This is a genomic window from Paraburkholderia fungorum, assembly GCF_003610895.1.
GTDB lineage: Bacteria > Pseudomonadota > Gammaproteobacteria > Burkholderiales > Burkholderiaceae > Paraburkholderia > Paraburkholderia fungorum_B.
Map to the genome: position 1 here is coordinate 230,317 of NZ_MCAS01000045.1, position 57,671 is coordinate 287,987.

Here is a 57,671-nt window from a genome sequence, read left to right on the forward strand (position 1 = left end):
AGGAAAGCTTCGAGGATCGCGTTTGGTTCGCGCTGGAACACGTCGTCGCTGGCAATCTCCAGCATGCCCTGCTTCTCGACGAAACGGTCCGACAGCACGCGCGTGATGCCGCTCGTGCTGGGGAACAGCTGGGCTTCGATGTTCTGGATCAGGATCGTAGCGAGCTGCGTGACAGCCTTCGCGGCCCAGTAATAGCGGCGCATCAGCTGTTCGCTGGCGCGCTTCGTGGCCGTTGGCTGGTAGCCGAAGCTTTCGGCGACAGGCGTTTGCAGGTCGAACACCAGAATGTCCTGGCGGCGGCCGGCGATCACATGTAGCCGGGCACGCAGCGTTTTCAGGAAGCCTTCGTTGCGGCGCAGTTCGCGCGCTTCGCGCTCGGTGATCAGGCCGCGTGCCTCAAGCTCGCGCCAGCTGCTGCCGAAGCCGGCTGCCTGCGTAATCCACAGGATCAGTTGCAGATCGCGCAGGCCACCCGGGCTTTCCTTGATGTTCGGTTCGAGTGAATACGGCGTGTCCTGAAACTTGGCATGCCGCTGACGCATTTCGAGTACTTTGGCCTGGAAGAACGCGCGCGGGTCGAGCGTTTCGCGGTAGCGCTTTGCAAAGTCATCGAAGAGCGGGGCGCTGCCGGTAATGCGCCGCGCTTCCAGGAGCGAGGTGCGCACGGTGACGTCGTTGGCGGCTTCTTCGACACACTGCGCCACACTGCGCACACTGCTGCCGAGTTCGAGCCCCAAATCCCACGCGAGGCTGATAAAGCGCTCGATGCGCGCCTCGAGATGCTCGATCGGCGCGTCGGGCAGCAGGACCAGAATGTCGATGTCTGAGTGCGGCGCAAGTTCGCCCCGCCCGTAACCGCCGACCGCCAGCAGGGCCAGTTCGGGCGGCAGGCCGCAGGTGTTCCATGCGGCGCGCAGCGACTCGTCGGTGGCGCGCGAGAGCGCGGCCATCAGCGAATCGACGTTTGAGGCGGTCTTGAAGCGTTCCAGCAACTGGGCTTTGGCCACTTTATAGTCTGCCTTGAGCGACGTGGCGTGGGATTGGGCGACGGCTGGAACACTACTCATTGGCAGGCGGGCAGGTGAGGTCGAAAGCCGGTCAGGCCGTGGCTGCGACAACGGGCGGACGCGCGGGCGTGCCGGCCGAGACAGTCAGCACGTCGTAGCCGGTTTCGGTGACGAGCACGGTGTGCTCCCACTGTGCCGACAGGCTGCGGTCCTTGGTTTTAACGGTCCACTGGTCCGGCATGGTGCGGATGTCGCGCCGGCCGGCGTTGATCATCGGTTCGATCGTGAAGATCATGCCGGCTTGCAACTCGAGCCCGGTGCCGGGACGGCCGTAGTGCAGAATCTGCGGGTCTTCGTGGAACACCGTGCCGATACCGTGGCCGCAATATTCACGCACCACGCTGTAGCCTTGCCCTTCGGCGTGCTTCTGGATGGCGTAGCCGATATCGCCGAGATGGGCGCCCGGGCGCACCTGATCGATGCCGAGCCACATGCATTCGAAGGTGGTCTGCACGAGGCGTTTGGCCATGATCGAGCCTTCGCCGACGATGAACATCCGGCTGGTGTCGCCGAAATAGCCTTCCTTGATCACCGTGATGTCGATATTCAGCGCGTCGCCGTTCTTCAGCGTCTTGTCGCCCGGAATGCCATGGCAGATCACGTCGTTGACTGAAATGCAGGTGGCTTTCGGGTAAGGCGGATAGCCGGGCGGCTGATAATTCAGCGGCGCCGGAACCGTGCCTTGTTCATTGAGCATATATTCGTGACACAACCGGTCGAGCTCTCCGGTCGTGACGCCGGCGGTGACGAACGGCGTAATGTAGTCGAGCACTTCGCTCGCGAGCTTGCAGGCGACGCGCATCTGCGCGATATCGTGTTCGTTTTTGAGCGTAATAGCCATGAGTCGGGCCTGAAATGCAATTTATTGCAAGATTATCGCACCATATTCCCCCTGCCGCTGCGTTTTGCGAGCCGGCTGGTGCCTTTTTGCCCCGGGTTCGTGGCGAATCGCGGGCCGTTTGCCGGAGGCGGCGGCAGGCGTCCGGGTGCAACCGCCCACGGTAAACAGGAGCTACCGCGCGGGTTGAGTCGGCCGATAGTCGCGTGCTATAATGTTTGGCTAAGTCGATCTCTGTCTTATTTCGTTGATGTATCGCTGTTCTAATGAGCGGTGAGCAAATGCGGATTGGCAGAAAAGGCTTCTCGTGGCGATAGTTGCCTGCGCTACGGGATGGAGCGGTACCAAGGCGGCAGACTCGCAAGCCGGCGCACCCAGGGTGTCCGCCGCGTTCAGCCAGAAAGTGCAGTGCACAATGGCGGCGCGGCCGATACGGCAGCCGGCTTAAGACCCAACCCTCGCGGAGATTTTCATGGCAGTTACCATGCGTCAAATGCTGGAAGCCGGTGTCCACTTCGGTCACCAAACGCGCTTCTGGAACCCGAAGATGGCCCCCTTCATTTTCGGCCATCGCAACAAGATTCACATCATCAACCTCGAAAAGACGCTGCCGATGTACAACGACGCGCTGAAGTACGCGCGTCAACTGGCAGCGAATCGCGGCACGATCCTGTTCGTCGGCACGAAGCGTCAATCGCGCGACACGATCGCTGAAGAAGCGCAACGCGCTGGCATGCCGTTCGTCAACGCACGCTGGCTCGGCGGCATGCTGACCAACTTCAAGACGCTGAAGGTCTCGATCAAGCGCCTGAAGGACATGGAAGCATCGCTGGAAGCAGGCGAAACCGAACGCATGAGCAAGAAGGAAGCGCTCCTGTTCGAACGCGAAATGGCCAAGCTGCAAAAGTCGATTGGCGGCGTGAAGGACATGGGCGGTATTCCGGACGCGATTTTCGTGGTCGACGTCGGCTACCACAAGATTGCCGTGACCGAAGCTAACAAGCTGGGTATTCCGGTTATCGCCGTGGTCGACACGAACCACTCGCCGGAAGGCATCGACTACGTGATCCCGGGTAACGACGACGCTTCGAAGGCTGTCGCTCTGTACACGGCTGGCGTGGCTGACGCGATCCTCGAAGGCCGTGCCAATGCGGTCAACGAAGTGGTGCAGGCTGCACGTGGTGGCGACGGCGACGAGTTCGTCGAGGTCAACGCGGAAGCGTAAAGCTGCCTTGTGTCCGGCAAAAAAGGGGGCTTTCTACAGGCCCCCTTTTTTTAAGCTGCGACAAAGTGGTGGTGTGCTGTGAGCAGTGCCTGAAACGTAGTTCGTAAAAAATACGTGCGACGTTGAAACGAATTCTTGCCGCCGGTATCGAAGTCCGGGCGGCGTGTGACAGACGGAACTCAAGGAGCAAATGATGGCGGCAATTACCGCAAGCATGGTTGCAGAACTGCGCGCAAAGACCGACGCGCCGATGATGGAATGCAAAAAAGCGCTGACGGAAGCCGAAGGCGACATGGCGCGCGCTGAAGAGCTGCTGCGCGTCAAGCTGGGCAACAAGGCCAGCAAGGCAGCGTCGCGCGTGACGGCTGAAGGCGTGGTCGCATCGTTCATCGGCGGCAACGCTGGTTCGCTGGTCGAACTGAACTGCGAAACCGACTTCGTTTCGAAGAACGACGACTTCCTGGCTTTCTCGAAGACGATCGCCGAACTGGTCGCTACGCAAAACCCGGCTGACGTCGCTGCTCTGTCGGCACTGCCGCTGGACGGCTCGACGGTCGACGCAGTGCGCCTCGCGCTGGTCGGCAAGATCGGTGAAAACCTGTCGATCCGCCGTTTCGTGCGCTTCGACACGTCGAACAAGCTGGCAGCGTACCTGCACGGCACGCGTATCGGCGTGCTGGTCGAGTACACCGGCGCGGACGAGCAGGTCGGCAAGGACGTGGCCATGCACATCGCCGCCATGAAGCCGGTCTCGCTGTCGTCGGACGACGTGCCGGCGGATCTGATCGCCAAGGAACGCAGCATTGCTGAACAGAAGGCTGCCGAATCGGGCAAGCCGGCTGAAATCGTCGCCAAGATGGTCGACGGCAGCGTGCAAAAGTACCTGAAGGAAGTGTCGCTGCTGAACCAGACGTTCGTTAAGAACGACAAGCAGACGATCGAGCAGATGCTGAAGGCGGGCGGCGCGAGCGTGCAGAAGTTCGCGTTGTTCGTGGTCGGCGAAGGCATCGAGAAGAAGCAGGACGACTTCGCGGCTGAAGTGGCGGCTCAAGTCGCTGCTGCAAAGCAACAATAAGTCTCACCGCAATACCGTTGGACCCGCGGCGGAGCAAGACTTTGCCGCGGTCGGCGGCGCCGCAAGGCTGCGCACGGGTGACCCCCGTCGCGCACGCCGCTGGCGAACCCTAGGGTTCGTCAATTTGGCGACGCTTGCCCGAATCAGTATTTCACCCCTACATTAGTCCCTTGTTGTTGCCCTGTTCTGCGCGATCTGGATACCCCTATGCCCACTGCCTATAAACGCGTCCTGCTCAAACTCTCCGGTGAAGCTCTGATGGGCGACGATGCCTTCGGCATCAATCGCGCAACCATCGAACGAATGGTAGCGGACGTGGCCGAAGTGGTCCGTCTCGGAACGCAGCTGGCCGTGGTGATCGGCGGCGGCAATATTTTCCGCGGCGTCGCGGGCGGCGCGGCCGGTATGGATCGCGCCACGGCTGACTACATGGGCATGCTGGCTACGATGATGAATGCGCTGGCGCTGCAGGACGCAATGCGCCATGCCGGCATCGAAGCGCGCGTGCAATCCGCGCTGCGCATGGACCAGGTGGTCGAGCCGTACATCCGGCCCCGCGCGATTCGCCAGCTCGAGGAAGGCAAAGTCGTGATTTTCGCGGCCGGTACCGGCAATCCGTTCTTCACGACGGATACCGCCGCCGCGCTGCGTGGCTCGGAAGTCGGCGCGGAAGTCGTGCTGAAAGCCACCAAAGTGGACGGCGTCTATTCGGCCGATCCCAAGAAAGACCCGAGTGCGACCCGTTACGCCACGATCAGCTTCGACGAGGCCATCGGCCGCAATCTGCAGGTGATGGACGCCACGGCGTTCGCGCTGTGCCGCGACCAGAAGCTGCCGATCCGGGTGTTTTCGATCGTCAAGCCGGGCGCGCTCAAGCGCATCGTACTAGGCGAGGACGAGGGCACCCTCGTCCACGTGTAAACTCTCGTTCACATAACGTGGGCTTTAACGCGAGCCCAGGCCGCCGCATAACGCGCGCGCTGGCCGGCTCGCACCGTTTTGAAGGTTCGGAGGTTTAAAAATGTCTGTGGCTGATATCAGGAAGGGCGCTGAACAAAAAATGCAGCGTTCCATCGACGCGTTCAAGAACGACCTGTCGAAGATTCGCACGGGCCGTGCACACACGGGCCTGCTCGATCACATCCAGTGTGATTATTACGGTTCGCCGGTGCCGATTTCGCAGGTCGCGAACCTGACGCTGATCGACGCACGCACGATCGGCGTGCAGCCGTGGGAAAAGAAGATGGTCCAGGTCGTCGAAAAGGCGATCCGCGAGTCGGACCTCGGTCTGAACCCGGCTACGCAAGGCGACGTGATCCGTGTACCGATGCCCGCGCTGACCGAAGAGCGCCGCCGCGAACTGACCAAAGTGGTCAAGAGCGAAGCGGAAACGGCCAAGGTCGCGATTCGTAACCTGCGCCGTGATGCAAACGAGCAACTGAAGAAGCTCGTGAAAGACAAAGAGATTTCAGAAGATGACGAGCGCCGTGCAGGTGACGACGTTCAGAAACTGACGGACAAGTTCGTCACGGAAATCGACAAAATGGTTGTGACCAAAGAAGCCGAGATCATGACGGTCTGAGGCCGGTTGGCTCAGCACCTTTAAGATCTCCACTTCTTTTTTGCAGTCACTGTCCCGACGGCCATGACCTATACCAGCTCAACCGTGCGCGTGCCTGATGTCGCCGCGGTGCCGCGACATATCGCGATCATCATGGACGGCAACGGCCGTTGGGCGACCCAGCGCCGTCTGCCGCGCGTGGCCGGCCATACGCGCGGCGTCGACGCGGTGCGTGCGGCCGTCGAGGCCTGCGCACGGCAGGGCGTCGAATATCTGACACTGTTTGCCTTCAGCTCGGAAAACTGGCGCCGCCCGAACGACGAAGTGTCGTTCCTGATGCGCCTGTTTGTCACCGCGCTTGAGCGCGAGATCGGCAAGCTGCACGCGAACGGCATCCGTTTGCGTGTGGTCGGCGATCTGTCCCGATTCGATACGCGTATTCGCGACCTGATCAAGCGCGCGGAAACCAAAACCGCGCGCAATACCCGTCTCACGCTGACCATCGCCGCCAATTACGGCGGCCGCTGGGACATCATGCAGGCCACCCGCAAGCTTGCCGAACAATCGGCGCTGGCGGGCAAGGCGGTCGAGGTGAACGAGGATTCGTTCGCCGAACACCTGTCGATGGCCTATGCGCCGGAGCCGGACCTCTTTATTCGCACCGGTGGCGAGCGCCGCGTCAGCAACTTCCTGCTGTGGCAGCTTGCTTACACCGAGTTCTACTTCACCGACACGTTCTGGCCGGATTTCGACGCCGACGCGCTCGGCCACGCCATTGCTTCCTACGCGGAGCGTGAGCGCCGCTTCGGCCGCACCAGTGCTCAACTCGAGCCGCAATCGCAAAACGTCGATTCGCTTCCATGCTAAAAACCCGTGTCATCACGGCGATCATCCTGCTGGCGATCTTCCTGCCGGTCACGCTGTTCGCGCCGGTAGGCGCGTTCGGCGCGCTGATCGCCTTTGTCGTCGTGTTCGCGGCGTGGGAATGGGCGCGCCTGCTGAAGCTCGGCGGCGCGGGCCCGGTCATTTACGCGCTGGTGGCCGCCGTGGCGCTGGTCGCGAGCACGCGCCTCGGTACCGGCGTCGAGGAGCCCCGGCCGCTGTTCCAGGCGGCCGCTATTTTCTGGGTCATCGCGGGGCCGTATGTGCTTCTGCGCAAACCGACCCTCGCGCAAGGCGCCTGGCGCGCGTTTCTGTTCCTCGCCGGCATTGTGGTATTCGTTGCGTGCTGGCATGCTCTCGTCGCCGCGCGCATGAAGGGCGTGCCGTTCGTGCTCTCGCTGCTGCTGTTGGTATGGCTGGCCGATATCGGCGCATACTTCTCCGGAAAGGCTTTCGGGAAACACAAGCTGGCGCCTGCCATCAGCCCTGGTAAGACCTGGGAGGGCGCGATCGGCGGCTGGCTGGCCGTGATGATCGTCGCCGCGGCGGCGGTCTTTTTGCACGCGTTCGAGCCGACCCTGTATTCTGCGCTGCTGGCGCAATTGGGCGCCGTACGTACGCTGCTCGCACTGACCCTGCTCGTGGCATTCAGCGTAGTGGGCGATCTGTTCGAATCGATGATGAAACGTCAGGCCGGAGTGAAAGATTCAAGCGGCCTGTTGCCCGGGCACGGTGGTGTACTCGACCGCATCGACGCATTGTTGCCGGTGCTGCCGCTTGCCATGCTGCTGCTTGGCTAGAGAAAGAGATATGCAAAAACGTCTGACATTGCTCGGCTCCACGGGCTCGATTGGAGACAGCACGCTCGACGTCGTCGCGCGTCATCCTGAACGCTTTTCGGTTTATGCGCTCACCGCGCATCGCAACGGCGACAAGCTCGTCGAGCAATGCTTGCGCTTTCAGCCTGAAGTCGCGGTAGTCGGCGACGCCGACACCGCCGCGCACGTCGCGGCGAAGCTGCGCGAAGCGGGTTGCAAGACCGAGGTCGCGTACGGGCCGCAAGCGCTCGTCGACGTATCGGAGAGCGCGGGCTGCGACACGGTGGTGGCGGCGATCGTCGGCGCGGCAGGCCTCGCGCCGAGCCTTGCCGCGGCACGTGCCGGCAAGCGCATTCTGCTCGCCAACAAGGAAGCGCTGGTGATGTCCGGCGCGATCTTCATGGACGCGGTGCGTGACCACGGCGCGGTGCTGCTGCCGGTCGACAGCGAACACAACGCGATTTTCCAATGCCTGCCGCGCGAAGCCGCGCTGCACGGTGGCGTCTCCCGGATCATCCTGACCGCCTCGGGCGGTCCGTTCCGTACGCGCGAACCCGCCACGCTGGTGGACGTCACGCCCGACGAAGCTTGCAAGCATCCGAACTGGGTGATGGGCCGCAAGATTTCGGTCGACTCGGCCACGATGATGAACAAAGGCCTCGAGGTGATCGAGGCGCACTGGCTGTTCAACGTGCCGGGCGAGCGCATCGAGGTGCTGATTCACCCGCAAAGCGTGATTCATTCGATGGTCTCGTACGCAGACGGCTCGGTGCTCGCGCAACTGGGGAATCCCGATATGCGCACGCCAATCGCGCACGCGCTGGCGTTTCCGGAGCGCGTCGATTCGGGCGTGGCGCAACTCGATTTGCTGCAGGTCGCGTCGCTCTCTTTCGAAAAACCGGACTACACACGCTTCCCGTGCCTCGCGCTCGCCGTGAAGGCGCTGGCCGAGGGTGGGTTGGCGAGCGCGGCCCTCAATGCCGCCAACGAAATCGCAGTTGAGGCGTTCCTGTCGCGCCAGATCGGGTTCATGGCGATCGCCCAGGTTGTCGACGCCGTACTCAACGCGTTGCCGAATCGCAGCGCGCACGCACTCGATGACGTGATCGAGGCCGACGCCGCGGCGCGCCGCGCTGCCGCCGACTTCATCGCGCGTCTGCCGGACAGCGCCCGTCGCACGGAACGCGCCGTCCAGTGAGGCGCCTATGAATCTGCTAATCGAACTGCTGGCCTTCGCGGTTGCGATTGGCGTACTCGTGGTCGTCCACGAGTACGGGCATTACAGCGTGGCGCGTTTGTGCGGCGTCAAGGTATTGCGCTTTTCGATCGGCTTCGGCAAGCCGCTGGTCCAATGGGTGAGCCAGAAGACGGGCACCGAGTGGACAATTGCCGCGCTGCCGCTGGGCGGCTACGTGAAGATGCTCGACGAGCGCGAAACCGGCGGTGCGCCGATTCCGCCTGAAGCCTTGCCGCATGCGTTCAACCGGCAGTCGGTGTGGCGCCGTTTCGCGATTGTCGCGGCCGGCCCGGTCGCGAACTTCCTGCTTGCCATCGTGCTGTTCGCCCTCGTGTTCGCCACCGGCGTCACAGAGCCGGCGGCCGTGGTTGCCGCGCCAGCTCCAAATACACCGGCCGCGCTGGCCGGTTTCGACGGCGGCGAAACCGTCGTCGCGGTGCGGGCTGAGAACGCCAGCGAATCCGAGCGTGTGCGTTCGTGGTCCGACCTGCGCTGGAAGCTGCTGGGCGCGGCATTCGATCATAAGCGGGTCGTGTTGAGCGCGAAAGATGCCCATGGCATCTCGGATTTCCAGCTGGATCTGCGCGGCATGACCGAGAAAGACGTTGACGACGACTTTATGTCGCGTCTCGGCTTCGAACCGGGCGGTGGCAAACTCACGGTCGCGGGCGTGCAGCCGGATAGCGCGGCGCAAAAGGCAGGCCTTGCAGTGGGTGACCGTCTGCGCGCGATCAACGGTGTACCTACCGACAATGCCACGGCCTTCATCGCTTATGTAAAATCGCACGCCGGTGTGCCCGTGACGCTGCAGGTTGAGCGCGGCGGGCAAGCGGCAGGCAAGCTGGAAGATGTGCGGATCGTCCCGCAGTCGCAGCGTGACGAGGCGACGGGGCAGCAGATCGGCCGTATCGGTGCGGAACTCGCCACTCAGGTGCCGTCGATCGACGTGCGTTATGGGCCGGTCGAAAGCCTGCAACTGGGCGCGCGCCGTACCTGGGACCTTGCGGTTTATTCGGTGCGCATGTTCGGGCGAATGATCGTCGGCGAGGCTTCGCTGAAGAATCTTTCCGGCCCCGTGACGATCGCCGATTACGCAGGAAAGAGCGCACGTCTAGGTCCTTCTGCATTCCTGTCGTTCCTGGCCCTTGTCAGTATTAGCCTCGGCGTACTGAACCTGTTACCAATTCCGGTATTGGACGGGGGTCATCTGTTATATTATTTGGTTGAAGCTGTAACCGGCAAAGTTGTCTCCGATCGCTGGCAACTCGTTTTGCAGAGGGCGGGTCTCGCCTGCATCGTCGCATTGTCGGCGATTGCGCTGTTCAACGATCTGGCTCGTTTAATCCATTTTTAAAGTGTCTGGCGGCGTTCACGATGGCGACCGTCTGACCTGATGCAGCTATACACACTGGGGAAGCACGTTGTTTAAACCTCATCGCTTTGTTCCAAAGACGGTTATAGCCGCGGCGTTCGCCGCGCATGGGCTGGTTGCTCACGCAACGACGCCCTTCGTGGTGCAAGACATCCGGATCGAGGGGTTGCAACGCGTCGAACCCGGTACCGTGTTCGCGTACCTGCCCATCAAGCAAGGCGACACCTTCAGCGACGACAAGGCTTCTGACGCCATTCGCGCGCTGTACGCCACGGGCTTCTTCAACGACGTCAAGATCGCGACCGAAGGCAATGTCGTCATTGTGCAGGTGCTGGAGCGTCCGGCTATCGGCACGATCGACTTCGCCGGCATTCACGAGTTCGACAAGGACAACCTGACCAAAGCGCTGCGCGCGGTCGGCTTGTCGCAAGGCCGCTATTACGACAAGGCACTCGTCGACAAGGCCGAGCAGGAGCTGAAGCGCCAGTACCTGACGCGCGGCTACTACGCCGCCGAAGTCACCACCACGATCACGCCGATCGACCGCAATCGCGTGTCGGTGTTGTTCTCGGTGGCTGAAGGTCCGAGCGCGAAGATCCGCCAGATCAACTTCATCGGCAACAAGGCGTTCAGCACCGGTACGCTGCGCGACGAAATGCAGCTGTCCACGCCGAACTGGTTCTCGTGGTACACGAAGAACGACCTGTACGCGAAAGACAAGCTCACCGGCGACCTCGAGAACGTCCGCTCGTATTACCTGAATCGCGGCTACCTCGAGTTCAACATCGAGTCGACCCAGGTGTCGATCACGCCGGACAAGAAGGACATGTATCTGACGGTCACGCTGCACGAAGGCGAGCCGTACACGATCAACAGCATCAAACTGGCAGGTAACCTGCTCGACCGCGAGCCGGAGCTCGCCAAGCTGATCAAGATCAAACCAGGTGACCGCTTCTCGGCTGAAAAGCTGCAAGCCACCACCAAGGCGATTGTCGACAAGCTGGGCGAATATGGCTATGCGTTCGCCACTGTCAATGCGCAGCCGCAGATCGATCAGGAACACCACAAGGTCGACCTGACGCTGCAGGTGGACCCGAGCCGCCGCGTGTACGTGCGCCGCATCAACGTGGTCGGCAACACGCGCACACGTGACGAAGTGGTGCGCCGCGAAATGCGCCAGCTCGAAAGCTCGTGGTTCGATTCGAACCGCCTCGCGCTGTCGAAAGACCGGATCAACCGTCTCGGCTACTTTACCGACGTCGACGTGACCACGGTGCCGGTCGAAGGCACGCCGGACCAGGTCGATGTGAACGTCAAGGTGTCTGAAAAGCCGACCGGCGCGATTACGCTGGGTGCGGGCTTCTCGTCGACAGACAAGGTGGTGCTCTCCGCGGGCGTGTCGCAGGACAACGTGTTCGGCTCGGGTACGAGTCTCTCGGTGAACGTGAATACCGCCAAGACCTACCGTACCTTGACGGTCACGCAGGTCGACCCGTACTTCACGGTCGACGGCATCAAGCGGATTACCGACGTCTACTACCGTACGTACCAGCCGCTGTACTACTCGACGGATTCGAGCTTCAAGATCGTCACGATCGGTGGTGACCTGAAGTTCGGTATTCCGTTCTCCGAAGTCGACACGGTGTACTTTGGCGCCGGCCTCGAGCAGAACCAGCTGGATATCGACGCGAACACGCCGCAGAGCTACATCGACTACGTGCACGAGTTCGGCCGCGTGTCGAACAACGTGCCGATTACGGTGGGCTGGTCGCGCGACGCGCGTGACAGCGCACTGGTGCCGAGCCGCGGTTACTTCACGCAGGCAAACGCCGAGTACGGTACGCCAATCGGCGGCACCCAGTATTACAAGGCCGACATCAACGCGCAGTACTATTATTCGTTCTCGCGCGGCTTCGTGCTGGGCTTCAACTTCCAGGGCGGCTACGGTAACGGTCTTGGCGGCAAGCCATATCCGATTTTCAAGAACTACTACGCCGGCGGTATCGGTTCGGTGCGGGGTTACGAGCCGAGCTCGCTGGGCCCGCGTGACGCGAAAACGAACGACCCGATCGGTGGCTCGAAGCTGCTGGTGGGTAACATCGAATTGACGTTCCCGCTGCCGGGCACGGGCTATGACCGCACGTTGCGTGTCTTCACGTTCCTCGACGGCGGTAACGTCTGGGGTACGGAAGGTAACAGCATCGGCGCGAACGGCCTGCGTTACGGCTACGGTGTCGGTCTTGCGTGGATTTCGCCGATCGGCCCGCTCAAGCTCAGCTTGGGCTTCCCGCTCACGAAGCACACTGGCGACCAGTACCAGAAGTTCCAGTTCCAGATCGGGACGGCATTCTGATCTGGTGGCCGGCGGTTCGGCCATCAGTGGCTGGCCAAACTACAGTATCGAGAGGATGACTTTGCTAACCGGTATGTTTTCGAAACGTGTGGCGTGTGCGTTCGCGCTGGCAATGACGCTGGGTGTCGGCGTGGCGGGCGCAGCGCACGCACAGGAAGCCAGGATCGCTGCGGTGAATTCGGACCGTATCCTGCGTGAGTCGGCTGCCGCGAAGGCTGCACAGGTCAAGCTCGAGGCGGAGTTCGCCAAGCGTGACAAGGATCTGGCCGACATGGCGCAGAAGCTGAAGACGATGTCCGACTCGCTCGACAAGAACGGTGCGTCGATGTCGACCGCCGATCGCGCGCAAAAGCAGCGTGATCTGTCGCAACTGGATACGGACTTCCAGCGCAAACAGCGCGAGTTTCGCGAGGACCTGAACCAGCGGCGCAATGAAGAACTGGCGGCGGTGCTCGACCGGGCCAACAAGGTGATCAAGCAGATCGCCGAGCAGCAGCACTACGACCTGATCGTTCAGGAGGCGGTGTATGTGAGTCCGCGCATCGACATTACCGATCAGGTGCTGAAGGCGCTTGCGGCCTCGGGTAACTGAACGCGCGTCGGGTTGCTGCTTGTGGGTTTGGCGGTGCCGGTTCGCAACGCAGGCGGTAGAACAGACAGGTTGGACTGATTTGCAGCAGGAAGCTTGCATGGGATCAGAGTAAGTGCTTTGCATGGGACCGGAGTAACGCGCTAAAGCGCGAACTCCTGTCGACAGCTAAAGCGCCAACTCTGATCGACAGCTTTGCATGGGATCAGAGTAGGCGCTAAAGCGCCAACTCTGATCGACAGCTTTGCATGGGATCAGAGTAAGCGCTAAAGCGCTAACTCTGATCGACAGCTTTGCATGGGATCAGAGTAAGCGCTAAAGCGCTAACTCTGATCGACACAGGAGACAGGATAGGCATGGCATTTACGCTCGAGGACATCGTCCAGCGGTTCGGCGGTGAAGTAGTCGGAGATGGTTCGCAGCGCGTCGGCAGTCTGGCGCCGCTCGACCAGGCAGGCCCGGACCAGCTGGCGTTCCTCGCCAATCCTAAGTACTTGTCGCAGGTCGAGACGACTCGCGCGGGCGCGGTGTTGATCAATGCCGACGACCTCGCGAAGCTCGGTTCCCTCGAAAATCATTCGCATGCCGCGCGTAACTTCATCGTCACGCCGAATCCGTACGCTTACTTCGCGCGCGTCGCGCAGACCTTCATCGACATGGCCGAGCCCAAGCCGGTGCCTGGCGTGCATCCCAGCGCGACCATCGACCCGTCCGCGCAAATTGCCGCGAGCGCGGTGATCGGCCCGAATGTCACGGTGGAGGCGGGTGCGGTGATCGGCGAGAACGTGCGCCTCGACGCCAACGTTGTAATCGGTCGCGGCACGCGAATCGGCGCGGATTCGCATCTGTATCCGAACGTCGCGGTGTACTACGGCTGCAAGCTCGGCGAGCGCGTAATCGTGCACGCGGGCGCGGTGATTGGTTCCGATGGCTTTGGTTTCGCACCGGATTTCGTGGGCGAAGGCGATGCGCGTACCGGCGGCTGGGTGAAGATTCCGCAGGTCGGCGGCGTATCGATCGCGGCAGACGTCGAGATCGGTGCGAACACGACGATCGACCGTGGCGCGATGGCCGACACGATCATCGAAGAGAGCGTGAAGATCGACAATCTCGTGCAGATCGGCCACAACTGCAAAGTGGGCGCCTATACGGTGATCGCGGGTTGCGCGGGTATCGCGGGCAGCACCACGATCGGCCGCCACTGCATGATCGGCGGCGCGGTTGGAATTGCCGGTCACGTAACGCTGGCTGATTACGTGATCGTCACGGCGAAGTCCGGTGTTTCGAAGTCGTTGTTGAAGGCCGGCATCTACACCAGCGCGTTCCCCGCAGTGAACCATGGGGACTGGAACAGGAGCGCCGCTTTGCTGCGTAACATCGACAAACTTCGTGACCGTATCAAGGCGCTCGAAAATGCAGCGCCGGCAGGCAAGCCTGCTGACACGGCAAGCAATTCCACAGGCGACCCAACCTGAGATATCCGACCCAACCCGTTCGCCAACCCCGCTGGCCGACACCTTGCAGGACAATCCGCGGGGCAAGCTGCCGGCACCGCGTAAAATAGCGGGCAGGCATCAGGAAGCAAAGTCGGTAGCCGTGACCGGGTGGCATGGCCGCCGGGTCCTGGCAAGCGCCGGCAGTATGCGTTACCAACCCACCTGCACCAGCATTCGCAGTCATCATCGCGCAGTTAATGCGTGAGTAGAAACACCATGAGCACCGAAAAAATCAATCTCGACATTCATAAGATTCTCACGCTGCTGCCACATCGCTACCCGATCCTGCTGGTCGACCGGGTGCTCGAACTCGAGCCGCATAAGAGCATCAAAGCGTTGAAGAACGTGTCGATCAATGAGCCGTATTTCCAGGGCCACTTTCCGACCCGTCCGGTGATGCCTGGCGTGCTGATCCTCGAAGCGCTCGCGCAAACGGCGGCCTTGCTGACGTTTTCGGAAGAGCCGAGCGATCCGTCGAACACGCTGTACCTGTTCGTGGGCATCGACAATGCGCGTTTCAAGCGCGTGGTCGAACCGGGCGATCAGCTGATCCTGAACTGCACGTTCGAGCGTCATATGCGCGGCATCTGGAAGTTCAAGGCGCGCGCCGAAGTGGACGGTGTCGTGGCGGCGGAAGCCGATCTGATGTGCGCGGTGCGGCACACGGACAAAGACGCTTAAAGGTGTCCGGGCAGTCAGCGGCTTACTCTGAGCCCTGCAGGCTCCGGCTACGTCCTTCCGGACAACGCAACAGAATCACAAGCGAGGACGCATGAGCAGGATTCATCCCACTGCGATCGTCGAACCCGGCGCGCAACTCGACGAATCCGTCGAAATCGGGCCGTATGCCGTCATCGGCGCACACGTGACGATCGGCGCACGGACCACAGTCGGTTCGCATAGCGTGATCGAAGGTCACACCACGCTCGGCGAAGACAACCGGATCGGCCACTACGCATCGGTCGGCGGTCGTCCGCAGGATATGAAGTACAAGGACGAGCCGACCCGGCTCGTGATCGGCAATCGCAACACCATCCGTGAGTTCACCACGATCCACACCGGCACGGTGCAGGACTCGGGCGTCACGACGCTCGGCGACGACAACTGGATCATGGCCTACGTGCATGTGGGGCACGATTGCCACGTCGGCAACAACGTCATTCTGTCGAGCAATGCGCAGATGGCCGGCCACGTGATCATTGGCGACCACGCCATCGTCGGCGGCATGTCGGGCGTGCACCAGTTCGTGCGTATCGGCGCCCATTCCATGCTGGGCGGCGCCTCGGCGCTCGTGCAGGACGTCCCGCCGTTCGTGATTGCCGCGGGCAACAAGGCTGAGCCGCACGGTATCAATGTCGAAGGTCTGCGCCGCCGCGGTTTTTCGCCGGACGCGATCTCGGCGCTGCGCGCGGCGTACCGCCTGCTGTACAAGAATGGCCTGTCGCTGGAAGAGGCGAAGGTGCAGTTGCGCGAACTCGCGTCCGCGGGTGGCGATGGCGACGAGCCGGTACAAACGCTGCTCGCGTTTGTCGAAGCGTCGCAACGCGGCATCATCCGCTAAACGATGGCGCTCAACCCAAGTCCGCTACGCGTGGCGATGGTCGCTGGGGAGCCGTCCGGCGACCTGCTGGCAGCGTCGCTGCTCGATGGCCTCGCGAGCCATCTGCCTGCCGCCACCCAGTACTATGGGATCGGCGGGCCACGCATGATCGCCACGGGCTTCGACGCCCACTGGCCGATGGAAAAGCTGACGGTGCGCGGCTATGTCGAAGTGCTGCGGCATATTCCCGGAATCCTCGCCATCCGCAACGAACTGAAGCGCCAGCTGCTCGCTGAGCCGCCGTCGGTGTTCGTCGGCGTGGACGCGCCCGATTTCAACTTCAGCCTCGAGCATTCGTTGCGCGAGGCGGGTATTCCGACTGTTCATTTTGTCTGCCCGTCCATCTGGGCATGGCGGGGCGGTCGCATCAAGAAGATCGCCAAGGCGGTCGACCACATGCTCTGCGTGTTCCCGTTCGAAACGGCACTGCTGGAAAAGGCCGGTGTCGCGGCATCCTACGTGGGCCACCCGCTCGCTGACGAGATCCCGATCGAGCCCGATACGCTCGGCGCGCGCCGCACGCTCGGGCTCGCTGAAAGCGGCCCGATCATCGCGGTGCTGCCGGGCAGCCGGCGCTCGGAGATCGATCTGATCGGCCCGACGTTCTTCGCCGCGATGGAGATGATGCAGCACCAGGAGCCAGGCTTGCGGTTCGTGATGCCGGCGGCCACACCCGCGCTGCGTGAAATGCTGCGGCCGCTGGTTGACGCACATCCCGGGCTCGCGCTGACGATTACCGACGGTCAATCGCAACTCGCGATGACGGCAGCCGATGCAATTCTCGTCAAGAGCGGGACGGTGACGCTAGAAGCCGCGTTGCTGAAAAAGCCGATGGTGATTTCGTACAAGGTGCCCTGGCTAACCGGCCAGATCATGCGTCGCCAAGGCTATCTGCCGTACGTCGGCTTGCCGAATATCCTGGCGGGGCGTTTCGTCGTGCCGGAGATTCTGCAGCATTTCGCCACGCCCCAGGCGCTCGCCGAGGCCACGCTGAAACAGTTGCGCGACGAGGCCAACCGGCGCACGCTGACGGAAATCTTCACGGAGATGCATCACGTGCTGAAGCAGAACACCGCGCAGCGTGCCGCGGAAGTGGTGGCGAGCGTCGTCGCGAAGCGCAGGGCGCTGCCGTGACCAACGCGCGCGTACCACGCCGCAAGACTGCGAGCGCAGCAGGTGCGGCGGCGCGGCAGGTCGGTCTGGACTTCGAGACGCCGGATGACATCGTCTGCGGCGTCGACGAAGCCGGGCGCGGGCCGCTGGCCGGCCCCGTGGTCGCTGCGGCGGTGATTTTCGATCCGTCGAAACCGATGATTCGCGGACTCGACGATTCGAAAGTGCTCACCGCAAAAAAACGCGACGAACTGTACGACAAGATCGTCGAGCGGGCGTTGGCGTACTGCATAGCCTCGGCGAGCGTCGAAGAAATCGACTCGCTGAACATCCTGCACGCCACCATGCTGGCGATGAAACGGGCGGTCGAAGGTCTCGCGGTCATGCCGACACTCGTGAAAATCGACGGCAATCGCTGCCCGACGCTGAGCATTCGCAGCGAGGCGGTGATCGGCGGCGATGCACTGGTCAAGAGCATTTCGGCTGCGTCGATTCTCGCCAAGGTCACGCGCGACCGCATGCTGCTCGAATTGCATCAAACCTATCCGGTCTATGGTTTTGACGCGCACGCCGGCTATGGCACGCCGCAGCATCTCGCGGCGCTGCGCGAACATGGGCCTTGCGAGCATCATCGGCGCTCGTTTGCGCCCGTGCGTGAGGCGCATCAGCGTTTCGGCACGGCTTTGAAGCTGCCGGCAGGCGACGTAATCGTCGTCCCCGGGACGCTTGCCGACGACGCCTTCGGCGAGCGCAGCGGCGCCTGAGCGCGCCGTGTGAGCCGGCACGTCGCCCCTTCTTTCCTCATTCTCACTGTCTTCGCTGCCTGTGAAAGCCATCACCTCGCGGGACAATCCGCTCTATAAGCGCCTCAAGGCGCTGGCCGGCTCGACGCATCAGCAGCGCCGCAGCGGCCATGCACTGCTCGAAGGGTTCCATCTGGCGAGCGCCTATCTCGACGTCGCCGGGCAGCCGGAAATGTGCATCGTCACCGAGGGCGCGCTGCGTCACGACGAAGCGCAGGCTATTGTGTCGCGCATTGACGGGCAGCGCATCGTCACGCTGCCGGACGCCTTGTTCGGGCAGCTGTCGAACGTGGTGCATGGTGTCGGGATTCTGCTGCTGGTCGAAAAGCTCGACACGCCGCTGCCGGAGCAGGTCGGAGAAACCTGCCTCGTGCTCGATGGTGTGCAGGACGCCGGCAACGTGGGTTCGATTCTGCGCAGCGCGGCGGCCGCCGGTATCCAGCAGGTGTTCTGCGCACCGGGCACCGCTTACGCATGGTCCTCAAAGGTCCTGCGCTCGGGCATGGGCGCGCACTTTCTGCTCAATATCCATGAGGACATCGAAGCGCAGGTTCTGATCGAGCGCCTCGCTGTACCCGTCGTCATTACGGATTCGCATGGTGCCGAGGCGATCTATGACTGTGATCTGAGCGGACCGCTCGCCTGGGTGTTCGGCAACGAAGGGGCGGGTGTATCGCAGACCTGGCGCGATGCGGTTTCGTTGCGGGTAACGATTCCCCAGCCGGGCGGCATGGAATCGCTCAATGTGGCGGCTGCGGCGGCTGTCTGCGTATTCGAGCAATGCCGCCAGCAGCGCAGCGCGTGAGCTTGCACTGACTCCGGGTCTGAGGTGACCTCCGCGATCACCTCAGCACCACGCGCGTAGGCAAAACAGCGTGCCGCTCAGCGGCCGCGCTCAATAAGCCGGCCGGTCCAGCTTGATCTCCTGCAGAATCGTGGTCGCGATCTCTTCGATCGACTTATGCGTCGACGATAGCCACTTGACACCCTCACGCCGCATCATGGCCTCGGCTTCATTGATTTCGTAGCGGCAATTCTCCGGCGCGGCGTACTTGCTGCCTGGCCGGCGCTCGTTGCGAATCTCCGAGAGCCGCTGCGGATCGATCGACAAGCCAAACATTTTCTGCCGATGCGCCAATAGCGGCGTAGGCAGCTTGCCGCGTTCGAAGTCTTCCGGAATCAGCGGGTAGTTGGCCGCTTTCACCCCATACTGCATGGCCAGGTACAGGCTCGTCGGCGTCTTGCCGCTGCGCGATACGCCGACCAGAATCACGTCGGCGTCGGCCAGATTGCGGTTCGATTGACCGTCGTCGTGGGCGAGCGAGAAATTGATTGCCTCGATCCGGTTCTTGTATTCCTCGGTATCGGCGTTCTGGTGGCCGCGGCCCATCGCGTGGCTCGACTTGAGCTCCAGTTCCTGTTCGAGCGGCTCGACGAAGGTCTGGAACATGTCCAGCACGAGTGCATTCGAGCCTTTGACGATCTGATTCGAGGCGCTGTCCACCAGCGTCGTAAAGACGATCGGACGGCGGCCGTCCTGCTGCGTCGCTTCGTTGATCTTTTCTAGCGTGACGTAGGCTTTTTCAGTCGAATCGACGAAGGGCACGCGAACCAGGCGAAATTTCTGGTCGAACTGGGAGAGGATCGAATGCGCGAAGGTTTCGGCAGTGATCCCGGTACCGTCGGAGACGATGAATACGGTGGGCGGCATCAGTGGGGCTGGGGAACGTGAGCGGGGAAAAACGCTCGAATGAAACATCGCTGCATCGACTTCGCTGCACGGTGGCTAACCGGAAATTGCAGCGGCGTCATTTCAGCGCGCCGTGGGCACCGTAATTGCGTCCGGAAGGCGGCAGGGTCTCGCGAGAGCTTCGCAAAAGCCCGTTGGCCGGTCCGGGGCGCGATTCGAGGCGCAATTCTCGTCCGACTGTCACATTTTGAGAGTCGGCACGGTAGAATAGCGGCAACCTGTTGGATAAGCAATTGCAGGCGATTGGCGTCTAACTCACCGCGAACGGTCGGTCAACGCCGCGCTTTCAGCTGGTAACTTGAGGTGAATGGGGTGGATCGATCGGTAATTTCGTCCATCCGCTTTCTACTTCGTGCATCTGGCGCTCACGGGTCCTCGCGGCCATTTGCAGCGATTGCTTCTCCAACAGGTTGTGCAAGACGCGAGGTCACGCTTCCAATGAGCGTCTCGCGTTCAAGCCCACTTGCACAGCCGTGAATTTCTTTCACACTTAGGGGCTTGTATGACTAACGCAGTTACCGTCGCAAAGGAAGAGGCGTATGTAGTTCCGTTTGAGCAGTTGCGGATGACCGATGTGGAGATTGTCGGCGGCAAGAACGCGTCGCTGGGCGAGATGATCAGTCAACTCGCCGGCGCGGGCGTTCGCGTGCCGACTGGCTTTGCCACCACGGCACTGGCTTTCCGCGACTTCCTGCATCACAACAATCTGACCGAACGCATTGCCAAACGTCTTGAAACGCTCGACGTCGACGACGTGAAGGCGCTCGCCGAAGCGGGCAAGGAGATCCGTCAATGGATCGTTGACGCGCCGATGCAACCGCGTCTCGAAGCGGATATCCGTGCGGGCTTCGACACCCTGCAAAACAGCTCGCCTGAAGAGTTGTCGTTTGCCGTGCGTTCGTCGGCAACGGCTGAAGACTTGCCGGACGCATCGTTCGCGGGTCAGCAGGAAAGCTATCTCAACGTGGTCGGTATCGACGAGGTGCTCGATCGCATGAAGCACGTGTTCGCGTCGCTGTATAACGACCGTGCCATCTCCTATCGCGTCCACAAGGGCTTCACTCACGCTGAAGTCGCGTTGTCGGCGGGCGTGCAGCGCATGGTGCGCTCGGACGTCGGCGCGGCAGGCGTGATGTTCACGCTGGACACGGAATCCGGCTTCAAGGACGCTGTTTTCATCACGTCGAGCTACGGCCTGGGTGAAACGGTCGTGCAAGGCGCCGTGAATCCGGACGAGTTCTACGTCTTCAAGACCACGCTTGCACAAGGCAAGTACCCGATCATTCGCCGCTCGATCGGCTCGAAGCTGATCAAGATGGAATTCACCAAGGCCGGCGAGCAAGGCCGCGTGAAAACCGTCGACGTCGCGCACGAGCAGCGCAACCGTTTCTCGATCACCGACGAAGACGTGATCGAACTCGCGAAATACGCCGTCATTATCGAAAAGCACTACGAGCGTCCGATGGACATCGAGTGGGGCAAGGACGGCCGCGACGGCAAGATCTTCATTCTGCAGGCACGTCCGGAAACGGTGAAGAGCCAGGCCGCGGGCAAGGCGGAGCAACGCTTCAAGCTGAAGGGCCAATCGAACGTGCTGGCAACCGGCCGTGCAATCGGCCAGAAGATCGGCGCGGGTCCGGTGCGCGTGATCCACGATCCGTCGGAAATGGACCGTGTGCAGCCGGGCGACGTGCTGGTGGCCGACATGACCGACCCGAACTGGGAACCGGTGATGAAGCGCGCTGCCGCCATTGTCACGAACCGGGGCGGGCGAACCTGCCACGCGGCGATTATCGCGCGTGAGCTGGGCGTGCCGGCCGTGGTGGGCTGCGGCGACGCCACCGACGTGCTGAAGGAAGGCTCGCTCGTGACCGTGTCGTGCGCCGAGGGCGACGAAGGCAAGATTTACGACGGCCTGCTCGAAACCGAAATCACCGAAGTGCAGCGCGGCGAACTGCCGCCGATTCCGGTGAAGATCATGATGAACGTCGGCAACCCGCAACTCGCATTCGACTTCTCGCAACTGCCGAACGCAGGCGTGGGTCTGGCGCGGCTGGAATTCATCATCAACAACAACATCGGCGTTCACCCGAAGGCGATTCTCGAGTATCCGAACATCGATCAGGACCTGAAGAAAGCCGTGGAAAGCGTGGCACGTGGCCATGCATCGCCGCGCGCGTTCTACGTCGACAAGCTGACCGAAGGTATCGCCACGATCGCTGCGGCCTTCTATCCGAAGCCCGTGATCGTGCGTCTGTCGGACTTCAAGTCGAATGAGTACAAGAAGCTGATCGGCGGTTCGCGTTACGAGCCGGACGAAGAAAACCCGATGCTGGGCTTCCGTGGCGCTTCGCGTTACATCGCTGACGACTTCGCCGAAGCGTTCCAGATGGAATGCATCGCGCTGAAGAAAGTGCGTGAAGAGATGGGCCTCGACAACGTCGAGATCATGGTGCCGTTCGTGCGTACGCTGAAGCAGGCGGAGCGCGTGGTCGGCTTGCTGGAGAAGTTCGGCCTGAAGCGCGGTGAGAAAGGCTTGCGCCTGATCATGATGTGCGAAGTGCCGTCGAACGCGATTCTCGCCGAGGAATTCCTGCAATTCTTCGACGGCTTCTCGATCGGTTCGAACGACCTGACGCAGCTCACGTTGGGCCTCGACCGCGACTCGGGCATGGAACTGCTGGCAGTCGATTTCGACGAACGCGACCCGGCGGTGAAGTTCATGCTCAAGCGCGCGATTGAAACCTGCTTGCGTCTGAACAAGTATGTCGGTATTTGCGGTCAGGGTCCTTCGGATCATCCGGACTTCGCGCAATGGCTGACTGACGAAGGCATCGCATCGATCTCGCTGAACCCGGATTCGATCATCGAGACGTGGCAGCAGTTGGCGAAATCGCTGGCGAAGTAATCGAAGTTGATTGGCGAAACGAATGAGCACCGGGCCGGCGCCCGATAAGCAGCTTGCATAAAGGTTAGGGCGGTGCGTCAAGAGTACGTAAAAGCGCGCCGCTCTATCCGATAAAAAGCACTCGCTTCGTGCTATAAACACCCCGGTAGATCCGGGGTGTTTTGCTTTGTGGAGATCAACATGGCGCCAGGTGGATTGTTCTGGTGGATCGGGGCGGGTGTGCTGGTCGTGCTTGAGTTGATCAGCGGCACGTTCTATTTGCTGATGATCGCATTGGGTTGCGTGGCGGCAGCCATTGCCCATATCGCGGGCGCTGCCGCCGACTTGCAGTTTGCGATTGCGGCCGTTGCGGCGCTGGCGGCCGTCCTGTTGCTGAGGCGATCGCGCTTTGGCCGTAGAACGCGCAAGGAGGCGTCGAAAAACCCGGACGTCAATCTGGATATCGGCCAAACGTTGAGCGTGCCGGCGTGGCATGAGCACCGGGCGCGCGCCAATTATCGCGGCGCTGCCTGGGACGTCGAACTGGCCGCGGGCGAGCCCGAAGATGCGCAGCTCTATGAAATCGTGGAGATGCGCGGCAGTTGCCTTGTCGTCGTGGCCAGCCGGCAGGCGAAAACCGGGGCGGCCGTGAACTGAGCTGAGCGTACACCCGCGCTCATGTCAGCGCGTGCACGGAACCAGGCACAACTATTCGAACTACGGACCGGAGGTCAGTCATGGATTCAACCATCGTCGCGGCGGTGCTTCTACTTATCGTGATCGTGCTCGCGGCACAGACACTCAAGATCGTGCCTCAGCAGCATGCGTGGGTGCTGGAGCGGCTTGGCCGCTATCACCGCACGCTGACGCCGGGCCTGAGCTTCGCGTTTCCGTTCGTCGACCGGATCGCCTACAAGCACATCCTCAAGGAAATCCCGCTCGAAGTGCCGAGCCAGGTGTGTATCACGCGCGACAACACGCAATTGCAGGTGGATGGCGTGCTGTATTTCCAGGTCACCGACCCGATGAAGGCATCGTATGGTTCGAGCAACTTCGTGTTCGCGATTACGCAGTTGTCGCAGACCACGCTGCGTTCGGTGATCGGCAAACTCGAGCTCGACAAGACTTTCGAAGAGCGCGACTTCATCAATCACAGCATCGTGTCGTCGCTCGATGAAGCCGCGTCGAACTGGGGCGTCAAGGTGCTGCGCTACGAGATCAAGGACCTGACGCCGCCCAAGGAAATTCTTCACGCGATGCAGGCGCAGATTACCGCCGAGCGTGAGAAACGCGCGCTGATCGCGGCATCCGAAGGGCGTAAGCAGGAGCAGATCAATATCGCATCCGGCGGCCGCGAGGCGGCCATCCAGAAGTCCGAGGGCGAACGGCAGGCGGCGATCAATCAGGCGCAGGGGCAGGCTTCGGCGATTCTGGCGGTGGCTGAGGCCAACTCGCAGGCGATTCAGAAGATCGCAGCGGCCATCCAGTCGAACGGCGGGATGGAAGCCGTGAACCTGAAGGTGGCCGAGCAGTACGTGAATGCGTTCGGTAACCTGGCGAAGCAGGGCACCACGCTGATCGTGCCGGGCAACCTCGCGGATATGAGTTCGATGATCGCGTCGGCGCTGACGATCGTGAACAAGGGCAAGGGCGCGACCGAGGTCCGCTGATTCCGGTTGTTTCTGTCAAAAAAATGGCCCGCACACCAGGCGGGCCATTTTTCGTTGAATTGCACGATCACGACGGCGAACGCATCAGGCGCGCCTTCTCGCGCTCCCAGTCGCGCTTCTTTTCAGTCTCGCGCTTGTCGTGCTGCTTCTTGCCCTTGGCGAGCCCGATCTCGCATTTGACCCGGCCGCCCTTGTAGTGGAAGTTCAGCGGAACGAGCGTATAGCCGCGCTGCTCGACTTTGCCGATCAGTTTGCTGATTTCCTCGCTGTGCAGCAGCAGCTTGCGCGTGCGCACCGGGTCCGGATTGATGTGGGTCGAAGCTTCGGGCAGCGGGCTGATGTGCGTGCCGATCAGGAACAGTTCGTTATTCTTGATGACCACGTAGCCTTCCTTGATCTGGCCACGCCCGGCGCGCAGGGCTTTGACCTCCCATCCCTCGAGCACGAGCCCTGCTTCGTAGCGTTCTTCGACCGAGTAGTCGTAGAAGGCTTTTCTGTTGTCAATGATGCTCATGAATGGAAAGTGCCCAACTCGTTTAAAATCACGATTTTAGCAAAGCGGGGCAAGGAAAGCCCGCGGCGCTTGTCCACCCTTGCCACGCGCTGTTCAATCTATGGCAGATGTCCAGAAAACCGTGTTGATCCGCCATTCGGCGGAACAGATGTTCGACCTCGTTACCGACGTCGCCGATTACCCCAACTTCCTGCCCTGGTGCGGGGGTGTCGAAATCCGCCGCCAGGACGAAACCGGCATGGAGGCGAAGATCGATATCAACTTCAAGGGCATCAAGCAGCATTTCGCCACGCGTAACAGCATGGAGCGGCCCACGCGCATCGATATGGAGTTCGCTGACGGCCCGTTTCGCAAATTTACCGGCTTCTGGCGTTTCACGCCCTTGCGCGCGGATGCCTGCAAGATCGAATTCGCATTGCACTACGAATTCACCAACATCATTCTCGAGAAGATCATTGGACCGGTGTTTAGCCACATCGCCAACACCTTCGTCGAATCGTTCGTGAAGCGCGCCGATCAGCGCTACGGTAAGGCATGAGCGCGCGCTTGTCGATTGAAGTCTGTTACGCGCTTGCCAATGAGCAGACCGTGATCGCCGTGGACCTGCCGCAAGGCGCCACGTTGCAGCAGGCGCTCGACGCCAGCGGCATCTTGCAGCGTTATCCCCAGATCGATCTGGGCACGCAGAAAGTCGGCGTGTTCGGCAAGCCCCGGCCATTGGATACGGTGCTCGCCGACCATGATCGCGTCGAGATTTACCGGCCCCTGCTGGTGGATCCGAAGCTCTCGCGGCAACGGCGCGTCGAGAAGACCCGCAAGGCGGGTTCGATCGAAGGGCGCCGCTGGCAGAACAAGGATTCGCGGTAGTGCGGTTGGTGCGCTCGGTGCGCCAGCGCGCCAGCGCGGTTTGCGCCTTAGTGCGCGGAAGGCTGGGCCTGTTCCTCGATCGACGTCGTGCCGGACGTGCCGTCGTCCGCATGTTGCCGCACCGACCAGCACACCCCTGCCACCAGCAGCAGGATCGCCGCGGTTTCCAGCGGGCGCGGAAGGCGCTGGTCGTAGATGAACGCGTAGAGCAGCGCGAATAGCGTCTCGAACACGATCATCTGGCCAGACAGGGTGAGCGGCAGCCGTTTCGACGCGGCATTCCACAGCCCATTGCCGAGCCACGAGGCGCCGACGGCGAGCCCCAGATTCAGCATCCAGAAGCTGTGCCAGCGCGCGTCGCCGAGCGGTGCCTGCAGGGCGTCAGAGGGCACGGCGGCGACCAGCAGCCACAAGGCCGCGCCGAGCGCGCCGGTCACCACACCCCACAGCACCGACCACTCGTTGCCGTTGAAATGCGTCTGGCGCTGCAGGTAGCGGGCGTTTTCGACCGCGAACCAGGTCCAGCAGGCGAGCGCGCCGGTCGCGCAGGCGAGGCCGAGGAGTTTCGTCGCGATGCTGACCGGCGTGCTGTCCGCGACCGTGAAGACGTCGATGTTGATGCAGGCGATGCCGGCCACCACCAGGGAAAGCGGCCAGACGAGGCGGGCGAGCGGCACGGCGCCGTGATCGCGCCGGCCGAGCAGCGTCACGGTGACCGGCAGCACGCCGACGATGAGCGACGCCGGCGCGATGCCGATCATATGGACCGCCGCGGTCAACAGCAGGTAGTAGAGCAGGTTGCCGGCCAGCGCGAGTTTGACCAGCGCGCCGAAATCCTCGCGGGTCAGGCGCTTGACGAGCGAGCGCGCCATTGGCAGCGCTGCGGCCAGCGAGACGATGCCATACATCGTGTAGCGGCCGGCGGAGAGCAGCAGCGGCGAAAAATCGGGCAGCACGCGCGGTACCAGAAAAACCATGCCCCATAAGGCCCCGGCCATTACTCCATATGCCACACCGCGCTGCATCGACTGCCCCTGCAAGAAAACTGGAATGGTCGGCAGAATAGCCGTTTGGCGGGCCAGGTGTCTTGTTTGATTCTGCATTCAAGCGGTTTTGGCCGTGGTTTCAGGCGTCTTTTGACCATCCCCATGGTCGCCAGGCGGACTGGATACCTCCCGATTTAGCCACATTCGGGCCGGCCGGCGTCTTCATGCACCCGAACGCGCAAACGAAACTGGATCGAACCCGAGGCGAACGCGGAAGTGAAATCCGAGGGCACGAAGTCGTGAAAAAAATCTCCCGAAATTCGCTAAGCTGCTGTTAGTGCAGTGAAAACCGGGGAGGTATCGCGTATAATTCGCTTTTGCGCCTATAGGATTTGCCATGCGTCTGATCCAAACAGCACTCACGTTCGATGACGTGCTCCTCGTCCCGGCTTTCTCCGATGTTCTGCCGCGCGACACCAGCCTCAAGACCCGGCTGACCCGCAACATCTCCCTGAATATGCCGCTCGTGTCCGCCGCCATGGATACGGTCACCGAAGCCCGCCTCGCTATCGCGATGGCGCAAATGGGTGGCGTGGGCATCGTCCACAAGAATCTCACGCCGGCCGAGCAGGCGCGTGAAGTTGCCAAGGTCAAGCGCTTCGAATCGGGCGTCGTGCGCGATCCGATCACCGTGCCGCCGCAAATGAAGGTGCGCGACGTCATCGCGCTGTCACGCCAGCATGGCATTTCGGGCTTCCCGGTCGTCGAAGGCGCGCAACTGGTCGGTATCGTCACGAACCGCGACTTGCGCTTCGAAGAGCGTCTGGACGAGCCGGTGCGCAACATCATGACGCCGCGCGAGCGCCTCGTCACTGTCAAGGAAGGCACGCCGCTCGCCGAAGCCAAGGCGCTGATGCACAGCCATCGCCTCGAACGCGTGCTGGTCATCAACGACGCATTCGAACTGCGCGGCCTGATGACCGTCAAGGACATCACCAAGCAAACCGAACACCCGGACGCATGTAAAGACGAACACGGCAAGCTGCGCGCGGGCGCGGCGGTCGGCGTGGGCGAAGACAACGAAGAGCGCGTGGAGCTGCTGGTGCAGGCGGGCGTGGATGTGATCGTCGTCGACACGGCGCACGGCCACAGCAAGGGCGTGCTCGAGCGTGTGCGCTGGGTCAAGCAGAACTTCCCGCACGTTGAAGTGATTGGCGGCAACATCGCCACGGCCGCGGCGGCCAAGGCGCTCGTCGAATACGGCGCAGATGGCGTGAAGGTCGGTATCGGCCCGGGCTCGATCTGCACGACGCGGATCGTCGCCGGTGTGGGCGTGCCGCAGGTCACCGCGATCTCGAACGTGTCGGAAGCGCTGAAAGGCACGGGCGTTCCGGTCATCGCCGACGGCGGCGTGCGTTTCTCGGGCGACGTCAGCAAGGCGCTGGCCGCCGGTGCGAATTCCGTGATGATGGGCAGCATGTTCGCCGGCACCGAAGAAGCGCCGGGCGACGTGTTCCTGTTCCAGGGCCGCCAGTACAAGTCGTATCGTGGCATGGGCTCGGTCGGCGCGATGAAGGACGGCGCGGCGGACCGCTACTTCCAGGACAACTCCGCAAACATCGACAAGCTGGTGCCGGAAGGCATCGAAGGCCGCGTCGCCTACAAGGGCTCGGTCAACGCGATCCTGTTCCAACTGATCGGTGGCGTGCGCGCCAGCATGGGCTACTGCGGCTGCCGCACGATCGCGGAGATGAACGACAAGGCCGAGTTCGTGCAGATCACGGGCGCGGGCTTGCGTGAGTCGCATGTGCATGACGTGCAGATCACCAAGGAAGCGCCCAACTACCACGTGGACTAAACGCCAATGAAGCCATTGCTGCGCGCTGTACTCATCCTCGATGCATTGTTGCTGCTTGCGTTTGGCCTGCTGTTTCTGCTGACGCCGTGGACTTCGCTGTACAACGCGCTGCAACTGGTGCAAACCCAGCCGGCTCTGGTCGGCCAGGGGTTTGGCGTGGCGCTGATCGGGCTCGCGTGGCTTGCCTTGCACGCGTCGATCGACGGTTCGCTCACGTCGACGGTGGCGAAGGTCGTGGGCCATGTGAACTGGCTGACCGGTGTGCTGATGCTGGTCTGGCTGCTCGGGCTGCATACGCCGGCGCTGACCGGCTTCGGGCAGATCATCGCGGTGCTGACCGGGGTGGTGCTGCTCATCATCGGTTTGGGCGGTGTGCGCCTGTCGGGCGCGGTGCGGCGGCGTGAAAAACTGCGCCTGGTTGAAGCCGCAGCCGCCGGGCGTGCCGAAAAGCAGGCCGCGAAAGATGCCGCCAAAGACGCTGCCAACCGGCGCGACTCTGGTCGCGTGACAGCGGAGCCGGTCTATCGCGCCGAACCGGTTGTCGAGCCTGTCGTGCCGGTCACACGGCCCGTGAGTGCTGTTTCGGCGGCATCGCTTCATCCGGAGGTCGACGAACCGGGTCTGACGGCGTCTGAACGCGCCGCACGGGCCGAGGCCGCAACCGCGCGCGACGAAGCCCGTGACGAAGCCCGTAAGGCCGCCGCCGATGCACCTGGTGCGCCCCGGCCGCCGTTTCATGGCTGACGCGCCAAGCGCCAGAACGCCAGCCCAAGCTACCGGATTTCGTGCGTGCGCGCGGCAACTCAGCGTGTGCCGCGCCCACTGTTCCAGTGCGCTTCACCGTTACGCTTCATGTTCGATCGTCCTCACGTGGACCGCTTTGAATTCAACGCCGCGCTTCTTGCGCGGTATCCCGTATCCGTTCACTTTTGACTCCGTCCGCTGCCATGCATGACAAGATCCTGATCCTCGACTTCGGTTCGCAAGTCACCCAACTGATTGCACGTCGCGTTCGCGAAGCCAACGTGTATTCGGAAATTCATCCCCACGACGTCGACGCGTCGTTCATTCGCGATTTCGCGCCGAAGGGCGTGATCCTCTCCGGCGGCCCGAGCTCGGTCACCGAAACGGATGCGCCACGCGTGCCGCAAGTGGTGTTCGAACTCGGCGTGCCCGTGCTGGGCATTTGCTACGGCATGCAGGCCATGGCCGAGCAGCTCGGCGGCAAGGTCGATATTGGCCACCTGCGCGAGTTCGGCTACGCCGAAGTGCGGGCGCGCAACCATACGAGCCTGCTCGAAGGCATTAGCGACTTCACCACGCCGGAAGGTCACGGCATGCTGAAGGTGTGGATGAGCCACGGCGACAAGGTGCTGGAAATGCCGGCGGGCTTCCAGCTGATGGCTTCGACGGAATCGTGCCCGATCGCGGCGATGGCCGACGAAGCGCGCCATTTCTATGGTTTGCAATGGCACCCGGAAGTCACGCACACCGTGCAGGGCCGTGCGATGCTCGAACGCTTCGTGCTGCAGATCTGCGGTGCGAATCCCGACTGGGAAATGGGTCATTACATCGATGAAGCCGTCGCGAAGATTCGCGAGCAGGTAGGTAACGAGCACGTGATTCTGGGCTTGTCGGGCGGCGTGGACTCGTCGGTGGCGGCGGCGCTGCTGCATCGCGCGATCGGCGACCAGCTCACCTGCGTGTTCGTCGATCACGGCCTCCTGCGGTTGAACGAAGCCGAGCAGGTGATGGCGACTTTCGCCGATCACCTCGGTGTGAAGGTGATTCACGTCGATGCGAGCGAAGTGTTCCTGTCGAAGCTGGCCGGCGTGACCGACCCGGAAGCAAAGCGCAAGATCATCGGCGCGGAATTCGTCGAAGTGTTCCAGACCGAAGCCAACAAGCTGACCGACGCGAAGTGGCTTGCGCAAGGCACGATCTATCCGGACGTGATTGAATCGGCCGGCAAGGGCAAGAAGGCGACGCAGACCATCAAGAGTCACCACAACGTGGGCGGCCTGCCTGAAACGCTGAATCTGAAGCTGCTTGAGCCGCTGCGCGAACTGTTCAAGGACGAAGTGCGCGAACTCGGCGTCAAGCTCGGTTTGCCGCCGGCCATGGTGTATCGCCATCCGTTCCCGGGCCCGGGTCTGGGCGTGCGGATTCTCGGCGAAGTGCGCCGCGATTTCGCGGATCTGCTGCGCCGTGCGGACGCGATTTTCATCGAGACGCTGCGTACCTTCATCGACAAGGAAACCGGCAAGTCGTGGTACGACCTGACGAGCCAGGCTTTCGCAGTGTTCCTGCCGGTGAAGAGCGTGGGCGTGATGGGCGACGGGCGCACGTATGAGTATGTCGTGGCGCTGCGCGCCGTGCAGACGCTGGACTTCATGACCGCGCATTGGGCACATCTGCCGCATGAGTTGCTGGGGCACGTGTCGAACCGCATCATCAATGAAGTGCGCGGGATTAACCGGGTGGTTTATGACATCTCGGGGAAACCGCCGGCGACGATTGAGTGGGAGTAGGCTGTAAAAATTCCCAATAAAATCAATGACTTGCGATGATTGATGTAAAAGCTTCTTTGTTGATCGTTTCGTTGTAAGTCATTGATATAGAAGCAAAATTTTTGAACATTCCGGAGACAACCGGGCCGTTGTGTGCCGCAAAATGACGGTATGGCGGACGGCATGCGCCGAATGCACGATTGCGACTCGATAATTTGCCGGCAGCGCGATTCGGCCGCGAAGGTAAAATTCTTTCCAAAAAGCTAGGCGTGGTGTGGGTTTGCGGACTCATCGAGGACTCGTGGTTGGTGACGGTAAAAGGTGTACCAACCACGAGAACGAGAAACGATGCTCACCGAATTTGCACTACGCAACCTCAGGCCGTACAACTCTGTACAAAATCGCCGACCGTGACTGCATGTATGTCACGGTATCTTCGGCGGGCACCATTTCCTTTCGATACGACTACCGCATTAACGGGCGGCGAGAACCATTGGCAGTCGGCTGCTATGGCTGAGGAGGCATCTCGCTCGTGTTGACGCGGGGAAAACTGCTAGACGCCTGACGTGCTGTCCGTGAAGGCATGTCGCCGGCTGTGGAGAAACAGCAGGAAAAGCGCGGCGCGCTGTAGCGAAGAGCATCGGTGAATGGGCTGCCAACTGGCCTGACGGAGCCAGAGTGGTGAGCACGACGCGGTCCGTGCGCAAGGACAGCGTTGTGCACGATATCCTGCCGGTCTTTAACGGGCGGCGGCTTCGCGAGATCACCACCGATGATCTGCGGGCGAGCCCTGCGCTTGCAAGATTCGCATTGCCTGGCACAAGATACGTACTGCGCGAGGGACGTCCGGGAGCCGGGTCAAGGCCACGGGATTCGTCCTCGATCCGCCAGTTTCGCAGCCCCCCGCAAATTCTCAATGGAGGAATCATGCAGATCCCTATTTCGGAAGCCATCCAGCAGTTGCGCGACGAACTCCGCCAGGCGATTCTCGAAGGAGAGGGACAGGATATCGTTTTCACCCCGAATGGTGTCGAAATTGAGCTGGCCGTGAAATTCACCGTCGAAGCGAAGGCTGGTGGCTCCTTCAAGTTGCTTGCGCTACTCGACATGTCCACGGAAGCGAAAGCCTCACGCGAGCGTCAGCACTCCATCAAGCTGTCTCTGTCGGTCGCGGATCGAGACGGGCAGCCGATCAAGATCCGGTCGCGGTCAGACGCGGGAGACCTGCCCCAGTGACGCAAGTCCCGCCCCTCACGCACGCAAGATTGATAGCTGACGTTGCCGTCGTCTACAGAGAGGGCGGTGGCTTCGGGTCCGGCAGACTCATCGCTCCGGGACTTGTGCTGACGGCCGCCCATGTCGTCGGCGCGAAGGATTGCGCAAAGGTTGGCGCACCCTGGAATGTCCTGTTGATGCGCATGTTCGGAAGTGATGGCACGTGGGAGGCTCCATACAAGGCCAATATCGTCTGGACCGACCCGGGCGGACTGGACGTGGCTTTGCTCCAGATCGCCAGCGACGGCGAGGTTACGCCCATGCCGGAACCGTGCGTCGCTCCCGTATTCGCGTCATACGATGGCCTCGTTTCTTTGCCTGACGTACGCGCGAGCGGTTTCCCAACAGCTTGGCGCAGCGAGGGCAAGACCCGGGACTTCACCGTGCCGGGCACGCTCTGGCAATCGAGCCGCGACTTGTACGCTTGGGCCGCCATGTCGAAACCGGACAAGCCGGAAGGCTGGCAGGGAATGTCGGGCTCGACACTCTACCTGCCGACGCAAGATGGGCGAATCTGCCTGCTTGGCATCGTGCAACAGGTGCCCGCCAATTTCGCCCGTGGTCATCTCGACGCCGCGAGAATTTCCACCCCGTTTTCGAACAACGTTTTCAGAGCGTTGATCGAGTCATCCTTGGGACGTGGCGTGTCAATCGAATCCGTGCGCGGCGTGAATGTCGAGTCTCAGCGCGCGCGGATCGAGCCTGTCAGCCTACTGAGCCGCTTCCCGGGTTTGAGCGACGGTGTTTCCGGCAACGCCAAGGCCAGCCTGGAAGGCTTTCTGGCTGAATACCTCCTTCGGCCCAGTGCGCCGCTGACGTTTCTTGGACGTGAGGCCGAACTGGATGATCTGGATCGCTGGCTCGCTGGAAGTAGTTCAAGCGCGTACGCCGCGTTGCTGGGGCCCGCAGGGCGTGGAAAGTCGGCTCTGGTCACTCAATGGGCGGCAAGGGTTAGCGATCGCGGCAACTGCGACGTGGCACTGGTGCCAATCAGCATGCGTTTCGGCCTGACCAGTCCCGATGAACTTGGCAAGCTCTTCCTGCAGCGGCTCAGATACCTCGGCCATTCTGGTTCGGAACTCACCGGTTCACCTGAGGCCTGGCTCGACGAAATTCAGGAGACCCTGAACCGGGACCGGTTGCCACATGAACGACCGCTGCTGGTCGTGATCGACGGCTGGGACGAGGCACGCAACCCCAGGTGGCTTCGCCTGCCGGCGCTACTGGGCAATGGTGTGCATGTGATCGTATGCAGCCGCTCACTCGCTGGGGAGTCGACGGCAGCCGAGTCGCTCGACCGGATCGGGCTGCCTCACGGCTCGGTGTGTCCGAAACTGCCGTTGCTTTCTGAAAAGGATCTCGCAGAGGGGTGCGCCAACTTTGAGGCGAGGCTCCCGGGACTCGCCAGGCGTCTGTGGCAACTTTCAAAGGGCGATCCGCTGCTCGCGCGCCTCTATCTCGATCGCTTCTCGGAAGCATTGGACTGCGGCGAGCCGATTCCGGAGGACGACTCCGATGAGGGGCCCGGACTCGCGCGCTATATGCGCATCTGGTGGGAACAGATCGACCGTGGTCAGAGTGCATTGAAGTCTGAGGACGTCAGGCGCCTTCTCTACACGCTCGCAATCGCGTGCGGCCCGCTGAATGCGGACGATCTGGCCGAAATCGCGCAACTCGAGCCGCTCGACGTGTCCGCTGCTCGTGAGCCATTGAACCGACTTATTATCGGAGACGGCAGGAGCCTGGGTTATGTCTTCAGTCATCCGCGGATCGCGCAGTTCGTGTCTGATGAGCAGATGACCTCGGCTGCGAAAGCCGATATGGAGCGGCGGTTCCTTGCTTACTGCCGAAAGATCGCCTGCGCGCTTGAAGTGCGCAATGCGGCATACAGCGCTCCGTCGCGCTATGTACTGACATTTTGCTTTGACCACTTTCGCAGGGGCGGTGCCCCCATCGCCGACTATCGCCTCCTGTTATCGGAGGGATGGATGCGAGCACGGTGTGTCGCCGATGGTCACTATTCGGCCTTTCTCGCTGACCTTCTGCGTGTTCGCCTCGCAGCCGAGGAGTCCGGTGCTGCAGATCTGCTCACACGCTGCGCGCTATCCAAGGCGACCGTGATCAGCATGGGTACGGCCGTGCCCGCAAAACTCCTGCGGATGGCCCTCGACGAAAAAGTGATCACAGGAAGCCAGGCTGTGGAGGAGATCAGCGCTTCGGAGGGTCCTTATGCCCGCGCAGTTTCACTCTCGACCATCGCCGGAGGCCTGCATCAGGAAGATTGCGCGCGTGCGCTCGAGGTCGCATGGCAAATCGAGGAACCCGAGGCCAGGCTGATCGCGCTCGCGGCGCTGTCAGCCGTGCTGCCGCCGGCCGAGCGCGACTCCCTCGCGCAAGCGCTGGATAGTGCGCCGCCTCTGGACAGCGCTGTCGGTGTCCTTTTGCAGCGTGCTATCGATGCCAATCTGGGACGGCCGGTATCACCTGAACTGCCTGATCAATGGGTGGAGGCGTTGCAAGGGGATTTCGGCGGGCGCATCTGGAACGATATCCCCGGCTACATTGAATGGGTTCGACATATCACGAGTGCGCTCAATGGCGTCGATCGGGATGTGTTCGTCCGCGAGGTTGTAAGCTCGACAGAGCATCGGCACTACAAATGGCTAGAGAAACACTACGCGCAGCAATTGATCTTTGCCATTGGCGATGTCGTTCCTGCCGACGCACTCGATTCGCTGGATGCATTGCTTACGGAGTCAGGGGAACGGAAGAGTGAAGGGCACAGGCATCTCCTTGCGAGGCGGTTGGCCTTGCAGCTTGTCCAATTCGAGCCCTCAATCCTGGACGGCCTCAATGAGGCGCACCCTTGGGCCAGCCTTCCGCTTTTAATTTATATGGACGGCGAACAACGATCGATCTGGGCTGAGCGCTGCCTTGCACGTTGCGAGAATTCGTCGACCCAAGGGCGATGGCATGAGCTTTCGCGTTGCCTTCCCTTCGTGAGCACCGCAAGGCGCGCAGCCTTCGTGAAGAAGACGTGGACATCGTCCAGGCGGATCCGGGACTTACCCCTCATCCTGGAATTTGGCGCGGCCGCCGCGGCGGCTATGAACGGAACCCATAAGGCTCCGACAGCAGAGCGCTTCCTCGACAGAACTCAAGGCATGCAATTCGAGGATATGAATAGTGTCGCACTCCTTGCTTGCGAAGCCTCACCACACGTACGGCGAATGGTGCGCCTTCGCATTTCCGATCAAGTCGACTCAGAGAATATCGATGCGTTACTGCTTCTCTGCCCGCGCCTCGAGCGCGGCGAGCGCGAGAGAATCCTCGGATACGTTCTCGAGATGGAGCGCATCGAAATAAGCACGTTGCCGTGTTTGGCTCGATGCTTTGACTATCTCGACATGCAGGAGCGTCGGGATCTTGCTTCGGCTTGCCTTGAACGGCTGACGGGCCGATCTACCGCCTGGTCGCGAAACCGGAATTCGAATCTTCTGCGCGCCGAATTGATAGAAAAATTGGCATTCCCGATCATATCGATACTGGGAGGTAATGCTGTCTCGCAGCTCGAAAAGGTTGCGCGTCGCATTGAAAATAGCGAGAACCGCTCACTGGCCTATGCGAGTCTGACCGCATGCACAAAAGGGACCCAGGCATTGGAATTCGCGAAGAAGGCTTTGCTGGCATTCGTGGACAGTAGAACCGATTCGTCGGGTCTACTCCGGATTCACGACCTCCTTCCTGCAGCGTCGGCCATCTTGTCCTTGCCGGTGCTGCCTGGGCTTACAAAACCGGTGGCGGACAAGGTGGCACGGGTCCTCGAGGAGCTTCACAAAAGGGATCCCGCTGGCGCCCGTTCGCGTCTCAGGAGCGTTTTCAGTTCCGGCGACATGGCGGCTATGCAGTACCAACTGGACTCCGCCGCCCGTGACTTGGGGAAGGATCTTCAGAACTGCTTCGCAATGCTACGTGAAATGTTTCCCGCTGGCTCCACGGTAACGAGGAAGCTCTGGGCGCGAGGCATGGACAGCGCGGCAGAGCGGGGACGCTTCGTCCTATTGGAATATTTGACATGCTCTGTACCGCTGATCGAGTTCATGTTGGGCCAGGATGAGTTCAAGGATGTCGTCGATTCCGTACTCGACGTGACGTCATGGGAATGGCAATAGAGGTGTGGCGACCAGCTCTTCGCATGCTCCAGTGTGAAGACGACATCGAGCCAGTGGGTAACGGACATCGCTAACCCGTACTCGTCAAAGCAACAACAAAATCAAGAAATACCCGTGCCTTGGCCGGCATATGATGCCGCGATGGACGGTATGCATAGAGTGGAAAGCGCTCGTCCGGCCAGTCGGGGAACAGGTTGACGAGCCGTCCCTCCTGGATCAGATGCTGGGCGCCGAGCAGAAGCATCTGCGCGACACCGGAGCCGGCGAGGCACGCGTTGAGGAGCGCGCTCGGATCGTTCAACGTAAGCCGTCCATGCGTTTCGACAAGCAGCTTTTTGCGCTTGCGATGAAACTCCCATGGGTATGGTTTCCCGGTTTCCGGGTTCCGGAATTCGAGGCACCTGTGCACGCCGCGCCCCAGCTCCTGAGGCTCCGCTGGCCGCCCCTGGCGAGCGAGATACGAAGGCGATGCGACAGTGACAACCGCGGTGTCAAGGAGCTTGCGGGCAACCAGACTCGACGCGCGAGGCTCGCCGAATCGCAAGGCTAGATCGAAACCGTCCACGATGAGATCGCCGAGCTGATCTCTCGCAATGAGCTCGAGTTCAAGTTCCGGATGCAGGTCCATGAACTCGTCGAGCTTCGGACCCAGAATGATTCGCGAAAAAACCGGGTCGAGATTGATACGCAGCTTCCCGCGCACTGTCACTGCGCCGCCTGCCGCGGCTGCGGCTGCTTCCTCCATGCCCCTTAAGTGCGGCATGACCTGCTCGTAGAACCGCCGGCCTTCTTCAGTCAGGGACACCGCGCGGGTAGTCCGATTGAAGAGCCGTATTTTCAAGCGCTTTTCGAGTCGCGCGATTGCCCGGCTGACCCCGGGTGGCGACATGTCCATCAATTCGGCGGCGGCGGCGAACGTTCCCGCATCGACTACCGCAGCAAATACGCTGATACCGCTGGAGAGATTCTCGCTGGACGATCTCATTGGCGCTGCACCGTGTGTCAAAAACTGCACTATGACTCATTAGTAACTATGAGTCATTTAATAAGTGCCATTCATGTCATTTAGTTTCTCGTCGAGTTTGCCGACAATGCGTCCCATCAGATCGTTTCAACCTCAGTCCATGTACGTCTGGGCGGCGATCGTTGATCGGGACTCATCTATCTACGCAAGGAGAAACTGCAATGTATGCAATCACAGGAATAACGGGAAAAGTCGGCGGTGCGCTGGCGCGCACGCTGCTCGCAGCGGGCCAGCCGGTACGCGCGGTTGTGCGCGATGCCGCGCGGGCACGTTCGTGGGCTGAACGCGGCTGTGAAGTGGTGACAGCCGACATGGACGATGCCGCATCCCTTACCGCTGCCTTCGCCGGCACGCAAGGCGTCTTCATTCTGCCGCCGTCCGACTTCGATCCGTCGCCGGGCTTCCCCAAGGCACGTGCTGTCATTGACGCCGTACGTGGAGCGCTTCAATCGGCAGCACCTGGCAAGCTTGTCTGCCTGTCGACGATCGGCGCGCAGGCCACCGAGACCAACCTGCTCACGCAACGAACGCTGATGGAGCAGGCGCTTCGCGAGTTGCCGATGCCGATGCCGGTGACATTTCTGCGTCCTGGGTGGTTCATGGAGAACGCCGCATGGGACGTCGCGCCGGCCCGCGACAATGGGATCATCCCCAGCTTTCTGCAGCCGCTCAATAAGACTGTGCCGATGGTCGCGACCGCGGACGTTGGCCGAGTTGCCGCGCAACTGTTGCAACAAACCTGGCGCGGCGTGCGTGTCGTCGAACTTGAGGGGCCGCAGCGTGTGAGTCCGAACGATCTGGCGCAGGCGTTTGCCCAGGTGCTCGGCCGCCCGGTTCGCGCGGAGGCGGTGCCGCGCGATACCTGGGAGGCGCTGTTCCGCTCGCAGGGTATGAAGGAGCCGTTGCCGCGCATGCGCATGCTCGACGGGTTCAATGAAAACTGGATCGCCTTCGAAGGCAGTCCAGCCGACATCGTCAAAGGCGAAGTGAAACTGGAAACCGTTTTGCGGAGCCTCGTTTCGCAGGCGGCCTAAGGCAGCGCGCCGCACGCTTTTCAGGCCTTGATGATTACCCACGACGATCGTTACTTTCATCTGGCTGACCGTTACATCAAACGCGATTACGGTCAGCTTGTGAAAGTTCGCCGCACCGGTTCGTGCGACTTCGATACGTCACCGTGCGATTCCTAAAGCACACCCGGACGAGCCGCGACACCATGTCCGCAGGCAACCCGAGGCCGCCGGCACATGTGCCCGCGCGCCTCGCTACCGGGAGAGCGAGATGCAGAAGGGATACACCGGGGAGGCATCATGACCACCGCAGCAGACTATCTGGTCGATGCGCTGACGCAAGCCGGCGTAAAGCGCATTTACGGTGTCGTCGGCGATTCGCTGAACGGCATCTCCGATTCCCTCAGGCGCTCCGGCAAGATCGACTGGATCCACGTCCGGCACGAGGAGGGCGCTGCCTTCGCGGCCGGCGCCGAGGCTCATCTCACCGGTCATCTGGCGGTATGCGCGGGCAGTTGCGGACCGGGCAACCTGCATCTGATCAATGGGCTATTCGATTGCCATCGCAGCGGCGTGCCCGTGCTCGCGATCGCCGCGCACATTCCGAGTTCGGAGATCGGCATCGACTACTTTCAGGCGACCCATCCGGAAAGCCTGTTCAAGGAGTGCAGCCACTACGTGGAACTCGTCTCGAACGTCGGCCAGTTGCCTCAGATACTCACCCGCGCGATGCGGGTCGCGGTCGGGCGGCGCGGCGTGGCGGTCGTTGTGATTCCGGGTGATGTCGCTCTATCGCCTACGAGCGCCGAGGTCGCGCCCTGGCTGGTGCCGTCGGCGCCGCCCGTGCTGCGTCCAGCCGACGATGAGATTGCGCGCCTCGCGGATATGCTGCACGCGGCCTCGGGTGTGACGCTGATGTGTGGCGCCGGCTGCGCGGGCGCGCACGACGAAGTGGTCGAGCTCGCGAAGCGCCTCAAGGCGCCCGTGGTGCACTCGCTACGCGGCAAGGAACACATCGAACACGACAACCCGTACGACGTCGGCATGACAGGCATGGTGGGGTTCGCATCCGGCTATGCCGCGATGAAAGCGTGCGACCTGTTGCTGCTGCTCGGCACGGACTTTCCTTACCGGCAGTTCTATCCTGAACACGCGAAGATCGCGCAGATCGACGTGCGGCCCGACGCGCTCGGCAACCGCTGTTCGCTCGATCTTGGTTTGATCGGCACGGTCAAGGACACGCTTGCCGCGTTACTGCCGCTGCTCAAGGAAAAGACCGATTCGTCCCATCTCGACAGCGCGCTCGCGCATTACCGGCAGGCGCGCAAGGATCTCGACTCGCTCGCCGAGAGCAATCCGTCGAGCACGACGATCCATCCGCAGTACGTGACGCGGCTCGTGAGTCAGCTCGCCGCCGACGACGCGATCTTCACCTGCGACGTCGGCACGCCGATCGCATGGACAGCGCGCTATCTGAAGCTGAACGGCCGGCGCCGGTTGATCGGCTCGTTCAATCACGGCTCGATGGCGAACGCGATGCTGCATTCGATTGGCGCGCAGGCCGCGTATCCCGGCCGCCAGGTGATCTCGATGTCCGGCGACGGCGGCTTCACGATGATGATGGGCGACTTCATCACGCTGATTCAGGCCGGGCTGCCCGTGAAGGTGATCGTGCTGAACAACGGCACGCTCGGCTTCGTGGAGATCGAAATGCGCGCGTCGGGCTTCGTCGATACCGGCACCAACCTCGTCAATCCGAACTTCGCGCGCATGGCCGAAGCGATGGGCGTGAAGGGCATTCGCGTCGAGAAACCGCAGGAGCTCGAAGGCGCGCTCACGGCGGCGCTTGCACACGACGGACCCGCGCTGGTCGATGTCGTCAGCGCGCGCCAGGAACTGATCATGCCGCCGAAAACCACTCTCGATGAAGCATGGCATTTCGGAGTCTTCATGATGAAGGCAGTGATGGACGGCCGCGGCAACGCGCTGATCGATCTGGCGAAAGTGAACCTGACGCGCTGAAGCGCGGCATCCTGGACTTCCGCGGCGTTCAGCCCGCGCGCGGTTGACCTCCAATTGCTTCATTACCTGCCATCGGGAGGAGACGGCGATGTCGAGTGGTGTGCGCTCTGGGCGCCATGCATGGACGATCCTGATGTCGAGCGCAACGCTGACTGCCTGCAGCGACGCGCCTTCGGTCGGCGTGCTGGGCGCGTACTTTCCGGACTGGCTGTTCTGTATCGCGGGCGGGGTGCTGCTGGTGGCATGCGTGCACGTGCTGCTCTCGCGCAGCGGTCGCAATGCGTGGCTTGCGCCGCCCGCGATTGCTTACCCGGCGTTGACGGTGCTGTTTTCGATCGCACTGTGGGCCGTTGGCTTCAACCTTTAGTGCCTTGAGTTTTTTGCTTCATTAACCCCGTTAATCTTCAACCGACCGTGTGACCATGACCGCCGACCACCGCACGGATGCAGGCAAGCAGCGTCCGCGAACCTGGCCCGCCGTGCTGCTGATCGTGCTGGCCGTGATCGCGATCATCGCCGTGATCTGGCGCGTGGATACCGTACCGCGCACCGACGACGCCTATGCGTATGCCGACACGATCGGCGTCTCGCCGGAAGTCAGCGGCAAGATCGTCACGCTTGCGGTGCGCAACAATCAGGCGGTGAAGCAGGGCGATCTGCTGTTCGAGATCGACCCGCGGCCGTATCAGTTCGCGTTGCAGCGCGCCCAGGCAGCGCTCGCACAACTGGATGCGCAGATTCCGCTCACGCAGCGCACCGTCAACGCGCAAGGGTTCAGCGCCGACGCGGCGAAGTCGGCGGTCGTGCGTGCGCAGAGCGCCGCGAAGCAGGCGGGGGACACGCTGGCGCGAATGGAACCGCTGATCGGGAAGGGCTACATCTCCGCCGACGAACTGGAGCGCGCGCGGACCACGCAACGCGCCGCGCTCGCCGAGCTCGCGGCTGCGCAGGCGCAGGCCCGCGAGGCACAGGCGGCGGTCAGCAGCGTCGCCGCGCTGGTTGCGCAGCGCGCGGTGCTGAGCGCTGAAATCGCGACGGCGCAGCTCAACCTCGACTATGCGACCGTGCGCGCGCCGTTCGACGGCCGCGTCGTCGAGCTGCGCACGTCCGTCGGGCAATTCGTGTCCGCGCAAAAACCCGTCTTCACACTGATCGATACGCGGCACTGGTACGTGATCGCCAACTTCCGCGAGAACGAGCTCGACAACATCCGGCCCGGCACGCATGCAACCGTGTACCTGATGAGCAATAGCCGCATCCGTTTCAGCGGCTCGGTCGACTCGATCGGCTTCGGCGTCGATCCGCAGGATGGCGGCGGCAGCGCGAACGGTCTGCCGAGCATCCAGCGCAGCATCAACTGGGTGCACGTCGCGCAGCGCTTTCCGGTGAAGATACTGGTCGATCATCCCGATCCGCGAATGTTCCGGATCGGCACATCCGCCGTTGCCGTGCTGCAGCCCGGACGGGGCGACAATCGGGACAACCCGGACAACCGGAGCAATCGCGCCACGCCTGCGGGAGCGCCGTCATGAGCGGTCTCGACGGCGTCGGGCGCGGTTTCGGATGGCCACGGCCGCTCGCGGAATTGGCCGCTTTCCTGCGCTACGAACTTGCCGCGTTTCCAGGGCGCGGCAACGTGACGATGCGCTGCGTGCTCGGCAGCGCGATCGTGATCGTCGCCTCGATGACCTTGCAGGTGCCCGAGCTGGCGTTGTCGCTGATGGCGGTGTTCTTCGTGACGCAGGCGAACATCGTGCTGACCCGCGCGATCGCATTGAATCTCGTGATCGGCACGACCTGCGCAATCGGCGGCACGATCGGCCTTTACGTGCTGACCTTCGACTATCCGCTGCCGCGCATCATCGTCGCGAGTGCGATCTTCTTTTGCAGCACCTATCTGATGCGGGCGGTGACGAAGTTCGGGCTGGTGTTCTTTCTCGTCTCGCTGATTGTGATCTACGCGCAGACCTTTGCCGATCTGACCGACAACGCGGAAGCGCTGGTGCGTAACTGTCTGTGGGTGTGGGCAGCGGTCAACTACGCCGTCGTATTGTCGTTGGTCATCAATACGCTGTTTCTGCCGGCCGAGCCGGAGCAGCAGTTGCGCGCTGCGATGCAGCTGCAACTCGCGAGAGCCCATGCGCGGCTCGCCGCCGTGATCGACAGCGAAGCGCCGGCCGTGCGCATCGGCCCGCTCGATCTCGAGCGCGGCGCGCTGTCGTTGCAGAAGTTGCTGCGCTTCTCGACGATGCGTCACCGCTATAGCGCAGAGGGTGCATCGGCAAGGCTCGCCTGTGTCACGGCGGTATCGCGCATTTTCGAGGCCGCGGCGGTGCTGCCCGACCATGCGGTCGTGCATGACGCCGGGCAGATCGATGCCATTCGTGCGGTGCAGGACGAACTCGTATCGCTCGACCATGCAATCGGCGACGACGCGCAATGGCTGCGCTGGAGCACATCCGGGCGCGCGCCACTGTCGACCTCGATACCGGCGCTCGCTTCGATTCAGCGCGCGTTCAACGCGCTCGCTGATGCAATGCGAGGCGCCACCGCGCCACCGGACGATGCAGCCGCCGGCAATGTCGCGACAGACACGACGAACACAACGAACACGACAACCGCAGCGAAACCAGCCCCACACTCCGCGCTGCTCGAACCGGACGTTTTCACGAACCCGCGCTACGCGCGCTTTTCGCTGCGCACGCTGCTGTCGGTGCTCGTCTGCTATGTGTTCTACAACGCGGTGAACTGGCCGGGCATCCACACGATCATGCTGACGTGTCTCGTGATCGCGTTGCCGAGCCTTGGCGCGTCAAACCGTCATGGCGTGCTGCGGATCAGCGGCGCCCTGGTCGGCAGCGCGCTGGCGCTGTTCATGGTCGCGTTCGTGATTCCGCACCTGGAGAGCGTGACGGGGCTGCTGCTGATGAGCCTGCCCGTGATCGCGCTGGGCGCCTGGGTGTCGGCGGGTTCCGAGCGGATCAGTTATGCAGGAATCCAGATCATGTTTACGTTTGCGCTGGCCTTGCTCGAATCGTTCTCGCCGCCGTCCGATCTGACTGAGATCCGCGACCGGATTGTCGGCATCCTGCTGGGCGTCGGTGTGGCCACGTTCTTCCAGATGTCGATGTGGCCGGAAGGCGAGGCCGACACGCTGCGCACGCAATTGGCGTTGCTAGTGCGCAAAATCGCCGCGCTGGCGCGCCTCGAGGTGCGCGCGGTGCTCAGCGGCCCGCGCGTGACGGATGCACCGGAGGTGGTCGCGACGTGGGCCATGCTCGCGGACTGCCAGACGGTGCTGGCGCGTGTCGCGCTCGAACCCGACTGGCGTGAGGGCGAGACGGCGCGCATTACGCTGCTGTCGCAGACGGTGCTCGCGCAAAGCCGTGCGCTGCTCGTCGCCATCGAGGCATTTCACCATGAGGCGATGACCGGCGCGCCGGGCGGCGCGTCGATGGAGCGCACAGCGACGTTTCAGTCGGATGTCGCGGATGCGCTCGAACGATACGCGTCGCAACTGGCGGCCGAGCCACCCGCCGCGACGACCCCGGCGCCGCTCGACCCGGGCGGACTGCGTGCCGTGCCGCGAGAGGCGGCGGGCGCGGCCAGCGAACAGGCGCTGGAACAGCATGCGCAGCGGATCGCCGGGGCGCTCGCCGGACTGCCGCGCTGGTTGGCGCTCGAGCGTGGGCCCAGTGAATTCGCAAGTGCGGGGTGATCTGCGATGACACGCTTTGCCCACATCCTGCGCCGCCTGCTGCGCTCGTTGAATCCCCGGCCGGCTGCTCGGCGTGTTGGCCACTGGCTTGCGTCTCTCGCACTGCCGTTGCTGGCCTCGTGCGCGATCATCCATCACGACAGTCCGCCCGCCGCGATGATTGCGCCGCAACAGATCCGCCTTGCCGACGACATCCATCTCGCGAACGAAGCCTGGCCGTCCGCGCGCTGGTGGGAGCAGTATCGCGATGCGCAACTCAATACGCTCATCAGTCTCGCGCTTGCCCATGCGCCGACGCTCGCGATCGCACGCGAGCACGTCGCCCAGGCTCATGCGCAGGTCGAACTGATCCGCGCGGGGGCGGGTTTGCAGATGTCCGCGCTTGCCAGTGCGGATCGCGAGCGAGTTTCGGGGCACGGTTTTCTCAGCGCGTATTCGTCGCACGATCCGGCGATCGGCGCGTATGGGCCGTGGTACTGGAGCGGGCTCGTGGGGGTCGCCGCGCACTACGACATCGATGTCTGGGGCAAGCAGCGCGACCTCGTGCGCGCGGCGCTCGGCGAGCAGAATGCGCGGCGTGCGGAGGCGGCGCAGGCCGAGCTTGAATTGTCGGCAGGCGTCGCACAGCTTTACTACAGTATCCAGATTACCTACGCGAGTCTCGATCTGCTGCGGCAACTTCGCGAAGTGCGTGCTTTCGAACTCGACACGCGATCGGCGCGGCACGAGCGTGGCCTCGAAGCGCTGACGCAAAGCGCCGAAGCGCGCTCGCAGGTACTCGCGATCGACCAGCAGATCGCGTCGAGCGAGGAGCAGATCGTGCACGCGCGCGAGGCGCTGCGTGCGCTGGCGGGCGTCGGCCCCGACGATCTGCCTGCGATCATGCCGGTGCCATTGCCTGCGCCGGCAGTTTCGCTGCCCGCAACGCTGTCGTATGAACTGCTCGCGCGGCGCCCCGATCTGCAGGCAATGCGCTGGCTGGTGGAGGCGTCGTTCGACCGGATCGATGCGGCGAAAGCGGCGTTCTATCCGAGCTTCGACATCACCGCGTTCTTCGGATTCAACGCACTGCGAATGCGCGACCTGTTCTTGCACTCGAGTCAGCAGATCAACCTCATTCCCGGCCTCACGCTGCCGATTTTCGACGGCGGCCGCCTGAACGCGAACCTGCACGGCGCGCGCACGGCCAGCAACACGCTGATCGAACAGTACGACCAGGCGGTGCTCGACGCGGTGCGCGACGTCGCGCAGAACGGCAGCGAGATCGGCGACCTCGACCACCGCGTGCATCTGCAGCGCGAGCGCATCGACGCGTTGCGCTTCGCGAGCGACAGCGCCGAGGCGAGCTATCAGACCGGCCTCGGCGACAGGACGAGCGCGATGCAGGCGAAGGCACCCGTCATCGCCGGGAATCTGGAGCTCGTGCAACTGACCGGCGACGAGATCGAGGCGGGCATCGTGCTGACCCGCGCGCTCGGTGGCGGTTATCGCAGCGACGACCTGCCGGGAGACCCGGCCGGCACGAAAGCGCACTAGAGAGGCCGGACGTGAGGAATGACATTGATCTGATCGAGCTCACCGCCGAAATCGTGGCGAGCTTCGTGTCGTGCAATCCGTTGCCGCCGGCCGATCTGCCGGGGTTCATCTCGAGCACCTACGCAGCGCTCGCCGCATTGCGCACGGCCTCGGCACCGGCCGCGCAGCAACGGGCCGCGGTGCCGATCGAGGAATCGGTGCATGACGACTACCTCGTGTGTCTCGAAGACGGCCGCAAGCTGAAGTCGCTCAAGTACCACCTGCAGCACTGCTTTGCGATGACCCCCGCCGAATACCGCGCGAAGTGGGGCTTGCCCGCCGACTACCCGATGGTCGCACCGGCTTATTCCGCGCTGCGCTCGTCGATTGCAAGGCTCCATCCCACGGGCGCAATCAAGCCGCGTCGCGGCGACCTGAGATGACCCGACGAACGAGGAACGAGGGACGCCGCATCCGTCGCACTCCCCCGAAGGGGGGATGTTGCGCCGCCGCCGGACTGCGCAAGATCAGGAACTGTCGAGACCCGGCGAGGACGCCGGCCGGCTTTCGTCGCGGGCGCATCGCCTGCATCGACAGGAGAGGCGTACATGATCACGAGGACATCGAATGTGGCGCGCGGCAGCAAGGCGGGTTGTGCCACCGGCAGCGGGGCCGCCGCCCATCCGGTCGTGCTGGTCGAGGAAGACTGGCGTTGCCCGCCGCCATCCGTGGCCGGCAGCGTCGCCGGCGAACGGATCGCTGTGGCGCGCTGGGCCCAGGAGCCCGGCGACGGACGGGAGGTGTCGAGCCGCCGCGACGACCGGTTCTGCATTGTCGGCATCAGTCTGACGCCCGCCACAGTGCGCCTCCAGCACGGCAGCAACGTGATCTGGGACGGCCCCGTGATGCCGGGCTCGATCCAGATCACGGCGCCTGGCGAAAGCGTCAGTGCGTCGTATTCGACGTCGTGCCGCGTCATGCATCTGTTCATCGAGCCGGATCTGCTGTCGAGGCGCTACGAGGAGGCCGAGGGTGCGCTGCGGGAGCCGCTCGGGGCCATCGCGAACCCGCGCGTCTTCCGCGACGTCGCGGTCGAGCGGCTCGCAACCGCGCTCGAGGAGGTCAATCCGGTTGCCGACGCCTCAGGCAGGCTGTTCGCGGACAGCGTGTGCGACGCGATTGTCGCGCGCCTGCTCACGCGCGCGGCCGAGCGCGCACCGCGTACCGAGCGGCAAGCGGCGCCGCTGCCGGCGTGGCGTCTGCGGCGCGCGCTCGATTTCATCGAAACGAATCTCGCGCAGCCGATCGGACTTGCCGATGTTGCCGCCAGCACGGGCTTGACCCGCATGCATTTCGCCGCGCAATTCCGTTCGACGACCGGCTATTCGCCGCACGCGTACCTGCTGCGGCGCAGGATCGAACACGCCCAGGTGCTGCTGCGTTCGTCGACGCTCAGCGTGCTCGACGTCGCGCTCAGTTGTGGCTTTGGCTCGCACGCGCATTTCACGACCGTCTTTGGGCGGATGGTCGGCGAGTCGCCTAACAGCTGGCGCACCCGCATGCTGCAGGGTAAGTGAGTCGTCCTTTCGATTGAGCGCGCGCGACATGTCCTCATTACCGCTGTTTGGCGGTCTCCCGCTCGCCGGAGTAAACTCGCCGGGGTTGCTCCGTGACACCGCATCGATGCATGCGTGTGAATAAGAGGAGTGGGGAAGGTAGTTCGAGTGGCGTCGGGGAAATCGGGAATGCGTCTGTCCAAGCTTGATCTGAATCTCTTCGTGGTCTTCGAAGCCGTCTACAGAACGCGAAATCTGACGCGCGCAGCGGAGCTGCTGTTCATCACTCAGCCTGCTGTCAGCAATGCGCTGGCGCGGATGCGCAAGGCATTCGACGATCAGCTTTTTGTCAGCACGTCGGCCGGCATGATACCGACGCCTGTTTCGGAAAACATGATCGGCCAGGTTCGTGAGGCGCTGCAACTGCTTGACTCGAGCACTCACGCCGGAGAGCGCTTCGATCCCGCGTCGTCTGAACGAACCTTCCGCCTCAGCATGACCGACCTCACGGAGGCACTCCTGCTGCCCGCGCTGGAGGAGGTGCTGCAGCAACTGGCGCCCGGCATCCGTATCGAAAGCTACTTCACGACGCGCAGAGAGGTTCCGGAAGCGCTAGCTAGCGGGGCGGTCAATCTGGCGATCGACGCGCCGCTGATCGACGATCCTTACCTCGAGCAGGAGCCCTTGGGCCGCGACCGTTATGCCTGCATGCTGCGCCACGATCATCCGTTCAAACGCAGGAAGCTGACGATCGACGACTACCTCAAGTTCGGTCATATACACGTATCGAGCCGCCCGCAGGGGTCGGGCCTCGTCGACGCGGAACTGAACAGGCTGGGCCTCAGGCGATCGATTCAGACGCGGGTTCAACACTATCTGGTCGCCCCCTTGATCGCGATGCGGACCGATCTGGTGCTGACGGCTCCGCTCGTGCTTCTTCAGCGATATGACGCGCGCATCCTCACGTTGCCGTTCGATCTTCCGGATCTTCAGTCGCATTGCTACTGGCATCGGAGCGTGACCGGGGACCCGGCTCATCGCTGGCTGCGCGAGCAGATTGCCCGCCTCATGCGCGAAATGAACCAGTAATCGGCGACGATGGGGCGCACGGGCCGCCATGCCAGGTGTCACGAAAACTTATTGCGATCTATCACAATAATCAATTTCCTGAATACTTCGGCGCTCGGTATTCTGCTAGCCATGTTGAAGCGAGGCTGGCATGGCAGAACTCTATCTTGTACGGCATGGCCAGGCGTCTTTCGGCGCCGAAAACTATGACGAGCTATCTCCCTGCGGTCGTACCCAATCGCTTTGGCTCGGCGAGTACTTCGCGCAGGCGAATCTGCGATTCGATCGCATTGTCATGGGCACGATGCAGCGGCATCGGCAAACCGCCGACGGAATTCTGGCTGCGCTGGGTGACCCGCAAGTCGAGATCGCGCAAAACGCGGGTCTGAACGAATACGACTTCCAGGCCCTGTTCGCCGCCCTCGGCTACGAGCGCTTGCCCGCGGGTTTGTCTGCGGATATGTCGGCCACGAGTTCAAAGAAAGACTTCTACAAAGGGCTCAGACACGTGCTGCAGCTTTGGGCCGACGATCGTCTGCCGGGCCGTGTGCCGGAGACATGGCGCCAATTCCAGGAGCGTGTCCAACGTGCGCGTACCGACATCCAGCGGGCTGGCGGTGGGCGCGTTCTGGTGGTGAGTTCGGGTGGCCCGATCGCGGTGATCGCCCAGCAGGTTCTGCAGGCGCCCGCGGCCACGGCGATTGCATTGAACCTGCAGATCCGCAACAGCAGCGTTTGCCAATACGTCTTTAACCACGACGCGATGTCGCTGGTCAGCTTCAATTCAGTGCCTCACCTCGAACATGCCGGGAGGCGTGAATTTGTCACCTACGGCTGATCTTCAACGGTATTCCCTCTACAGATGAACCACCCCCACGCTCACTCTCAATTCGACATCGAAGGCCTCTCAGGCTATCTGACGGCGCACGTACCCGGCTTTCAAGGACCGTTGTCCGTCGAAAAATTTCCCGACGGACAGTCCAATCCGACGTTTCTTCTGCATGCGCAAAGCGGTCGCTACGTGCTGAGGCGTCAACCTCCCGGCGTGCTGCTCAAGTCCGCCCATGCCGTTGATCGTGAGTTTCGCGTGCTGTCGGCGCTGGGACGAACCCCGGTCCCTGTCGCGCGTGCATGGCATCTTTGCGAGGACCGTGACGTCATCGGCAGCCTGTTTTACGTAATGAGCTACGAAGACGGGCGAATCTTCTGGAATCCGGCGCTGCCGGAAGTACCCGTCGCGGAACGTGGCGCGATCTACGACGCCCTGATCCGCACGATGGCGGCGCTTCACGACGTGGATATCGACGAAGCCGGCTTGTCGGACTACGGCCGCCCGGGCAACTATTTCGCACGTCAAATCGACATCTGGACCAAACAATATCGGGCCGCGCAGACCGATGTGCTGGAAGCGATGGAGTCGCTGATCGAATGGCTGCCTGCTCACTGCCCGGTGGAAACCGGCAAGCCTTCGCTCGTGCACGGCGACTTTCGTATCGATAACCTCATTTTCCAGCGTGAGGCGCCGCAAGTTCGCGCGATTCTCGATTGGGAACTCTCCACGCTCGGTGATCCGCTCGCCGACATCGCGTACTTCTGCATGTGTTTGCGGCTGCCGCCAGGCAGCCATATCGCGGGACTCGCAGGCATGGATCGAGCGGCATTGGGCGTGCCCGACGAGGCGTCGATTGTCGAGCGGTATTGCGGGCTGCGGGGCATTGCCGCGATCGAGAACTGGAACTTCTATCTCGCGTTCTGCTTTTTCCGGCTCGCCGCTATCGCACAGGGCGTGAAGAAGCGGGCCTTGGGCGGTAACGCCTCGAATGAAAAGGCGCGCCAGGTGGGCGATATGACTGGGGCGCTTGCCAGAATGGGCACCGACCTGATCTGAAGATACAGACGTAAAACCGGAACACAGACATAGGAATACTGATTGTGACGACCAATTTGTTTGATCTGAAAGAGAAGATTGCACTGGTAACGGGGGCGAGCCGCGGCATTGGTGAAGAGATTGCCAAACTGCTCGCCGAACAGGGGGCGCATGTGATCGTGTCGAGCCGCAAGCAGGACGATTGCGAATCGGTGGCACGCGAGATCAGGGAAGCCGGCGGGAGTGCCGAAGCACACCCGTGCCATGTCGGGCGTATCGAGGACATTCTCGCGATCTTCCAGCACATTCGCGCACGGCATGGCCGTCTGGACATTCTCGTCAACAACGCGGCGACCAACCCGTACTTTGGCCACATTCTCGACACCGATCTGACGTCCTTCGAGAAGACGGTGGAAGTCAACCTGCGCGGTTACTTCTTCATGTCCGTGGAGGCGGGCAAGCTGATGCGGGAGCACGGTGGCGGTGCGATCGTCAACACGGCTTCGGTCAATGCCTTGCAGCCTGGCGACAAGCAGGGCATCTACTCGATCACCAAAGCCGCCATTGTCAACATGACACGGGCATTCGCGAAGGAGTGCGGGCCATTGGGGATTCGGGTGAATGCGCTGCTCCCCGGATTGACCAAAACCCGCTTTGCGGGGGCGCTTTTCGCCGATCAGGCTACGTACGAAACATGGCTGTCGCAGATTCCGCTGCGGCGCCACGCGGAGCCTCGCGAGATGGCGGGTACCGTGCTTTATCTGGTGTCCGACGCGGCCAGCTATACCAATGGAGAGTGTGTCGTCGTCGACGGTGGACTGACCATCTAGTCAAAGGGCCGACGCCTGGTACAGATCAAGGCGTCGGCGGCATCAATCACGATTGTGGAGGAGTAGAAATGGATTTTGCCTACAGCCCGAAGGTCGAAGCGTTGCGCACCCAGGTGCGTGCCTTCATGGATGCTCACATCGTTCCGCGTATCCGGCAATGGCACGACGAAGTGAGCGCAGGTCAATATCCGGTCTCCTTTATGGAGGCGCTGAAAGAGCAGGCGCGTGAAGAAGGTCTGTGGAACCTGTTCTTGCCGCATCTGCGTGACGATGAACCCGGTACCCGCCTGACGAATCTCGAGTACGCGCCTCTTGCTGAAATCATGGGGCGTGTGCCATGGGCGTCCGAAGTGTTCAACTGCAATGCGCCCGACACGGGCAATATGGAACTGCTCCATATGTTTGCCACGCCCGCTCAGCGGCAGCAGTGGCTCAAGCCCCTTCTCGACGGCAAGATCCGCTCCGCGTTTGCAATGACGGAGCCGGCCGTGGCCTCGTCAGACGCGACCAATATCACGACGTCGATTCGAGCTGACGGGGACGACTATGTCATCGACGGCCGCAAGTGGTTCATCACGAATGCGGCTCACCCGAATTGCCAACTCTTCATCGTGATGGGCAAAACTGATCCGGACGCGCCGAGTCATAGTCAGCAGAGCATGATCCTCGTGCCTCGCGATACACCTGGCGTCAAAGTGGTTCGCAATATCACGGTGGTCAATCACGTAGCACCGGAAGGACACTGCGAGATCGAGTTCAAAGGCGTGCGCGTACCCCGTTCGAATCTGCTGGGCGAAGAGGGCAGTGGCTTCGCGCTCGCGCAGGCGCGTCTCGGCCCGGGACGGATTCACCACTGCATGCGATCGATCGGCGCGGCGGAACTGGCGCTCGAGCTGATGGTGGAGCGGGCCCAGGCGCGCGTGGCATTCGGCAAGACGCTGTTCGAGCATGGCACGGTTGCTGAATGGATCGCGAAATCACGCATCGAAATCGATCAGGCAAGGCTCTTCGTTCTCAAGGCCGCATGGATGATCGACAACGTGGGTGCGAAGGAGGCGCGCAAGGAAATCTCGATGATCAAGGCGCTCGTGCCGGGTGTTCACACCGCCGTGTGCGAGCGGGCGATGCAGGTGTTCGGCGCGATGGGTCTGAGCCCCGACACGCCATTGGCCGAAAGCTGGACGTGGGGCCGCGCGTTGCGCTTCGCGGATGGCCCGGACGAGGTTCATCTGCAGAGCATTGCGCGCATGGAACTCAAGGCGCAGCGCTATGAACCGGGTAAGGGAAATCCCTATCTGACGACGCCGATGTAACGCCTGGCCTCAGTTTCAAAGTCGGTTTCAAAGCTCAGTTTCAAAGCTTTCAATTCCCCTCTCCAAGGACCGCGTTTGCTCCGGCAACGCGCGTCCACCTGATCTCTCCCCCCTTTGTGTCCGCGGCGCTCCCCCATTCAGGGGGTATTTCGCGCGCTCCGACACTTGCATGATTATCCCAACGCGTTTATCGCAGCAGGCCAGCAAGAACAACTCGATCAGCATTCGCCTGCCAGCTATCTATGCAACTCACGCTTGCAATCCAATTTGGGACTGAAGGAGATACAGATGCAGGACGAAGTCACGACGCCAGGATCCGACGCCTACGCCTATCCGTTGCTGATCAAGCAATTGTTGCTCACACCGTTCGTTCAGGCGCAGGACGAGGAGATCGTCTACCGGGATCAGTTCCGGATGACCTATGCGACGTTGCGCGAACGTATCGCGCGCCTCGCCAACGGTTTGAACCAGCTTGGCGTGCGCCACGGCAGCACCGTCGGGGTAATGGATTGGGACAGCCACCGCTATCTCGAGTGCTATTTCGCGGTGCCGATGATGGGTGCTGTGTTGCAGACCGTGAACGTGCGTCTGTCCCCGGCCGAGATCGCCTACACGATCAATCACGCAGGCGCTGAAGTCCTGCTGGTTCACACGGATTTTCTGCCGGTGATCGAAGCGATCAGGGACAAACTGGAAACCGTGCGCACCTTCATCTGGATCGATGAACCGGGCAGTGAAGTTTCCTCACACAGCATTCCCTTCGCGACGGAATACGAGGCGATGCTGACGGCAAACAGCACGAGCTACGTGTTTCCCGACTTCGACGAGAACACACGTGCAACGACTTTCTACACGACGGGCACGACGGGTCTTCCCAAAGGCGTCTACTTCACGCACCGGCAACTGGTTCTGCACACCATCACCCTGATGGCGGCACTGGCGAGCCCCGTCTCGGGACAGCGTTTCCATCGTGGCGACGTGTATATGCCGCTCACCCCGATGTTTCACGTCCACGCGTGGGGCATGCCGTATATCGCCACGGTTCTGGGTGTGAAGCAGGTTTATCCCGGCCGCTATTTGCCGGACCGGCTCGCGCGGCTCGTGCGCGAAGAAGGCGTCACGTTCTCGCATTGCGTCGGCACGATCCTGCACATGCTGCTCTCGTGTGAGGAAGGCAAGGCGACGGACATGAGCAAGTGGAAGATCATCATCGGCGGCGGCGCGCTGCCGCAAGGTCTCGCCAAGGCAGCGCTTGAGCGCGGCATCGACGTGTTCGTCGGTTACGGCATGTCGGAAACCTGCCCGGTGCTCAGTCTCGCGCAACTGCCGCCCGGTGCCGAAAAACTCGACGCCGACGCGCAACTCAGCCTGCGCTGCAAGACGGGCCGGCCCGTTCCGCTGGTCGATCTGCGGGTCGTCGACGACAACATGGCAGAGCTTGCCCACGACGGCAAAGCCACAGGCGAGATCGTCGCGCGGGCGCCGTGGCTCACGCAGGGCTATCTGAACAATCCCGAAGCTTCCCGGCAACTGTGGGCCGGCGGTTATCTCCACACGCAGGATATTGCCAGTATCGATCCCACGGGCAACGTGCAGATCACCGACCGTCTCAAGGACGTGATCAAGTCCGGCGGCGAGTGGGTTTCATCGCTCGAAGTGGAAAACCTGATCTCGCGATACGAGGGCGTGTCCGAAGTGGCGGTCATCGGCATCAAGGACGAGAAGTGGGGCGAGCGGCCGGTCGCGCTGGTCGTGCTCAAGGATGGGGTGGCGGTTACGGAGGACGACATCAAGCAGCACGTCCTGTCGTTTAGCACATCCGGAAAGATCTCGAAGTATGCGGTGCCGCAGACGGTGAAGTTCGTCGATGCGATTGCCAAGACGAGTGTCGGCAAGACCAACAAGAAGTGGTTGCGCGAGCAGTTCGCCTGATTGGCCAGCTAATTTCCGGGAGTGGAAGCGATGAGTATGAGCAAAGACAACGTGGCGAATTACAGCGTCGCCACCATTGGCGAGTTCGTCGGGCGCGAACTGGGCGTGTCGGACTGGGTGCTGGTCGATCAAGCGCGTATCAATGCGTTCGCCGAGTGTACAGGCGACAAACAATGGATTCACGTCGACGAGGAACGGGCGAGGCGCGAGAGTCCGTTCGGCGGCACGATCGCACACGGTTATTTGACCCTGTCGTTGTTAGGAGGCCTCGCTATCGAGATCGGCATCGTTCCCAGGGACGCGTCGGCCGGCCTCAACTACGGTCTGGACAAGGTGCGTTTCATGACGCCCGTTAAGGCCGGCGCGCGAGTGCGTAGCCGCATGACGCTCGTGTCGGCTGAGAGCAAGGGTGGCGGCCGGATCCTGATCAAGGTCATGAACGAGCTGCAGATCGATGGCGAGGACAAGCCGGCGTTGATTGCAGAAACCCTCGCGATGCTGGTCGCGTAATCCACAACGTCTGGCGAAGCGGAAGATATTCCCGAAGGAGCAGCAAAATGGCGGTGACCACTGAAAGCCCACAACAAAGCCCGCAGCAGAACTCGCAACCCGGTGACAAGGCTGACGATCTCGCGGCGTCGGCGGCAGAAGGCATGCTGGGTCCGAATCCCTTTGTCGGACTGCGGCCGTGCGACATTCTCGCCACCGCGCAGCAGATCGGCGCTCAGGCATGGCGGCAACCGGGTCTCGTCATGGAGCAGGAAGTGGCTTTTGCTCGCGAGCTTCTGGGGCTTTTCTCGGGTAGCGCGGAAGCAACCCCGCCTAAAGGCGACAAACGCTTCGCCGATGCGGCATGGCAGAACAATTCGCTGTATCGCATGACGCTGCAAGGCTATCTCGCGTGGCGCAATGCGCTGGCGGGTTTCGTCGATCGCTCCGCTCTGGATCCGGTGAACAAGGAGCGCGCGCGGTTCGTGATGTCGCTCCTGACCGACGCGGCCTCGCCGACGAACACGCTGCTGGGTAATCCCGCCGCGCTCAAGAAAGTGATCGATACGGGTGGCGCGAGCCTGCTCGACGGCTGCAACAACATCGTGACGGACCTGCTCAAGAATCACGGCATGCCGGCGCAGGTCAACAAGACGGCTTTCGAGCTCGGCAAGAACCTCGGTACGTCCGCAGGCGCGGTTGTGTTTCGCAATGAAGTACTGGAACTGATCCAGTATGCACCGACGACGCAGCAGGTCTATAGCCGGCCGCAACTGATCGTGCCGCCGCAGATCAACAAGTTCTATATCTTCGATCTGTCCGAGGGCAAGAGCATCGTCGACTATCTGGTCAGTAACGAGCTCCAGGTTTTTGTCGTCAGCTGGCGCAATCCGACCGCCGCGCAAAGCCACTGGGATCTGGACACGTATGTCCGCGCACTCGTGGAAGCCATTGCGGCGGTGCGCGAGATCACCGGCTGCGACGACGTCAACCTGCATGGCGCGTGCTCCGGTGCGATGACCATCTCGGCCCTGCTTGGACATCTTGCGAGCCGCGGCGATACGACGGTCAATGCCACTACGTTGATGGTCGCCGTACTCGACAATATTACCGACTCGCAACTCGGTCTCTTTGCAACGCCCGAGGCGATTGCGGCGGCCAAGCAGCACAGCATTTCACGCGGCGTGCTGGCCGGCGAGGAAATGGGGCGAGTCTTCGCCTGGATGAGACCCAACGATCTGGTGTGGAACTACTGGGTCAACAATTACCTGCTCGGCAATGCGCCGCCTGCCTTCGACGTCCTTTACTGGAACAACGACACGACCCGGCTTCCGGCGAAGCTGCATGGGCAGTTGCTCGACATTTTCACGCAGAACCTGTTCAGCAAGCCTGGCGCGCTGACGGTGCTGGGCACGCCGATCGACCTGTCCCAGGTCAAGTGCGACAAGTATGTGGTGGCGGGCATGACGGACCACATTACGCCGTGGAAGGGGGTGTACAACACCGCCACGACGTTCGGCGGCAGTACCCGCTTTGTTCTGAGTTCAAGCGGTCATATCCAGAGCTTGATCAATCCGCCGGGCAATCCGAAGGCGAAGTACTACCTCAACCCCGAGTTGCCGACGAATGCCGATGCATGGCTTGCCGGTGCAAAGGCAGAAACGGATTCGTGGTGGGGCAACTGGAGAGACTGGCTCGTCGCCCGATCCGGCGACAAGCGTGCAGCGCCGACGGCGCTCGGCAGTGAACGGCACCCGGTCGGTGCGAAAGCACCCGGGGCCTATGTTTCGGAAGCCTAAGCGGCATGGTTGCCGAATAGCGATACCGATTTTTTGAAGTTACCTTAACGGAGTCATCATGGCAGCAACGCAACCCAGCAACATCTTTGGCGAATATACGAAGCTCATTACGCAGTTCAAACTGCCGGGCGTCGACGTAGCCGCCATCCTCGAATCGCGCCGCAAGGACATTGAAGCGCTCGCCGAGGCGAATATGACTGCGCTCGCCGGCGTGCAGCAACTCGGCCAGAAGCAGGTGGATATCGCGCGCTCGACGATCACAGAACTGCAATCGCTCGTGACGCGTTTGCGGACTCCCGGCGGCGAGTCCGCTGCGGCAACGGGTGAAGGGGTTCAAAAGGCATTGCAAAAGGCCTTCGTGGACATGCAGGAGCTCGCGGACGCGGCGTACCGGGCCCAAACCGACAGCATCGCTGTCGTCACAAAACGCTTTGCTGAGCACGTCGAAGAGCTGAAAGCCCTCGTGCAACCGAAGAAGTGACGAGCCGGTGCGAGCCGCGGCTATAACAAAACGAAGCAAAACGAAACGAAGCGCAGCGTCCAACTTGGGGCCGACAGAATGACCGACGTACAAACAGGCGTGGAGTCTATTGACGCGATGCAAACTCAGACGATCGATCTGGACGGCCAGGTGCTGCGCGTCGCAGTGCGGCGCGGTAGCGGCGCTTCGCCGCCGTTGCTCATGTTCAATGGTATCGGAGCGAATCTCGAGCTGGTTGAGCCGTTCGTGGCGGCGCTGGACGACGTGACCGTCATCATCTTCGACGTCCCAGGCGTTGGCGGCTCGCCCGCGCCCCTGATCCCGTATCGGTTTTCCACGCTCGCCGTCCTGGCCGACAAACTGCTGACGCGGCTCGGCTACGCTGAGCCGGTCGACGTGCTCGGGGTATCGTGGGGTGGGGCGCTGGCCCAGCAGTTCGCGCACCTTTACCCGCGGCGCTGCCGCAGGTTGATTCTCGCGGCCACGTCGCCGGGGGTGATCATGGTGCCCGCGCGGCTGTCGGTACTTT

51 protein-coding genes (2 of these 51 only partly in view) are annotated in these 57,671 nt (G+C 62.1%); 44 read left to right on the forward strand and 7 right to left on the reverse strand.

The features are described 5' to 3' along the window. Together BCY88_RS32215 and map are read right to left on the reverse strand one after the other, a co-directional pair. Positions 1 to 1,067: the 5' portion of a [protein-PII] uridylyltransferase gene (locus BCY88_RS32215; RefSeq protein WP_120348160.1), read on the reverse strand. 1,513 nt of this gene lie to the left of the window's left edge; only the first 1,067 of its 2,580 coding nucleotides appear in the window; it begins with the start codon at positions 1,065 to 1,067; its stop codon lies off the left edge, out of view. A 31-nt stretch (positions 1,068 to 1,098) separates the two neighbouring features. Beyond that, positions 1,099 to 1,908: a type I methionyl aminopeptidase gene (map, locus tag BCY88_RS32220; protein WP_120348161.1), complete on the reverse strand. Its 810-nt coding sequence runs from the start codon at positions 1,906 to 1,908 to the stop codon at positions 1,099 to 1,101. 469 nt (positions 1,909 to 2,377) lie between these two features. Here map and rpsB point away from each other — a divergent pair, with 469 nt between their 5' ends. From rpsB to BCY88_RS32300, 16 genes are all read left to right on the forward strand, one after another. Then, entirely contained in the window at positions 2,378 to 3,130 is a 753-nt protein-coding gene (gene rpsB / locus BCY88_RS32225) for a 30S ribosomal protein S2 (RefSeq protein ID WP_120348162.1), read from the forward strand. Between the two features lie 193 nt (positions 3,131 to 3,323). Beyond that, positions 3,324 to 4,205 carry a translation elongation factor Ts gene (gene tsf / locus BCY88_RS32230; RefSeq protein ID WP_120348163.1) on the forward strand — a complete coding sequence of 294 codons (882 nt, stop codon included), beginning with the start codon at positions 3,324 to 3,326 and terminating at the stop codon, positions 4,203 to 4,205. A 207-nt stretch (positions 4,206 to 4,412) separates the two neighbouring features. Continuing rightward, positions 4,413 to 5,126, forward strand: a complete 714-nt coding sequence (pyrH, locus tag BCY88_RS32235) for a UMP kinase (RefSeq protein WP_028199371.1) — start codon at positions 4,413 to 4,415, stop codon at positions 5,124 to 5,126. A gap of 100 nt (positions 5,127 to 5,226) precedes the next feature. After that, entirely contained in the window at positions 5,227 to 5,787 is a 561-nt protein-coding gene (gene frr, locus BCY88_RS32240) for a ribosome recycling factor (protein ID WP_120348164.1), read from the forward strand. A 63-nt stretch (positions 5,788 to 5,850) separates the two neighbouring features. Further along, positions 5,851 to 6,633 carry a polyprenyl diphosphate synthase gene (gene uppS / locus BCY88_RS32245; RefSeq protein WP_028199369.1) on the forward strand — a complete coding sequence of 261 codons (783 nt, stop codon included), beginning with the start codon at positions 5,851 to 5,853 and terminating at the stop codon, positions 6,631 to 6,633. Then, positions 6,627 to 7,448 (forward strand): phosphatidate cytidylyltransferase, encoded by an 822-nt coding sequence (locus tag BCY88_RS32250; RefSeq protein ID WP_120348165.1) that lies wholly within the window; start codon positions 6,627 to 6,629, stop codon positions 7,446 to 7,448. The genes uppS and BCY88_RS32250 overlap by 7 nt, the downstream gene beginning before the upstream one ends. Before the next feature lie 10 nt (positions 7,449 to 7,458). Next, positions 7,459 to 8,664 (forward strand): 1-deoxy-D-xylulose-5-phosphate reductoisomerase, encoded by a 1,206-nt coding sequence (locus tag BCY88_RS32255; RefSeq protein ID WP_120348166.1) that lies wholly within the window; start codon positions 7,459 to 7,461, stop codon positions 8,662 to 8,664. 7 nt (positions 8,665 to 8,671) lie between these two features. Further along, positions 8,672 to 10,057: an RIP metalloprotease RseP gene (gene rseP / locus BCY88_RS32260; protein WP_120348167.1), complete on the forward strand. Its 1,386-nt coding sequence runs from the start codon at positions 8,672 to 8,674 to the stop codon at positions 10,055 to 10,057. Positions 10,058 to 10,124: 67 nt separating this feature from the next. Further along, positions 10,125 to 12,428, forward strand: coding sequence for an outer membrane protein assembly factor BamA (gene bamA / locus BCY88_RS32265; protein ID WP_120348168.1), 2,304 nt, complete (start codon positions 10,125 to 10,127; stop codon positions 12,426 to 12,428). Between the two features lie 55 nt (positions 12,429 to 12,483). Beyond that, positions 12,484 to 13,020 carry an OmpH/Skp family outer membrane protein gene (locus tag BCY88_RS32270; protein WP_183081502.1) on the forward strand — a complete coding sequence of 179 codons (537 nt, stop codon included), beginning with the start codon at positions 12,484 to 12,486 and terminating at the stop codon, positions 13,018 to 13,020. 353 nt (positions 13,021 to 13,373) lie between these two features. After that, positions 13,374 to 14,492, forward strand: coding sequence for a UDP-3-O-(3-hydroxymyristoyl)glucosamine N-acyltransferase (gene lpxD / locus BCY88_RS32275; RefSeq protein ID WP_120348170.1), 1,119 nt, complete (start codon positions 13,374 to 13,376; stop codon positions 14,490 to 14,492). 237 nt (positions 14,493 to 14,729) lie between these two features. Beyond that, positions 14,730 to 15,194 (forward strand): 3-hydroxyacyl-ACP dehydratase FabZ, encoded by a 465-nt coding sequence (fabZ, locus tag BCY88_RS32280; RefSeq protein ID WP_006048683.1) that lies wholly within the window; start codon positions 14,730 to 14,732, stop codon positions 15,192 to 15,194. Between the two features lie 91 nt (positions 15,195 to 15,285). Further along, positions 15,286 to 16,074, forward strand: coding sequence for an acyl-ACP--UDP-N-acetylglucosamine O-acyltransferase (lpxA, locus tag BCY88_RS32285; RefSeq protein WP_120348171.1), 789 nt, complete (start codon positions 15,286 to 15,288; stop codon positions 16,072 to 16,074). Between the two features lie 3 nt (positions 16,075 to 16,077). Continuing rightward, the gene (gene lpxB, locus BCY88_RS32290; RefSeq protein WP_120348172.1) at positions 16,078 to 17,247 is read left to right on the forward strand and encodes a lipid-A-disaccharide synthase; all 1,170 of its coding nucleotides are present in this window, start codon (positions 16,078 to 16,080) and stop codon (positions 17,245 to 17,247) included. Then, positions 17,244 to 17,990 carry a ribonuclease HII gene (gene rnhB, locus BCY88_RS32295; protein WP_120348173.1) on the forward strand — a complete coding sequence of 249 codons (747 nt, stop codon included), beginning with the start codon at positions 17,244 to 17,246 and terminating at the stop codon, positions 17,988 to 17,990. The genes lpxB and rnhB overlap by 4 nt, the downstream gene beginning before the upstream one ends. Before the next feature lie 61 nt (positions 17,991 to 18,051). Then, a complete protein-coding gene (locus tag BCY88_RS32300; RefSeq protein WP_120348174.1) occupies positions 18,052 to 18,834 on the forward strand; it encodes a TrmH family RNA methyltransferase in 783 nt (260 codons plus the stop codon). Between the two features lie 90 nt (positions 18,835 to 18,924). Here the strand turns inward: BCY88_RS32300 and ppsR are convergent, their stop codons facing one another. After that, positions 18,925 to 19,740 (reverse strand): posphoenolpyruvate synthetase regulatory kinase/phosphorylase PpsR, encoded by an 816-nt coding sequence (gene ppsR / locus BCY88_RS32305; RefSeq protein WP_120348175.1) that lies wholly within the window; start codon positions 19,738 to 19,740, stop codon positions 18,925 to 18,927. Positions 19,741 to 20,281: 541 nt separating this feature from the next. On the opposite strand from ppsR, the gene ppsA reads away from it, so the two are divergent. From ppsA to BCY88_RS32320, 3 genes are all read left to right on the forward strand, one after another. Beyond that, positions 20,282 to 22,687 (forward strand): phosphoenolpyruvate synthase, encoded by a 2,406-nt coding sequence (gene ppsA, locus BCY88_RS32310; protein ID WP_120348176.1) that lies wholly within the window; start codon positions 20,282 to 20,284, stop codon positions 22,685 to 22,687. A gap of 180 nt (positions 22,688 to 22,867) precedes the next feature. Further along, positions 22,868 to 23,323, forward strand: coding sequence for an NfeD family protein (locus tag BCY88_RS32315; RefSeq protein ID WP_120348177.1), 456 nt, complete (start codon positions 22,868 to 22,870; stop codon positions 23,321 to 23,323). Positions 23,324 to 23,403: 80 nt separating this feature from the next. After that, positions 23,404 to 24,336: an SPFH domain-containing protein gene (locus tag BCY88_RS32320; RefSeq protein ID WP_120348178.1), complete on the forward strand. Its 933-nt coding sequence runs from the start codon at positions 23,404 to 23,406 to the stop codon at positions 24,334 to 24,336. A gap of 67 nt (positions 24,337 to 24,403) precedes the next feature. On the opposite strand, the gene smpB is transcribed toward BCY88_RS32320, so the two are convergent. Next, positions 24,404 to 24,850: an SsrA-binding protein SmpB gene (gene smpB / locus BCY88_RS32325; protein ID WP_042323149.1), complete on the reverse strand. Its 447-nt coding sequence runs from the start codon at positions 24,848 to 24,850 to the stop codon at positions 24,404 to 24,406. Between the two features lie 100 nt (positions 24,851 to 24,950). On the opposite strand from smpB, the gene BCY88_RS32330 reads away from it, so the two are divergent. Then, on the forward strand, positions 24,951 to 25,388 hold the full coding sequence (locus BCY88_RS32330; protein ID WP_028199353.1) for a type II toxin-antitoxin system RatA family toxin: 438 nt from the start codon (positions 24,951 to 24,953) through the stop codon (positions 25,386 to 25,388). Further along, positions 25,385 to 25,717, forward strand: a complete 333-nt coding sequence (locus tag BCY88_RS32335; RefSeq protein WP_120348179.1) for an RnfH family protein — start codon at positions 25,385 to 25,387, stop codon at positions 25,715 to 25,717. Before BCY88_RS32330 ends, BCY88_RS32335 begins: the two co-directional genes overlap by 4 nt. A 47-nt stretch (positions 25,718 to 25,764) precedes the next feature. Here BCY88_RS32335 and BCY88_RS32340 read toward each other — a convergent pair whose 3' ends face one another. Next, complete coding sequence (locus BCY88_RS32340) at positions 25,765 to 26,742, reverse strand: DMT family transporter (protein WP_120348251.1); 978 nt, start codon at positions 26,740 to 26,742, stop codon at positions 25,765 to 25,767. Between the two features lie 358 nt (positions 26,743 to 27,100). Between BCY88_RS32340 and guaB the strand changes: the two genes are divergently transcribed. From guaB to guaA, 3 genes are all read left to right on the forward strand, one after another. Then, the gene (guaB, locus tag BCY88_RS32345) at positions 27,101 to 28,561 is read left to right on the forward strand and encodes an IMP dehydrogenase (protein WP_120348180.1); all 1,461 of its coding nucleotides are present in this window, start codon (positions 27,101 to 27,103) and stop codon (positions 28,559 to 28,561) included. A gap of 6 nt (positions 28,562 to 28,567) precedes the next feature. Beyond that, positions 28,568 to 29,305 carry a hypothetical protein gene (locus tag BCY88_RS32350; RefSeq protein ID WP_120348181.1) on the forward strand — a complete coding sequence of 246 codons (738 nt, stop codon included), beginning with the start codon at positions 28,568 to 28,570 and terminating at the stop codon, positions 29,303 to 29,305. A gap of 203 nt (positions 29,306 to 29,508) precedes the next feature. Next, positions 29,509 to 31,092, forward strand: coding sequence for a glutamine-hydrolyzing GMP synthase (gene guaA, locus BCY88_RS32355; RefSeq protein ID WP_120348182.1), 1,584 nt, complete (start codon positions 29,509 to 29,511; stop codon positions 31,090 to 31,092). Between the two features lie 22 nt (positions 31,093 to 31,114). Here guaA and BCY88_RS39685 read toward each other — a convergent pair whose 3' ends face one another. Then, positions 31,115 to 31,363, reverse strand: coding sequence for a hypothetical protein (locus BCY88_RS39685; RefSeq protein ID WP_147408590.1), 249 nt, complete (start codon positions 31,361 to 31,363; stop codon positions 31,115 to 31,117). 635 nt (positions 31,364 to 31,998) lie between these two features. On the opposite strand from BCY88_RS39685, the gene BCY88_RS32360 reads away from it, so the two are divergent. Beyond that, positions 31,999 to 32,307 (forward strand): trypco2 family protein, encoded by a 309-nt coding sequence (locus BCY88_RS32360; protein WP_120348183.1) that lies wholly within the window; start codon positions 31,999 to 32,001, stop codon positions 32,305 to 32,307. A gap of 29 nt (positions 32,308 to 32,336) precedes the next feature. Beyond that, complete coding sequence (locus BCY88_RS32365) at positions 32,337 to 36,518, forward strand: S1 family peptidase (RefSeq protein WP_220669709.1); 4,182 nt, start codon at positions 32,337 to 32,339, stop codon at positions 36,516 to 36,518. Positions 36,519 to 36,588: 70 nt separating this feature from the next. Here the strand turns inward: BCY88_RS32365 and BCY88_RS32370 are convergent, their stop codons facing one another. Beyond that, positions 36,589 to 37,503: a LysR family transcriptional regulator gene (locus BCY88_RS32370; RefSeq protein WP_120348185.1), complete on the reverse strand. Its 915-nt coding sequence runs from the start codon at positions 37,501 to 37,503 to the stop codon at positions 36,589 to 36,591. A gap of 200 nt (positions 37,504 to 37,703) precedes the next feature. Between BCY88_RS32370 and BCY88_RS32375 the strand changes: the two genes are divergently transcribed. From BCY88_RS32375 to phaZ, 18 genes are all read left to right on the forward strand, one after another. Next, entirely contained in the window at positions 37,704 to 38,576 is an 873-nt protein-coding gene (locus BCY88_RS32375; RefSeq protein ID WP_120348186.1) for an NmrA family NAD(P)-binding protein, read from the forward strand. 276 nt (positions 38,577 to 38,852) lie between these two features. Further along, positions 38,853 to 40,574 (forward strand): ubiquinone-dependent pyruvate dehydrogenase, encoded by a 1,722-nt coding sequence (gene poxB / locus BCY88_RS32380; RefSeq protein WP_220669710.1) that lies wholly within the window; start codon positions 38,853 to 38,855, stop codon positions 40,572 to 40,574. Between the two features lie 88 nt (positions 40,575 to 40,662). Then, on the forward strand, positions 40,663 to 40,941 hold the full coding sequence (locus BCY88_RS32385) for a YtcA family lipoprotein (protein WP_259461582.1): 279 nt from the start codon (positions 40,663 to 40,665) through the stop codon (positions 40,939 to 40,941). A gap of 55 nt (positions 40,942 to 40,996) precedes the next feature. Continuing rightward, the gene (mdtN, locus tag BCY88_RS32390) at positions 40,997 to 42,106 is read left to right on the forward strand and encodes a multidrug transporter subunit MdtN (protein ID WP_120348187.1); all 1,110 of its coding nucleotides are present in this window, start codon (positions 40,997 to 40,999) and stop codon (positions 42,104 to 42,106) included. After that, positions 42,103 to 44,292, forward strand: a complete 2,190-nt coding sequence (locus BCY88_RS32395; protein WP_120348188.1) for an FUSC family protein — start codon at positions 42,103 to 42,105, stop codon at positions 44,290 to 44,292. Before mdtN ends, BCY88_RS32395 begins: the two co-directional genes overlap by 4 nt. Positions 44,293 to 44,298: 6 nt before the next feature. Continuing rightward, positions 44,299 to 45,828, forward strand: coding sequence for an MdtP family multidrug efflux transporter outer membrane subunit (locus BCY88_RS32400; RefSeq protein ID WP_120348189.1), 1,530 nt, complete (start codon positions 44,299 to 44,301; stop codon positions 45,826 to 45,828). An 11-nt stretch (positions 45,829 to 45,839) separates the two neighbouring features. Next, positions 45,840 to 46,250 carry a Ros/MucR family transcriptional regulator gene (locus BCY88_RS32405; RefSeq protein ID WP_120348190.1) on the forward strand — a complete coding sequence of 137 codons (411 nt, stop codon included), beginning with the start codon at positions 45,840 to 45,842 and terminating at the stop codon, positions 46,248 to 46,250. 165 nt (positions 46,251 to 46,415) lie between these two features. Next, positions 46,416 to 47,384 carry a helix-turn-helix domain-containing protein gene (locus BCY88_RS32410; RefSeq protein WP_120348191.1) on the forward strand — a complete coding sequence of 323 codons (969 nt, stop codon included), beginning with the start codon at positions 46,416 to 46,418 and terminating at the stop codon, positions 47,382 to 47,384. A gap of 168 nt (positions 47,385 to 47,552) precedes the next feature. Beyond that, positions 47,553 to 48,452: a LysR family transcriptional regulator gene (locus BCY88_RS32415; protein WP_120348192.1), complete on the forward strand. Its 900-nt coding sequence runs from the start codon at positions 47,553 to 47,555 to the stop codon at positions 48,450 to 48,452. Positions 48,453 to 48,582: 130 nt separating this feature from the next. Continuing rightward, positions 48,583 to 49,269 (forward strand): histidine phosphatase family protein, encoded by a 687-nt coding sequence (locus tag BCY88_RS32420; RefSeq protein ID WP_120348193.1) that lies wholly within the window; start codon positions 48,583 to 48,585, stop codon positions 49,267 to 49,269. Between the two features lie 24 nt (positions 49,270 to 49,293). Then, positions 49,294 to 50,319, forward strand: a complete 1,026-nt coding sequence (locus BCY88_RS32425; protein WP_120348194.1) for a phosphotransferase — start codon at positions 49,294 to 49,296, stop codon at positions 50,317 to 50,319. A gap of 44 nt (positions 50,320 to 50,363) precedes the next feature. Further along, positions 50,364 to 51,128 (forward strand): SDR family oxidoreductase, encoded by a 765-nt coding sequence (locus BCY88_RS32430; RefSeq protein ID WP_120348195.1) that lies wholly within the window; start codon positions 50,364 to 50,366, stop codon positions 51,126 to 51,128. A 68-nt stretch (positions 51,129 to 51,196) separates the two neighbouring features. Beyond that, positions 51,197 to 52,441, forward strand: a complete 1,245-nt coding sequence (locus BCY88_RS32435) for an acyl-CoA dehydrogenase family protein (RefSeq protein ID WP_120348196.1) — start codon at positions 51,197 to 51,199, stop codon at positions 52,439 to 52,441. Between the two features lie 288 nt (positions 52,442 to 52,729). Beyond that, positions 52,730 to 54,373 carry a fatty acid--CoA ligase gene (locus BCY88_RS32445; protein ID WP_120348198.1) on the forward strand — a complete coding sequence of 548 codons (1,644 nt, stop codon included), beginning with the start codon at positions 52,730 to 52,732 and terminating at the stop codon, positions 54,371 to 54,373. A gap of 30 nt (positions 54,374 to 54,403) precedes the next feature. Further along, positions 54,404 to 54,883: a MaoC family dehydratase gene (locus BCY88_RS32450; protein ID WP_259461583.1), complete on the forward strand. Its 480-nt coding sequence runs from the start codon at positions 54,404 to 54,406 to the stop codon at positions 54,881 to 54,883. Between the two features lie 47 nt (positions 54,884 to 54,930). Further along, positions 54,931 to 56,661 (forward strand): alpha/beta fold hydrolase, encoded by a 1,731-nt coding sequence (locus BCY88_RS32455; RefSeq protein WP_120348200.1) that lies wholly within the window; start codon positions 54,931 to 54,933, stop codon positions 56,659 to 56,661. A 58-nt stretch (positions 56,662 to 56,719) separates the two neighbouring features. Beyond that, entirely contained in the window at positions 56,720 to 57,142 is a 423-nt protein-coding gene (locus BCY88_RS32460) for a phasin family protein (protein ID WP_120348201.1), read from the forward strand. A 117-nt stretch (positions 57,143 to 57,259) separates the two neighbouring features. Continuing rightward, positions 57,260 to 57,671: the 5' portion of a poly(3-hydroxyalkanoate) depolymerase gene (gene phaZ / locus BCY88_RS32465; RefSeq protein WP_259461584.1), read on the forward strand. The gene runs 392 nt beyond the window's last position; the window shows 412 of its 804 coding nt (coding positions 1-412); the start codon lies at positions 57,260 to 57,262; its stop codon lies off the right edge, out of view.

Bases quoted from the DNA above. Each gene is read 5' to 3' on its own strand.
- map (WP_120348161.1), bottom strand. From the start codon at position 1,908: ATGGCTATTACGCTCAAAAACGAACACGATATCGCGCAGATGCGCGTC.
- rpsB (WP_120348162.1), top strand. From the start codon at position 2,378: ATGGCAGTTACCATGCGTCAAATGCTGGAAGCCGGTGTCCACTTCGGT.
- tsf (WP_120348163.1), top strand. From the start codon at position 3,324: ATGGCGGCAATTACCGCAAGCATGGTTGCAGAACTGCGCGCAAAGACC.
- pyrH (WP_028199371.1), top strand. From the start codon at position 4,413: ATGCCCACTGCCTATAAACGCGTCCTGCTCAAACTCTCCGGTGAAGCT.
- frr (WP_120348164.1), top strand. From the start codon at position 5,227: ATGTCTGTGGCTGATATCAGGAAGGGCGCTGAACAAAAAATGCAGCGT.
- uppS (WP_028199369.1), top strand. From the start codon at position 5,851: ATGACCTATACCAGCTCAACCGTGCGCGTGCCTGATGTCGCCGCGGTG.
- BCY88_RS32250 (WP_120348165.1), top strand. From the start codon at position 6,627: ATGCTAAAAACCCGTGTCATCACGGCGATCATCCTGCTGGCGATCTTC.
- BCY88_RS32255 (WP_120348166.1), top strand. From the start codon at position 7,459: ATGCAAAAACGTCTGACATTGCTCGGCTCCACGGGCTCGATTGGAGAC.
- rseP (WP_120348167.1), top strand. From the start codon at position 8,672: ATGAATCTGCTAATCGAACTGCTGGCCTTCGCGGTTGCGATTGGCGTA.
- BCY88_RS32270 (WP_183081502.1), top strand. From the start codon at position 12,484: ATGACTTTGCTAACCGGTATGTTTTCGAAACGTGTGGCGTGTGCGTTC.
- lpxD (WP_120348170.1), top strand. From the start codon at position 13,374: ATGGCATTTACGCTCGAGGACATCGTCCAGCGGTTCGGCGGTGAAGTA.
- fabZ (WP_006048683.1), top strand. From the start codon at position 14,730: ATGAGCACCGAAAAAATCAATCTCGACATTCATAAGATTCTCACGCTG.
- lpxA (WP_120348171.1), top strand. From the start codon at position 15,286: ATGAGCAGGATTCATCCCACTGCGATCGTCGAACCCGGCGCGCAACTC.
- lpxB (WP_120348172.1), top strand. From the start codon at position 16,078: ATGGCGCTCAACCCAAGTCCGCTACGCGTGGCGATGGTCGCTGGGGAG.
- ppsR (WP_120348175.1), bottom strand. From the start codon at position 19,740: ATGCCGCCCACCGTATTCATCGTCTCCGACGGTACCGGGATCACTGCC.
- ppsA (WP_120348176.1), top strand. From the start codon at position 20,282: ATGACTAACGCAGTTACCGTCGCAAAGGAAGAGGCGTATGTAGTTCCG.
- BCY88_RS32315 (WP_120348177.1), top strand. From the start codon at position 22,868: ATGGCGCCAGGTGGATTGTTCTGGTGGATCGGGGCGGGTGTGCTGGTC.
- BCY88_RS32320 (WP_120348178.1), top strand. From the start codon at position 23,404: ATGGATTCAACCATCGTCGCGGCGGTGCTTCTACTTATCGTGATCGTG.
- smpB (WP_042323149.1), bottom strand. From the start codon at position 24,850: ATGAGCATCATTGACAACAGAAAAGCCTTCTACGACTACTCGGTCGAA.
- BCY88_RS32330 (WP_028199353.1), top strand. From the start codon at position 24,951: ATGGCAGATGTCCAGAAAACCGTGTTGATCCGCCATTCGGCGGAACAG.
- BCY88_RS32335 (WP_120348179.1), top strand. From the start codon at position 25,385: ATGAGCGCGCGCTTGTCGATTGAAGTCTGTTACGCGCTTGCCAATGAG.
- BCY88_RS32340 (WP_120348251.1), bottom strand. From the start codon at position 26,742: ATGCAGCGCGGTGTGGCATATGGAGTAATGGCCGGGGCCTTATGGGGC.
- guaB (WP_120348180.1), top strand. From the start codon at position 27,101: ATGCGTCTGATCCAAACAGCACTCACGTTCGATGACGTGCTCCTCGTC.
- BCY88_RS32350 (WP_120348181.1), top strand. From the start codon at position 28,568: ATGAAGCCATTGCTGCGCGCTGTACTCATCCTCGATGCATTGTTGCTG.
- guaA (WP_120348182.1), top strand. From the start codon at position 29,509: ATGCATGACAAGATCCTGATCCTCGACTTCGGTTCGCAAGTCACCCAA.
- BCY88_RS39685 (WP_147408590.1), bottom strand. From the start codon at position 31,363: ATGAGTCCGCAAACCCACACCACGCCTAGCTTTTTGGAAAGAATTTTA.
- BCY88_RS32360 (WP_120348183.1), top strand. From the start codon at position 31,999: ATGCAGATCCCTATTTCGGAAGCCATCCAGCAGTTGCGCGACGAACTC.
- BCY88_RS32370 (WP_120348185.1), bottom strand. From the start codon at position 37,503: ATGAGATCGTCCAGCGAGAATCTCTCCAGCGGTATCAGCGTATTTGCT.
- BCY88_RS32375 (WP_120348186.1), top strand. From the start codon at position 37,704: ATGTATGCAATCACAGGAATAACGGGAAAAGTCGGCGGTGCGCTGGCG.
- poxB (WP_220669710.1), top strand. From the start codon at position 38,853: ATGACCACCGCAGCAGACTATCTGGTCGATGCGCTGACGCAAGCCGGC.
- BCY88_RS32385 (WP_259461582.1), top strand. From the start codon at position 40,663: ATGTCGAGTGGTGTGCGCTCTGGGCGCCATGCATGGACGATCCTGATG.
- mdtN (WP_120348187.1), top strand. From the start codon at position 40,997: ATGACCGCCGACCACCGCACGGATGCAGGCAAGCAGCGTCCGCGAACC.
- BCY88_RS32395 (WP_120348188.1), top strand. From the start codon at position 42,103: ATGAGCGGTCTCGACGGCGTCGGGCGCGGTTTCGGATGGCCACGGCCG.
- BCY88_RS32400 (WP_120348189.1), top strand. From the start codon at position 44,299: ATGACACGCTTTGCCCACATCCTGCGCCGCCTGCTGCGCTCGTTGAAT.
- BCY88_RS32410 (WP_120348191.1), top strand. From the start codon at position 46,416: ATGATCACGAGGACATCGAATGTGGCGCGCGGCAGCAAGGCGGGTTGT.
- BCY88_RS32415 (WP_120348192.1), top strand. From the start codon at position 47,553: ATGCGTCTGTCCAAGCTTGATCTGAATCTCTTCGTGGTCTTCGAAGCC.
- BCY88_RS32420 (WP_120348193.1), top strand. From the start codon at position 48,583: ATGGCAGAACTCTATCTTGTACGGCATGGCCAGGCGTCTTTCGGCGCC.
- BCY88_RS32425 (WP_120348194.1), top strand. From the start codon at position 49,294: ATGAACCACCCCCACGCTCACTCTCAATTCGACATCGAAGGCCTCTCA.
- BCY88_RS32435 (WP_120348196.1), top strand. From the start codon at position 51,197: ATGGATTTTGCCTACAGCCCGAAGGTCGAAGCGTTGCGCACCCAGGTG.
- BCY88_RS32445 (WP_120348198.1), top strand. From the start codon at position 52,730: ATGCAGGACGAAGTCACGACGCCAGGATCCGACGCCTACGCCTATCCG.
- BCY88_RS32450 (WP_259461583.1), top strand. From the start codon at position 54,404: ATGAGTATGAGCAAAGACAACGTGGCGAATTACAGCGTCGCCACCATT.
- BCY88_RS32455 (WP_120348200.1), top strand. From the start codon at position 54,931: ATGGCGGTGACCACTGAAAGCCCACAACAAAGCCCGCAGCAGAACTCG.
- BCY88_RS32460 (WP_120348201.1), top strand. From the start codon at position 56,720: ATGGCAGCAACGCAACCCAGCAACATCTTTGGCGAATATACGAAGCTC.